Raw genomic sequence first — 56,732 nt, 5'->3', positions numbered from 1 at the left:
TGGAGTTCTTCGGCGGCCAGTTCATCTGGAAGGCCAACCCGGCGATCGTCGAGAAGCTGGCCGAGGTGGGCGCGCTGCTGCACACCGAAACCATCACCCACAGCTACATGCACTGCTGGCGCCACAAGACGCCGCTGATCTACCGCGCCACCGCGCAATGGTTCGTCGGCATGGACAAGCAGCCGGACAACGGCGCACCGCTGCGCGAGCGCGCCCTGGCGGCCATCGAACAGACCAAGTTCGTACCGGCCTGGGGTCAGGCTCGTCTGCATGCGATGATCGCCAACCGTCCGGACTGGTGCATCTCGCGTCAGCGCAACTGGGGCGTGCCGATCCCGTTCTTCCTCGACAAGCAGACCGGCGAGCTGCACCCGCGCACCGTCGAGCTGATGGAAGAAGTGGCCAAGCGTGTCGAGCAGCAGGGCATCGAGGCCTGGTTCAAGCTGGACCCTGCCGAGCTGCTGGGCGACGAGGCCGCGCAGTACGACAAGATCAGCGACACCCTCGACGTCTGGTTCGATTCCGGCACCACCCACTGGCACGTGCTGCGCGGCTCTCACGACATCGGTCACGCGACCGGCCCACGCGCGGACCTGTACCTGGAAGGCTCGGACCAGCACCGTGGCTGGTTCCACTCCTCGCTGCTGACCGGCTGCGCGATCGACAACCACGCGCCGTACCGCGAACTGCTCACCCACGGCTTCACCGTGGACGAGAACGGCCGCAAGATGTCCAAGTCGCTGGGCAACACCATCGAGCCGCAGAAGGTCAACGACACCCTGGGCGCCGATATCCTGCGCCTGTGGGTTTCGGCCACCGACTACTCCGGCGAGATGGCGGTGTCCGAGCAGATCCTGCAGCGCAGTGCCGATGCCTACCGGCGGATCCGCAACACCGCGCGCTTCCTGCTCTCCAACCTGACCGGCTTCGACCCGGCCAAGGACCTGCTGGCGCCTGAAGACATGCTGGCACTGGACCGCTGGGCGGTCGATCGCACCTTGCTGCTGCAGCGCGAGCTGGAAGAGCACTACGGCGAGTACCGGTTCTGGAACGTCTACTCCAAGATCCACAACTTCTGCGTGCAGGAGCTGGGCGGTTTCTACCTGGACATCATCAAGGACCGTCAGTACACCACCGGCGCCAACAGCGTCGCGCGCCGTTCGTGCCAGACCGCGCTGTACCACATCAGCGAGGCCCTGGTGCGCTGGATCGCCCCGATCCTGGCGTTCACCGCCGACGAGATCTGGCAGTACCTGCCGGGCGAGCGCAACGAGTCGGTGATGCTCAACACCTGGTACGAAGGCCTGAGCGAGCTGCCCCAGGACAGCGCGTTCGATCGCGCCTACTGGGACCGCATCATGGCGGTGAAGGCTGCGGTCAACAAGGAGTTGGAGAACCAGCGTGCGGCCAAGGCCATCGGTGGCAACCTGCAGGCCGAAGTCACCCTGTTCGCCGACGAGCGCCTGAGCGGCGACCTCGACAAGCTGGGCAACGAACTGCGCTTCGTGCTGATCACCTCGGCCGCCAGTGTGGTGCCGTTCGTCCAGGCACCGGCCGAAGCGGTGGTGACCGACGTCGAAGGGCTCAAGCTCAAGGTGGTCAAGTCCGGTCACACCAAGTGCGCGCGTTGCTGGCACTTCCGTGACGACGTCGGCAGCCACCCGGCGCATCCGGAAATCTGTGCCCGTTGCGTCGACAACATCAGCGGTTCCGGCGAGGTACGTCACTATGCCTAACCCAGGTGCGGGGCGCTTCGGGCGCCTTGGCTGGCTCTGGCTGAGCGTGGTGGTCGTGGTCCTCGACCAGGTCACCAAGCTCTACTTCAACAGTGCCTTGGCCGATGGCCGTGAAATCACGGTCATCCCCAACCTGTTGAGCTGGCTGCTGGCCTACAACTATGGCGCGGCGTTCAGCTTCCTGGCCGATGGCGCGGGGTGGCAGCGCTGGCTGTTCGCCCTCATCGCCGTGGTGGTGAGCGCGGTGCTGGTGGTCTGGCTCAAGCGCCTGGGGCGCGGCGAGACCTGGCTGGCCATTGCCCTGGCGCTGGTGCTCGGCGGTGCGCTGGGCAACCTGTACGATCGCATGGCCCATGGCCACGTCATCGACTTCATCTTCGTGCACTGGAAAGACATCTGGCGCTTCCCGGTCTTCAACATCGCGGACTGCGCCATCACCGTCGGTGCGATCATGCTGGCGCTCGACATGTTCAAGAGCCGCAAGGCGGAGGAGCCTGCCCATGACTGAGACACGTATCGGTCAGAACACCGAAGTGACGCTTCACTTCGCGCTGCACCTGGAAAACGGCGACACCGTCGACAGCACCTTCGACAAGGCCCCGGCCACGTTCACGGTCGGTGACGGCAACCTGCTGCCAGGTTTCGAAGCGGCCCTGTTCGGCTTCAAGGCCGGCGACCGCCGCAGCCTGAGCATCGCGCCGGAGAACGCCTTCGGTCAGCCCAATCCACAGAACGTGCAAGTCATGCCACGCGCGCAGTTCACCGACATGGAGCTGTCGGAAGGCCTGCTGGTGATCTTCAACGACGCGGCCAACACGGAGCTGCCGGGCGTGGTCAAGCAGTTCGACGACGATCAGGTCACCATCGACTTCAACCATCCACTGGCTGGCAAGACCCTCAACTTCGAGGTGGAAATCCTCGAGGTGAAGGCCCTGTAAGCACGGAGCCGACCATGCAAATCAAACTCGCCAACCCGCGCGGCTTCTGTGCCGGGGTGGACCGGGCGATCGAAATCGTCAACCGTGCCCTGGAAGTCTTCGGGCCACCGATCTACGTGCGCCACGAAGTGGTGCACAACAAGTTCGTGGTCGAAGACCTGCGCGCGCGCGGTGCCATCTTCGTCGAGGAGCTCGACCAGGTGCCGGACGACGTCATCGTCATCTTCAGCGCCCACGGCGTCTCCCAGGCCGTGCGCCAGGAAGCCGCCGGACGTGGGCTCAAGGTCTTCGACGCCACCTGCCCCCTGGTCACCAAGGTGCACATCGAGGTCGCCAAGTACAGCCGTGACGGACGTGAATGCATCCTCATCGGCCATGCCGGGCACCCGGAAGTCGAAGGCACCATGGGCCAGTACGACGACAGCAACGGCGGTTCGATCTACCTGGTCGAGGACGAAGACGACGTCGCGCGCCTGCAGGTGCGTGATCCCGACAACCTGGCGTTCGTCACCCAGACCACGCTGTCGATGGACGACACCAGCCGGGTGATCGATGCCCTGCGTGCGCGCTTCCCGAACATCGGTGGCCCGCGCAAGGACGACATCTGCTACGCCACCCAGAACCGCCAGGATGCGGTCAAGCAACTGGCCGACGAGTCGGACCTGGTACTGGTGGTGGGCAGCCCGAACAGTTCCAACTCCAATCGCCTGCGCGAGCTGGCCGAGCGGATGGGCACGCCTGCCTACCTGATCGACGGGGCCGAAGATCTCCAGCACGGCTGGTTCGACGGCATCACCCGGGTCGGTATCACCGCCGGTGCCTCGGCGCCCGAGGTGCTGGTGCGCGGGGTGATCGAGCAGCTGCGCGCCTGGGGCGCGACGGGTGCCGACGAACTCGACGGGCGTCCGGAGAACGTCACCTTCTCCATGCCCAAAGAGTTGCGCGTGCGCTCGTTGATCTGATCAGCGTCCTGCGCACCGGGGTTCCGCCAGGTCTTCGGTGCGCAGGCTGATGCGGCCGCTGCTGGCCCAGACCACCTGATGCCGGCTCCAACCCGCCTTGGCATCGCACACATGGAACGTGCCGTTGCGCAGCGTTCCGTGGCCTGCCAGGGGGACGCCCTGCGCACTGAAGCGAATCTCGCGTCCTGTCGTTCCAGCGATGCCTACCCGTGCCCGCTGGGCGAAGCGTTGCTCCCGCATGATCTGCCGGTCCTTGGCGCGGACGACCTGCCAACCGGCCGCCCACCCCGATTCCAACGGCTGCAGTGCCATCACCTCGCCGTGCAACAGCGCCTGCCCGCGGGCCAGCCGCAGCGCCTGGGCCAGTTCTCGGGCCAGCATCGCGCGGTGCAGCGCATCGCTCAACGGGCCGTAGGCGCTCAGGCTCACCTGTGTCAGCACGCCGGCCAGCGCCAGACCGAACATGATTTGTATCAGTGTTGCACCACGTTGCATCACCGTGCATTCCTCCCTGGACGTGCTTGGCTATAGCTTCCAGCGGGATGCGCCTGGGGGCCAGTCGGTCAAGGCCTCGGCAGGCGCTGGAAAACGGCACGGGAGAGCGCAGGATGCGGGCGACACAGCGAGGGATGACGTTTTGGGAGGTGTTGGTGGCCGGTGGGGTCATCAGCTTGGGCTTGTTCGCTGCGGCGGGGTTCCAGGGGCAGGCCTTGCAGGCGGCCGACCTGGCCCGTCGCGAAAGTCAGGCCACACAGCTGGCGCAAGGGCTGCTGGAGCGCAGTCGCCTGACCGGTTCGCTCGAGCCCCATGAGCGGGCGGGCTGGCTGACCGAGCTCGAAGCGCTGATGGGGCCAGACACGGTCGGGGAGGCCAGGGTGGCCGATGGGGTGCTGACCGTGCAGATCCATTGGCCTGAACCTGGCCGCTCGGCGCCTCGTGTCGTCGAGCTGCAGGGACGGCTAGCGCGATGAGCCGGGTGCAACGCGGCTTCGGCTTGCTGGAAACGGTGCTGGCCCTGGCCTTGGGCGCACTGTTGCTGACGGCGGCCAGCCAGGTGTTCGTCTCGGCCTACCGAGCCTGGCAACTCCAGGAAGCCGCTGCGCGCCTGTCGGACGATGCGCGCTGGGTGTTGCAACGCATGGCGCGGGACATTCGCATGACGGGCGCTTTTAACTGCCTGCGCCCGGAGGCCATGGTCTTCGAGGCGCCTGCCAGCGCTGCGGCCTTTTCCCGCCCCGTGCAGATCGTGCGTGCGGCGGACGGCACCTTGGCCAGTCTCGGCCTGATGACGGCCGATGTGCCGGGGTTGCCTGGCAGCGCCGAGTGGACCGTGCTCACGGACTGCCGACAGTGGGCGAGGGTGGTCGCCGGCACGCGAACGGGTGAGGCCGGGGCCATGGCCTTCGGTGTTCGTCGGCAGGTCTATCAGATGCGCGGCACCACGCTGCGCCTGAGCAGTGGCGGCAGCACGCAGCCCTTGCTCGACCACGTTCAGGCGTTTCACGCCGACACCGTCCACCACGCCGGCACGCTTCGGCTCGACCTGCGCCTGACGCTGTTCGATCCCGCCGTGCAGGTCAGGCAGCAGCATGCCTTGAGCGTCACGCTGCGTCATCCGGTGCCGAAGCCATGAACCGGCAGCGAGGGGTCGTCCTGCTCGCCGGGCTGGCGCTGACCCTGCTGCTGGGCATGGTGTCTGCCGCCGCCCTGCGCGAAGCGCTGTTGGACACGCGTCAGGCAGGCGACCTGCTGATGCAGGTGCGCGCCTTCGAGCAGGCCGAGGCGGCCTTGCTGGCCGGGGTCGATACCTTGCATCTGGCGCCGCCTGCGCCTTGCCTCGACTGTCCGCCGCCAGCCTGGCCCGCGTTCTCGAGCGGCGCACCGAAAGGCTGGGTGCGCACGCCCGAAGGCTTTTACCAGGTCCAGACCCTGGGCCCCACGACGCTCGCCGCGCAGGTGCCGGAAGGCACGCTTGCGACGCTGTTTCGCATCACGGCGGTGAACCGGCACGATGCTGTTCGCCAGGTCATCGAGGCGCTCTATGCCGTGCCGATGCAGGCGCCGCAGACGGCAGTTCGCGTGCTGTGGCGACAACGATTCGAGGAATGATGACATGCAGCGAGGCATCAGCCTGATCGAGCTGTTGATTGTGCTGGCCGTGACCGGCATGCTGGCGGCCGTTGCCCTACCGGCCTATGACGAACCGCTCAAGCGTGCGGCGCGCGCCGAGGTGGTCGGCCTGCTGCACGACGTGGCGTTGCGCCTGGAGCAGCATCGCGTCCGGCACGGTCGGTACGACGAGCCGCCGCCCGGTACGCCCTGGCCGGCCGGAACCCGGCACTACCGGCTGATCGTACGTCATGACGCGACCACGTATCGGCTGACCGCCGAGCGAATACCGGACGGCCGGTTGGCGCAGGACCCCTGTGGCGACTTTCAGCTCGATCAGGCCGGGCGTCGTGACAACCTGGGTGGGCACGTGCCGGCCGAGGCCTGCTGGGGCAGTTGAAGAAACGGGCGTCAATGGCGTCATGGCTTACTTGGACGGTTGGATCGTGAGATGAGCAAGCGTGTAGTGGTGGTCGGCGGGGGTGTCATCGGTCTGCTGACGGCGTTCAACCTGGCCGCTCAGGTCGATCAGGTCATTCTCTGTGACCAGGGTGAAGCAGGACGCGAGTCTTCATGGGCCGGTGGCGGTATCGTCTCGCCGCTCTACCCGTGGCGCTACAATGCGGCAGTCACGGCGCTGGCGCACTGGTCTCAAGACTTCTATCCCCACCTAGGCGAGACGCTGTACGCCCGGACCGGCGTGGACCCGCAGGTGTACACCACGGGGCTGTACTGGCTCGACCTGGAAGACGAGTCGCAGGCCCTGGGCTGGGCGGCCCGTCATCAGCGGCCCCTGGCGGTCGTGGACATGCGCAACGTCTACGATGCCGTGCCCGTGCTCGGGCCCGGCTTCGAGCGTGCGATCTACATGGCGGGTGTGGCCAACGTACGTAACCCGCGTCTGGTGAAGTCGCTCAAGGCTGCCTTGCAGGGGCTGCCCAACGTGACCCTGCACGAGCACTGCAAGGTCATCGGCTTTCAGCGACAGGCCGGACGTGTCACAGGCGTGACGACATCCACAGGGATCATCGAGGGGGACGACATCGTGCTCAGCGCCGGGGCCTGGAGTGGCGAGCTCTTGGCATCGCTGGGGCTGGCCCTGCCAGTGGAGCCGGTGAAAGGGCAGATGATCCTGTTCAAGTGCGAGGAAGACTTCTTGCCCAGCATGGTCCTGGCCAAGGGGCGCTACGCCATTCCGCGACGCGATGGGCACGTGCTGGTCGGCAGCACCCTGGAGTACCAAGGGTTCGACAAGACGCCCACGGATCAGGCGCTGGCCAGCCTGCACGCGTCTGCGATCGACCTGTTGCCTGCCTTGGCGGATGCAAGGCCCGTCGCCCATTGGGCAGGCCTGCGGCCAGGCTCGCCGGAGGGCATCCCGTATATCGGCCGTGTGCCTAGGCATGAAGGGCTGTGGTTGAACTGTGGGCATTTCCGCAACGGCCTGGTCCTGGCACCGGCGTCCTGCCACCTGCTCGGTGACCTGTTGCTCGAACAAACCCCGATCATCGATCCGGCACCTTATGCCCCGGAGCACCGCTTGTCGGCGCGCTGAGGACGGGCCCAATCGCGGCCGGTCCGCCGACCCGGCAGGGGCCGCTTACCCGTAGCAGCATCATAGTGTTTCGGGCTATCACGGCCCCCTGTGGGGGTAACTACGGGTGTAGGAGCGGCCCCAGTGCCGCGATTGGGCCCGCAGGGCCCACACATCAGCCCATGCGGCCGGGCATGTACCGAGTAGAAAAAGACAGTTGCTCCCACAGGTCTTACCACGGGCTCTTGATCGCCTGTACCACTACTACGGGTGGATGGCCGCTGCCGGGCGCCGGACCGGCCGCGATTGGGCCTGCAGGGCACACAAAACCAAACTCAACTCTGCCCCAAGTCCAATCAGCCCTTGGGTCCCTGCTCCAGGTGCGCCGGGCTGCAATACCAGTGCTTGCCCCGGTGCAGGGCCCGGTCATTGGGCAGATGCACGCCGCAGTGCGCGCAACGCACCATGGTCAACGGGTCGTCCAGTCGCTGCGCCGGTCGGGCGTGTTGGCTGAGCTTGAACCTGCGCCACAGCCAGATGACGGCAGCGATCAGGGCGATCCAGAAAAGTAGGCGGAGCATGGCGTCCAGCTTGTCGAGTCGATGAAGCCGACAGTCTAGAACGAGGCGGGGCAAAAGGGGAGAGGAAGGGGGCGTCGGGCGTGCGACGGAGGCCAGCCCTGGCCCGGACAACGTGTCACGGGCCGGCGCCGGCCCACCTGCACCTCGAGGCGCAGGTAGGCCGGCGGGGATCAGTCGAACAGACCGAAGGTCGCGTAGCTGAACCAGGAGCGGCCCTTGCTGGCTTCTTTCGGGCCTTCCGGGTACACCGGATTGCCGTCTTCGTCCTTCGGCAGCAGCTCGGCCGGCATCTCCGAACGTGCGTCTTCGAACTGGCGAACCACGTCCTGGTTGGCGCGGGTTTCACCCGGTGGCAGCGGCGTGTCGGATTCGATCAGGCCCAGGGTGGCTTTCGACAGCCAGGAGCGGTGGTCGTTTACGCCGGTCTTGGGCTCGAACTCGCCATCCACCAGGCTCGGGTGGTCAGGGTAGTTGAGCTTCAGGGTCTCGAGGCTGGTCGCCGCCAGGTCGTCCAGGTGCAGGCGCTGGTAGGCCTCGACCATCACGGCCAGGCCGTCGCCGACCGACGGCGTTTCCTGGAAGTTCTCCACCACGTAGCGGCCACGGTTGGCGGCGGCGACGTAGGCTTCGCGGGTCAGGTAGTAGTCGGCCACGTGGATTTCGTAGGAGGCCAGCAGGTTGCGCAGGTAGATCATGCGCTGCTTGGCGTCCGGCGCATAGCGGCTGTTGGGGTAGCGGCTGGTCAGCTGGGCGAACTCGTTGTATGAGTCGCGCGCGGCGCCCGGATCGCGTCGGGTCATGTCCAGGGGCAGGAAGCGCGCCAGCAGGCCACGGTCCTGGTCGAACGAGGTCAGGCCCTTGAGGTAGTAGGCGTAGTCGACGTTCGGGTGCTGCGGGTGCAGACGAATGAAGCGCTCGGCGGCCGACTTGGCAGCCTCGGGCTCGGCGTTCTTGTAGTTGGCGTAGATCAGCTCGAGCTGCGCCTGGTCGGCGTAGCGACCGAACGGGTAGCGCGACTCCAGGGCCTTGAGCTTGCCCACGGCGCTGTTGTAGCTGTGGTTGTCCAGGTCAGCCTGCGCCTGCTGGTACAGCTCGGTTTCGCTGAGGTTTTCGTCGATGACTTCCTTGTTCGAGGAACAGGCAGCGGTGAGTCCGAGGATGGCGATCAGCAGCAGGTGTTTCACTTGCATGGCGGCTTGCGTCCCTTTGACGGCCGCTGTCTTGGGCGGTGCCGTCCTGTTATGATGAGCGCCCCCGGCAGACCCGGGGCACAAAAGAAGCCGTATTTAACCACAAGCGCGCAGGCGAAACCAAAGGCTGTGCGCCCGTCGATTCGAGCATGTCCGAGATCATTCAACTAAGCGCAGAAGTACCGTCCGAACTGGGCGGTCAACGGCTCGACCAGGTCGCCGCCCAATTGTTCGCCGAGTACTCGCGTTCGCGCCTGTCCGGGTGGATCAAGGAGGGTCGCCTGACGGTCGACGGCGCGGTGCTGCGGCCGCGTGACACCGTCCATGGCGGCGCCGTGCTGGCCCTGGAGGCCGAGCACGAGGCCCAGGGCGAGTGGCAGGCCCAGGACATCGAGCTGGACATCGTCTACGAGGACGACCACATCCTGGTCATCAACAAGCCCGCCGGTCTGGTCGTGCACCCGGCTGCCGGGCACGCCGATGGCACCTTGCTCAATGCCTTGCTGCACCACGTGCCGGACATCGTCAACGTGCCGCGTGCCGGGATCGTCCACCGCCTGGACAAGGACACCACCGGCCTGATGGTGGTGGCCAAGACCCTGCAGGCGCAGACCCGACTGGTCGAGCAGATGCAGGCGCGCAAGGTCAGCCGCATCTACGAGTGCATCGTGGTCGGCGTGGTCACCTCGGGCGGCAAGATCGATGCCCCGATCGGCCGCCACGGCGGGATGCGTCAGCGCATGGCGGTCACCGACGGCGGCAAGCCTGCGGTCAGCCATTACCGCGTGCTCAAGCGCTTCCGCACCCACACCCACGTGCGGGTCAAGCTGGAAACCGGCCGTACCCACCAGATTCGCGTGCACATGGCCCACGTCGGTTTCCCGCTGGTCGGTGATCAGACGTACGGCGGGCGCTTCCGCATTCCACCGGCCGCCAGCCCGACCATGGTCGAGGCGGTGAAGACCTTCCCGCGCCAGGCGCTGCATGCGCGCTTCCTGGCTCTGGCCCATCCGATCACCGGTGAGGTCATGAAGTGGGAGTCGCCTCTGCCGGACGACTTCGTCTGGCTGCTGTCGCTGCTCAACCAGGATCGCGAGAGCTTCATCGGATGAACGGGCTGACGCAGGCGCTGCTGTTTCCCGACTGGCCGGCCCCGGCCTCGGTGCGCGCCTGTGTCACGACCCGTGCGGGTGGCGTCAGTCGCCCGCCCTACGACACCTTCAACCTGGGGGACCATGTCGGGGATGACCCCGCAGCGGTCGCCGAGAACCGTCGCCGCCTGAGCGAGCAGTTCGCCATCCAGCCCGCCTGGCTCAAGCAGGTGCACGGTGTGGTGGTGGCCGACGCCGATTCTGACCACGTGGCCGAAGCCGATGCCAGCTGGACCGAGCGTCCCGGCATCGCCTGCGCCGTGATGACCGCCGACTGCCTGCCCGTGCTGTGCTGCGACCGTGCCGGTACCCGTGTGGCCGCCGCCCATGCCGGCTGGCGTGGGTTGGCGGGTGGTGTGCTGGAAGCGACCGTGGCGCGCCTGGGCGTGCCGGCCGAGGACCTGCTGGTCTGGCTGGGGCCGGCCATTGGCCCGAGCGCGTTCGAGGTCGGGCCCGAGGTGCGCGATGCGTTCGTGGCGACCCATCCCGAAGCCGCCGACGCTTTCGTGGCCGGTGAGCGCCCCGGCAAGCTGATGGCCGACCTCTATCGCCTGGCGCGCATCCGGCTGGCCGCCGTGGGCATCACTGCCGTCTACGGCGGCGGTTTCTGCACCGTCACCGACTCGCGTTTCTTCTCCTACCGCCGCGACCCGCACGGCGGCCGCTTTGCCTCGCTGATCTGGCTCGATCCCCGCTGATCCTGCTTGGCAGAATCGCCTTCAAACGGTCCCAGGCTGCGCCAGATCAACGCCAGTGCGCTTGAATCTTCCACAATCAGCCTTATCTACAGGTTATCTCTGGCAGGTTCGTCCAACAGGTGTATTCGTCGCTTCGACCTGCCGTCACAGGAAGGTACAACCATGCGTATAGACCGTTTGACCAGCAAGTTGCAGTTGGCATTGTCCGACGCCCAATCCGTGGCCGTCGGCCTGGACCATCCGGCCATCGAGCCGGTGCACCTGATGCAGGCCCTGATCGAACAGCAGGGCGGCTCGATCAAGCCGCTGCTCATGCAGGTCGGCTTCGACATCGCCGCCTTGCGCCAGGCGCTGACCAAAGAGCTCGACCAACTGCCGAAGATCCAGAACCCCACCGGCGACGTGAACATGTCCCAGGACCTGGCGCGCCTGCTCAACCAGGCCGATCGCCTGGCCCAGCAGAAGGGCGACCAGTTCATCTCCAGCGAGCTGGTGCTGCTCGCCGCCATGGACGAGAACAGCAAGCTCGGCAAGCTGCTGCTGGCCCAGGGCGTGAGCAAGAAGGCCCTGGAAAACGCCATCAGCAACCTGCGTGGCGGCGCCGCCGTCAACGACCCGAACGCCGAAGAATCGCGCCAGGCGCTGGACAAGTACACCGTCGACCTGACCAAGCGTGCCGAAGAAGGCAAGCTCGATCCGGTGATCGGCCGTGACGACGAAATCCGCCGTACCGTGCAGGTGCTGCAGCGCCGTACCAAGAACAACCCGGTGCTGATCGGCGAGCCTGGCGTGGGCAAGACCGCCATCGCCGAAGGCCTGGCCCAGCGCATCATCAACGGCGAGGTGCCCGACGGGCTCAAGGGCAAGCGCCTGCTGGCCCTGGACATGGGCGCCCTGATCGCCGGTGCCAAGTACCGTGGCGAGTTCGAAGAGCGCCTCAAGTCGCTCCTCAACGAACTGTCCAAGCAGGAAGGGCAGATCATTCTGTTCATCGACGAACTGCACACCATGGTCGGCGCCGGCAAGGGCGAAGGCGCCATGGACGCGGGCAACATGCTCAAGCCGGCCCTGGCGCGTGGCGAGCTGCACTGCGTCGGTGCCACCACGCTCAACGAGTACCGCCAGTACATCGAGAAGGACGCCGCGCTCGAGCGCCGCTTCCAGAAGGTGCTGGTCGAGGAGCCGAGCGAAGAAGACACCATCGCCATCCTGCGTGGCCTCAAGGAGCGCTACGAGGTGCACCACAAGGTTGCGATCACCGATGGCGCGATCATTGCCGCGGCCAAGCTGAGCCACCGCTACATCACCGACCGGCAGCTGCCCGACAAGGCCATCGACCTGATCGACGAAGCGGCCAGCCGCATCCGCATGGAGATCGACTCCAAGCCGGAGGTGCTCGACCGCCTGGAGCGTCGCCTGATCCAACTGAAGGTCGAATCCCAGGCCCTGAAGAAGGAAGACGACGAGGCTGCCAAGAAGCGCCTGGAGAAGCTGACCGAGGAGATCACCCGCCTGGAGCGCGAGTATTCCGACCTGGAAGAGATCTGGGCCTCGGAAAAAGCCGAAGTGCAAGGGTCGGCGCAGATCCAGCAGAAAATCGAACAGTCTCGCCAGGAGCTGGAAACGGCGCGCCGTCGCGGCGATCTCAACCGCATGGCCGAGCTGCAGTATGGCGTGATTCCCGACCTCGAGCGCAGCCTGCAGATGGTCGACCAGCACGGCAAGACCGACAACCAGCTGCTGCGCAACAAGGTGACCGAGGAAGAGATCGCCGAGGTGGTCTCCAAGTGGACCGGGATTCCGGTGTCGAAGATGCTCGAAGGCGAGCGTGAAAAGCTGCTGCACATGGAAGACCTACTGCACGAGCGGGTGATCGGCCAGAACGAAGCCGTCACCGCCGTGGCCAACGCGGTGCGTCGCTCGCGCGCCGGGCTGTCGGACCCGAATCGCCCGAGCGGCTCGTTCCTCTTCCTCGGCCCGACCGGGGTCGGCAAGACCGAGCTGTGCAAGGCCCTGGCGGAGTTTCTGTTCGACACCGAGGAGGCGATGATCCGCATCGACATGTCCGAGTTCATGGAGAAGCACTCCGTGGCCCGCCTGATCGGTGCGCCACCAGGCTACGTGGGGTACGAGGAGGGCGGTTACCTGACCGAGGCCGTGCGCCGCAAGCCGTACTCGGTGGTGCTGCTCGACGAGGTGGAGAAGGCGCACCTGGACGTGTTCAACGTGCTGCTGCAGGTGCTCGAGGATGGGCGTCTGACCGACAGCCACGGGCGTACGGTCGATCTGCGCAACACGGTCATCGTCATGACCTCGAACCTGGGCTCGGCGCAGATCCAGGACCTGGTCGGTGATCGCGAGGCGCAACGTGCAGCGGTGATGGACGCGGTGGGTGCGCATTTCCGTCCGGAGTTCATCAACCGGATCGACGAGGTGGTGGTGTTCGAGCCCTTGGGTCGCGAGCAGATCGCCGGCATCACCCAGATCCAGCTCGGCCGCCTGCGCAGCCGACTGGCCGAACGCGACCTGCGCCTGACGCTCAGCCCCGAGGCCTTGGACAAGCTGATCGCCGTGGGTTACGACCCAGTGTACGGCGCACGTCCGCTCAAGCGCGCCATCCAGCGCTGGATCGAAAACCCGCTGGCACAGTTGATCCTGTCCGGGCAGTTCCTGCCGGGTGCCGAGATCACCGCCCAGGTCGACGGCGACGAGATCGCCTTCGTCTGACCCGTTGTCCTGGCCGCACGCCGCGTATTTACGGGGTTTGCGGCCAGGGCAGCGATAACGTGTTGTTCGTTATGAAAAAAAAGTTTGCATTTGCCTTCGAGTGGTCTTAACATGCGCCCCGCTGTCAGGCACTAAGCAGATCACCAGCGGTAACGGGATCTGAAAACGATTTGCAAATCAATCAGTTGAAAGCAAATTAAGTGTTGACAAGCAGTTTGAAGGATGTAGAATACGTCGCCTCAGAGACATGAACGCAGCGATGCGGCAGTCGAAGAGCACGAAGTGATACAGACTTCGAAATCGGAAACACGAAGTGCAGTTCCGCGATAGCTCAGTCGGTAGAGCAAATGACTGTTAATCATTGGGTCCCTGGTTCGAGTCCAGGTCGCGGAGCCAATTTCGGGGTGTAGCGCAGTCCGGTAGCGCGCCTGCTTTGGGAGCAGGATGTCAGGAGTTCGAATCCCCTCACCCCGACCATTTTCCGGGTCGTTAGCTCAGTTGGTAGAGCAGTTGGCTTTTAACCAATTGGTCGTAGGTTCGAATCCTACACGACCCACCATGTAAAAAGGGCATCTCGACCGAGATGCCCTTTTTCTTTTGCCATCGAAAAAGACCACAAACCCCAACCCCTCCTGTAGGAGCGGCCCCTGCGCCGCGAAGGGCCGCACAGCGGCCCCACTTGCAGCTTGCAGCTTGCAGCTTGCAGCTCATCCCTCGCCCCTCAGCCCCCACCCCCCGTCGCCTGCCGATACTGCCGTGGCGTAAATCCCGTCAGCTGCTTGAACTGCCGGCTGAACGCACTGTGGTCCGTATACCCACACTGCATCGCCACCTCGATGATCGGCACCTCGGTGTGCAGCAGCCGATGCGCCTGTTCTAGGCGCGCCTTGTGGATCATCTGCCGCGGCGTGAGGTGGAAGATCCGTTTGCAGTAGCGCTCCAACTGCGCCACCGACAAGCCCGCGATCCGCGTCAGTTCACGCAGGCTGATCGGCCGGTGAAAATGCTGGCGGATATGCTCGTCCACCGCCGCCAGGCGCTGGTACGCCGGGTGCGTATCGGCGGCCGACTCGAGATCGACCGAGGTGCCGACCAGGCCGATGATGGCGCCGCTTGCATCGTGCAGTGGACGCTTGTGGGTCAGGCACCAGCCGGCCTCACGGGTGCCGTACAGGTGCAACTCCAGTTGATCCTCCAGCACCCATCCATGCTCGAGCACGCGGCGATCCTGCTCGGTGTAACCCGGCCCCAGTTGCGCCGGGAACACCTCGGCACTGGTTTTGCCCAACAGCGGCGCCAGGTCCTTGAGGCCACAGCGCCGCACCAGGGTGTGGTTGGCCAGCACGTAGCGGGCGTCGAGGTCCTTGATGAAGATCGCTGCACTGGGAAGGGCGTCGAGGATGGGCAACAGCAGAACGACACTGCCCAGCAAGGCCTCGAGCGAGGCAGGGCGGTGCTGGTCCAGGCCGCGGTACAGGTGTTCCAGGGTACTGGCAGGCATGCGGTTCGTCTCGGTGCGGTCAAGCCTGTTCGAAAGCCTCTGCACAAGGACGCTCGGGCGCTCGCCGTCTGACAGCCAAACCCTGTGGCGCTACAGCCCTTGTGCGACAAGGCCTACAGCCTAGCCATCCTCCTCAGGCGACCGCCAGTCTTTTCTCGCACTATGCCGATTTCGTCTTCCCGGCCGTGGAAAACCATCAAGAACCGAATCCCGCTTCGGTTCACGCTATGTCCCACGCAAGCCGCCCCCTCCCATCACAACGCGGCACGCCCCACCGTTTTCGTGACAGACCTGCCTATCCAATAACCAACAAAAAGGCGAACCCATGTCAGGCAAATTCAAGAAACAGCTCTCCCTGCTGGACCTCACCTTCATCGGCCTGGGCGCCATCTTCGGCTCCGGCTGGTTGTTCGCCGCCAGCCACGTCTCGGCCATCGCCGGGCCGGCCGGCATTCTCTCCTGGTTCCTCGGCGGCTTCGCCGTGCTGTTGCTGGGCATCGTCTACTGCGAGCTGGGCGCCGCCTTGCCGCGCGCTGGCGGCGTGGTGCGTTACCCGGTGTACTCCCACGGCCCGTTGCTCGGCTACCTGATGGGCTTCATCACCCTGATCGCCTTTTCCAGCCTGATCGCCATCGAAGTGGTCGCCTCGCGGCAGTACGCCGCCGCCTGGTTCCCCGCGCTGACCAAGACCGGCTCTAGTGACCCGACGGTGCTGGGGTGGCTGGTGCAGTTCGCCCTGCTGGGGCTGTTCTTCTTCCTCAACTACCGCAGCGTGAAGACCTTCGCCAAGGCCAACAACCTGATCAGCGTGTTCAAGTTCATCGTGCCACTGCTGGTGATCGGCGTGCTGTTCACCTTCTTCAAACCGGAAAACCTCGAGGTCCAGGGCTTTGCCCCGTTCGGCCTGTCCGGCGTGGAAATGGCCGTGTCGGCCGGTGGCATCATCTTCGCCTACCTCGGGCTGACACCGATCATTTCGGTCGCCAGCGAGGTGAAGAATCCACAGCGCACCATCCCCATCGCGCTGATCCTTTCGGTACTGCTGTCCACGGCGATCTACGCTTTGCTGCAACTGGCCTTTCTCGGCAGCGTGCCGACCGAAATGCTGGTCGACGGCTGGGCCGGCGTAACCCAGGCGCTGGCGCTGCCCTACCGCGACATCGCCCTGGCCCTGGGCGTCGGTTGGCTGGCCTACCTGGTGGTGGCCGATGCGGTGATCTCGCCGAGCGGCTGCGGCAACATCTACATGAACGCCACCCCGCGCGTGATTTACGGCTGGGCGCAGACCGGGACTTTCTTCCGCTACTTCACCCGCATCGACGCCGAATCCGGTATCCCGCGGCCGGCCCTGTGGCTGACCTTCGCGCTGTCGGTGTTCTGGACGCTGCCGTTCCCGTCCTGGGAAGCGCTGATCAACGTGGTCTCGGCCGCGCTGGTGCTGAGTTACGCCGTGGCTCCGGTCACCGTCGCCGCCCTGCGCCGCAACGCGCCTGACCTGCCGCGCCCGTTCCGGGTCATGGGCATGGGCGTGCTCGGCCCGCTGTCGTTCATCATCGCCGCGCTGATCGTGTACTGGTCCGGCTGGAACACCGTGTCCTGGCTGCTGGCCCTACAGATCGTGATGTTCGGCCTGTACCTGCTGTGTGCCCGCTTCGTGCCCACCGAGCACCTGTCGCTGGCTCAGCAGGTGCGCAGCTCGGCCTGGCTGATCGGCTTCTACGCCGTGACCATCCTGCTGTCCTGGCTGGGCAGCTTCGGCGGCCTGGGCGTCATCGGCCATCCGGCGGACACCTTGATCGTGGCCGTGTGCGCCCTGGGCATCTACTACTGGGGCGCGGCCACCGGCGTGCCGGCACACCTGATACGGCTGGACAGCGACGACGAAAGCGAGACCGACACCGAACGGGCCGCCGCGCCGCACGCTGCAGTCATCGCCTCTTGAGATGTTCGAGCTTCTTGCACAGGACACGCCCATGAAACGCATCCATGTCATCGATTCCCACACCGGCGGCGAGCCCACCCGGCTGGTCATGAACGGCTTTCCCACCCTGTACGGGCGCGACATGGCCCAGCGCCGCGACGAGCTGCGCGAACAGCACGACCACTGGCGACGAGCCTGCCTGCTCGAGCCACGGGGCAACGATGTGCTGGTAGGCGCGTTGTATACCCCAGCGGTATCGCCCGAGGCTACATGCGGGGTGATCTTCTTCAACAACGCCGGTTACCTGAACATGTGCGGTCACGGCACCATTGGTCTGATCGCCTCGCTGCAGCACCTGGGGCTGATCATGCCCGGCGTGCACCTGATCGACACGCCGGTCGGCCAGGTGAGCGCCACCCTCCACGAGGACGGCGCCGTCACCGTCGGCAACGTGCCGTCCTATCGCTACCGGCAGCAGGTGGCCGTCGCGCTGCCGGGCCATGGCGTGGTGCACGGCGACATCGCCTGGGGCGGCAACTGGTTCTTTCTGGTCGCCGAGCACGGCCAGACCCTCACGCTGGACAACCGCGAGGCGCTCACCACCTACACCTGGGCCCTGCTCGAGGCGCTGGCCGACCAGGGCATCACTGGCGAACACGGCGCGCCCATCGACCATGTCGAGCTGTTCGCCGACGATGCCGAGGCCGACAGCCGCAATTTCGTGATGTGCCCAGGCAAGGCCTACGACCGTTCGCCCTGCGGCACTGGCACCAGCGCCAAGCTGGCCTGCCTGGCCGCCGACGGCACGCTCGCCCCCGGCCAGACCTGGGTCCAGGCCAGCATCACCGGCAGCCGGTTCCAGGGTCGCTACGAGCGCGACGGCGAGCGCATTCGTCCGTTCATCACCGGGCGGGCGCACCTCACGGCCGACAGCACGCTGCTGATCGACGAACAGGACCCGTTCGCCTGGGGCATCTGACCCCGCCTTCCCCCATGACCATAAGGAGCGACAACCATGAACACCAGCATCTTCACCGGCACCATGCCTGCCCTGATGACCCCGTGCACACCGGACCGCACGCCCGACTTCGACGCCCTGGTGCGCAAGGGCCGCGAGCTGATCGAGGCCGGCATGAGTGCGGTGGTGTACTGCGGCTCGATGGGCGACTGGCCCCTGCTGACCGAGGCCGAGCGCCAGGAGGGCGTGGCGCGCCTGGTGGCCGCAGGTGTACCGACCATCGTCGGCACCGGAGCGGTCAATACCCGTGAGGCGGTGTCCCATGCGACGCATGCGGCCCAGGTCGGCGCGGCCGGCCTGATGGTCATCCCGCGCGTGCTCAGCCGCGGCGCCTCGCACATCGCCCAGCAGCATCACTTTTCCGCCATCCTGGCGGCCGCACCCGCGTTGCCTGCCGTGATCTACAACAGCCCCTACTATGGCTTCGCCACCCGCGCCGAGCTGTTCTTCGCATTGCGCCGCGAGTTCCCCAACCTGATCGGCTTCAAGGAATTCGGCGGCGGCGCCGACCTGCGCTATGCCGCCGAGCACATCACCTCCCAGGACGACGACGTGACCCTGATGGTCGGGGTCGATACCCAGGTCGTGCACGGCTTCGTCAACTGCAACGCCACCGGTGCCATCACCGGCATCGGCAACGCCCTGCCACGCGAAGTGCTGCACCTGGTGAGCCTGAGCAAGCAGGCGGCCAAGGGCGATGCCCGTGCGCGGCGCCTGGCGCGTGAGCTGGAAGCCGCCCTGGCGGTGCTCTCGTCGTTCGATGAAGGCTGCGACCTGGTGCTGTACTACAAGCACCTGATGGTGCTCAACGGCGACACCGAATATGGCCTGCACTTCAACGCCAGCGATGTACTCAGCGAGGCCCAGCGCCGCTACGCCGAGCAGCAGTACAGCCTGTTCCGCACCTGGTACGCCGACTGGTCGGCGCAGCAGAACGTCGCCTGACCACGCGGGGGCTGCCAGGCGGCCCCCGGATGCCCTTGAACTCGACTGGAGGCTCCATGACCCTGACAGGCAAGATGCTGATCGGCCAGACACCCGTGGCCGGCACCCGCGAGGCCATCCAGGCCATCGACCCGAGCACCGGCCAGGCGCTGGCACCGATCTACCAGGGCGGCGACGCCCACCATGTGGACCGTGCCTGCGCCCTGGCCGCATCGGCGTTCGACCGCTACCGCGAGACGTCGCTGGAGGCGCGCGCCCGGTTTCTCGAGACCATCGCCCAGGAAATCGAGGCGCTGGGCGAGGTGCTGATCGAACGCGCCGCCGCCGAGAGCGGCTTGTCGATCGCACGGCTTCAGGGCGAGCGGGCGCGGACGTGCGGGCAACTGCGCACGTTCGCCCGGGTCGTTCGGGCCGGTGAGTGGCTCGACGTGCGTGTCGACACCGCGCAGCCTGCACGCCAGCCGCTGGCTCGGCCCGACCTGCGCCAGCGGCAGATCGCGCTGGGCCCGGTCGCCGTGTTCGGCGCCAGCAACTTCCCCCTGGCCTTCTCGGTGGCCGGGGGCGACACCGCCTCGGCCCTGGCGGCCGGCTGCCCGGTGGTGGTCAAGGCCCATGGCGCCCACCCTGGCACCAGCGAGCTGGTCGGCCAGGCCGTAGCCCGCGCCGTGCAGGCCTGTGGCTTGCCGGACGGGGTCTTTTCCCTGCTGCACGGATCGGGGCACGCGATCGGTATCGCCCTGGTCAGCGACCCGCGCATCAAGGCCGTCGGCTTCACCGGCTCGCGCAGCGGCGGGCTTGCCTTGTGTCAGGCGGCGCAGTCGCGTTCCGAGCCCATTCCCGTCTACGCGGAAATGAGCTCGATCAACCCGGTGTTCCTGTTCGAAGCCGCCCTGAGCGCACGGGCCGAGGCGCTGGCCCAAGGGTTCGTCGCCTCGCTGATCCAGGGCGCCGGGCAGTTCTGCACCAACCCTGGGCTGCTGGTCGCCCGGCAAGGCCCGGCCCTGCAACGGTTTATCGCCTGCGCCAGCGAGCCGCTGCACCAGAGCCCCGCGCAGACCATGCTCACGCCCGGGATCTTCAGCGCGTATCAGGCGGGCGTGGAGGCCTTGGGCGCCCAGGCCCAGGCCGAGGTGGTCGCCCAGGGGCAGCCCGGCACCGGTCCGAACCAGGGCCAGGCGCACCTGTTCGTCACCCAGGCCCAGGCGTTTCTCGACGAGCCTGGGTTGCAGGCCGAGGTCTTCGGCGCCACGGCCCTGCTGGTGATCTGCGACAGCGATGCGCAGATGCATCAGGTCGCCGAGCACCTGGAAGGGCAGCTGACGGCTACCCTGCACCTGGACGATGGCGATCTGGCTCGCGCTCAGGCTTTGCTGCCGACGCTGGAGCGCAAGGCCGGGCGCCTCCTGGTCAACGCCTGGCCCACCGGCGTCGAGGTGTGCGATGCCATGGTGCACGGCGGGCCGTTCCCGGCCACCTCCGATGCGCGCAGCACCTCGGTGGGCACGGCGGCCATCCAGCGCTTCCTGCGCCCGGTGTGCTACCAGGGCTTCCCCGAGGCGTTGCTGCCCGAGGCGCTCAAGCCTGCCAACCCGCTGCACTTGCGGCGTCTGCTCGACGGCGAACGGGAAGGCTGACCCATGCACGATCCTCATCCTGACCACGACCTGCTGGTGGTGGGCGCCGGCATCGTCGGTGTCGCCTGTGCCCTGCAGCTGGTGCGCCAGGGCCGTCGGGTCACCCTGATCGACCGGCAGGCGCCGGGCCAGGGCGCGTCCTTCGGCAACGCCGGGCACCTGGCCACCGAGCAGGTGTTCCCGATCGCCGACCTGTCGATCCTCAAGCGCCTGCCCGGCATGCTGTGCGACCCGATGGGCCCACTGCGCCTGGACTGGAAATACCTGCCCACGGCCACGCCCTGGTTCACCCGGCTGTTGCTCAACCTGCGCCCGGTGCCCTTCCAGCGCAGCGTGGCGGGGCTGCGCACGTTGAACGAAACCAGCCTGGGCGCCTGGCAGCGGTTGCTGACGTCCATCGGCCGCAGTGATCTGTTTCGCGAGGACGGCTCGCTGCTGGTGTTCGAGCGGGCCGAGTCGCAGGCCGTGCTCGAGGCGCTGCGCACACGCCTGCAGCAGCACGACGTACCGGTCGAGGCCTGGCCGGCTGACGCGATCCAGACGGCCGCGCCCCAGCTCAGCGAGGGGGTGCGCGGTGGCCTGTACTTCCCGCGCACCGGGCATTTCCTCGACCCCTACCGCGTGGTGCGTGAGCTGTTCGCCGCCGCCCAGGCCAGCGGCGTGCGCTTTCTCCAGGCGCAGGTCGACGACGGCTGGCTACACGGCGACGGGGTCAGCCTGCGCAGCGACCACGGGGTGCTGACCGCTCGCCAGGTGCTGATCAGTTGTGGCGCGCATTCCGCGCGACTGACCCAGGCGCTCACCGGCACGCGGGTGCCCCTGGACACCGAGCGCGGCTATCACCTGATGCTGCCTCACGAACACCAGCGGCTACCGTTCGCGGTCACCTCACTGGAGCGCAGGTTCATCATGACGCCCATGGCCGAGGGGCTGCGCCTGGCCGGCACGGTGGAGTTCGCCGGGCTGCACGCACCGGCGAACATGCAGCGTGCCTGGCAACTGCACCGCCTGAGCGAGGGGCTGTTCAGGCAGCCGCTCGACGCACGCGACGCCACGCCCTGGATGGGGTTTCGCCCGTCGTTGCCCGATTCGCTGCCGGTGATCGACCGGGTCTGTGACGGCCGCGTGCTGCTGGCCTTCGGTCACCAGCACCTGGGGCTGACCCAGGCCGCCGTGACCGCCGAATGGGTCGGCCGCCTGGCTGAACAGGCGGGCGGGGAGGGCCTGGCGGCTTACCGGTTGGGGAGGTTTTGAGCGGCAAGCTGCAAGCTGCAAGCTACAAGCTACAAGCTACGCATGCCCGCTCATCCAGCGCGGTCCGCTTTGACTTGCAGTTTGAAGCTTATAGCTAACAGCTCATAGCTAGCAGCTCCTCACCCCCGCATCGACCCCACCGAAAAGAGCCCCTCGAGGGCCGGCGTGAAGTGGGTGCAGTTGATGCGGGCGAGGTGGCGGTAGTCGCGGGTCACCGAGAATGACGAACCGGGCATCAGCAGCACGCGCTGGCGCTCAAGGGTCTGCATGAAGGGGTGCAGGTCGGGCAGCGCGGGGTGCGAGGCCCAGAGGAACATGCCGCCCGCGGGCAGGATGTCGAAGGTCCAGCCGTGCGTGCGCAATGCGCGCTGGGTCTGGGTCTGACGGGCGATCAGTTTCTGCTGCAGGTCCTTCATGTGCCCGGCGTAGGTGCCATCGGCCAGGATGGTGTTGACGAAGCGCTCGCAGAACGCCGGCACCGCCACGCAGGTCAGCAGCTTCAGCCGGGTCAACGGTTCGATGAAGTCGCGGGCGCAGGCGATGTAGCCCACGCGCAGGGAGGCCGACAGGCACTTGGAGAAGCTGCCGATGTAGATCACCCGGTTCAGGGCATCGAGTTCGGCCAGGGTCTGGCGCGGGGTGGTGCTGAAGTCGCCGTAGACGTCGTCTTCCACCACCACCAGGTCATGGGTCACGGCCAGGCCCAGTACCTTGAACGCGTTGTGCGGCGCGATGTTGCCGCCGGTGGGGTTGTGAAAGGTGCTGTTGCAGAAGAACGCCTTCACGCGGTGCTGGGCCAGGTGCTGCGCCATGACCGTGACGTCGGGGCCGTCCTGCAGGCGCGGGATGCCGATCACCTGGGCGCCGGCCAGGTGCAGGAGCTTGATCAGGTTGCCATTGCACGGCTCGTCGACGAACACCCGGTCGCCGGGCGTGATCAGCAACCTGGCCACCAGGTCCAGCGCCTGGGTGGCGCCCAGGGTGGTGAGGATCTGACTCGGGCAGGCCTCGACCCGGGTCATGCGCTTGAGGTGCACGCTGAGCTGCTGGCGCAAGGGCCGGTGGCCGGAAATGTCGCCGTACTCCACCAGCGCGCTTTGCTCCAGACGCGCCGTGCGGCGGATCGCCTTGCTCAGCAGGTCGGTGTCGCGCCAGGCCGCCGGCAGCCAGCCACAACCCAGCTTGGTGTACTCCGGGCCTCCCTGCAGCAGCTTGAACAGCGGGTCGCTCACGGTGAATTCCGGTGCCAGCGGTTGCGTCACGGGGGCTTGGCCTGCGACGAAATAACCGCGACCCGGCTGGGCGACCAGCAACCCTTCGCTGACCAGGCGGGCGCAGGCACGAACCACGGTGTGGTAGCTGGCGCCGTGGCGGGCGACGAGCGTGCGGATCGAGGGCAACCGCTGGCCGGCCACCCATTCGCCGGTCTGGAGGCGTTGCTTCAAGGACGAGTAGAACACGTCGGCATTCATGGGCACCACGGCGTTGGCCAGCTGTTAGGAAAAATACGCTAACAGTTCGCCAGAACGCTTGTCGACTGTGCGCCGCGCCGCGCGTGCACGGTGGGATCATGGGTGCAGCACAGCGACACCCCGTCGTCCGTCTTCGAGCGAGCCTTTGCCATGACCGATGCGTTGCCCCGCCGCACCTACCTGTACTTTGCCGCGCAGTCGATCAACCTGACCGCTGCGGTCATGTCGGTCACCATGGCAGCCATCGTCGGTTCAGCCCTCGCGCCCAGTGCCGCCTGGGCCACCGTGCCCTACGGCTGCCAGTTCCTGTTCGTGCTGCTGGCGACCTACCTGGCGGCCCGGCTGATGGCGTCGATCGGCCGCAAGAAGGCCTTCCTGCTGGGCGCCATCCCCTTGCTGGCGGCGGGCATGACGGGTTACCTGGCGATCGCGCACCAACAGTTCTGGCTCCTGGTGCTCAGCCATGCGGCCTTGGGCGTCTACATCGCCTTCGCCAACTTCAACCGGTTCGCCGCGACCGACCATCTGCCCCCGTCGCTCAAACCCAGGGCGTTGTCGCTGGTGGTGGCCGGTGGCGTGCTGGCGGCCGTGTTCGGGCCGTTGCTGACCGAGGCCTTGAGGGGTGTGGTGGGCTTACCGGTGTTTTCGTTGTGCTACGCCGCCTTCATTGGGCTGGCGGCGGTGTCCGCGCTGCTGGCGATCTGTCTGCCCAGGGACGTCCCACCCCCCGCCCAGCGTCAGCAGCCTGTCGACTCGGCCCGCGTGCGCCGGGTGACGCCGGACATCGCCGTGGCCATGGCCGTGGCGGGTATCGGGTATGGCGTCATGAACCTGCTGATGATCCAGGCCTCCATGCACATGCGCCACCTGCACGCGGACTTCGCCGACATTCGCCTGGCGATCCAGTGGCATGTGATCGCCATGTTCGCACCGTCCTTCTTCACGGGGCAGATCATTCGGCGGCTCGGCATCAAGACCACCTTGCACACCGGCTTCGCCCTGCTGCTGGGCTGCATGGCGCTCAACCTGGCCGGGGATGGCCATGGGTGGATGACCCTGTCGCTGGTGGTGCTCGGCCTGGGCTGGAACCTGACCTACGTAGGCGGGGGGGCGCTGCTGGCCCAGGCGCTGCACGACAGCCCGGTAGCCTTTCAGATGCAGGGCAAGAACGACCTGGTGATCGCCCTGAGCGCGACCGTGGGCGCCTTTGCGCCATCGTTGCTGTTCAGCAGCGTGAGCTGGGACGGCACCAATGTGGTGTGCCTGGTGCTGTGCTTCGCGGTGTGGATCGCCATGGGGATGGGGCTCGGCAAGGGTCGGCAGCCACGACCGGCGACGTCGTGAACCCTGGCCAGGGCGGGCGGCTTCGGCGCCGCCCGCCGTGCCGGTCAGTGCAGTTTCAGGCGCGGCTCGGTGCCACGGCCGATGCGGCTGCCCAGCATCAGCATGAGGGTGCGGAAGGTGCCATACAGCGCCATCTGGTGCATGCGGTACAACGAGACGTAGAACATCCGCGCCAGCCAGCCTTCGAGCATCACGCTGCCGGTCAGGTTGCCCATCAGGTTGCCGACCGCCGAGAAGCGCGACAGTGACACGAGCGAGCCGTAGTCACGGTAGGCGTAGGTCGGCAGCGGCTTGCCCTCCAGGCGTGCCTTCAGGCTCTTGACCAGCAACGAGGCCTGCTGATGCGCAGCCTGGGCGCGCGGCGGCACGTTGCGGTCGCTGTCCGGCTGTGGGCAGGCCGCGCAGTCGCCGAAGGCGAAGATGTCGTCGTCCAGGGTGGTCTGCAGGGTCGGGCGCACCACCAGCTGGTTGATACGGTTGGTTTCCAGGCCGTCGATGTCCTTGAGGAAGGCCGGCGCACGGATACCCGCCGCCCAGACCTTGAAGCGCGCCTGGATCACCTCGCCGCTGGCGGTCTTGAGGCCGTCTTCGGTGACCTCGCTGACCGAGGCATTGGTCATCACGGTGATGCCCAGCTTCTCCAGGGTCTTGTGCACCGGCTTGCTGATGCGCTCGGGCAGCGCCGGCAACACGCGCGGGCCGGCTTCGATCACGGTGATGTGCATGTCTTGGGGCCGAATGCTGTCCAGGCCATAGGCGGCCAGTTCGTGGGCCGCATGGTGCAGCTCGGCGGCCAGCTCGACCCCGGTGGCACCGGCGCCGACGATGGCCACGCTGATCGTCTCGCTGGCGACGTCGCCGGCGTGGGCGCGCAGGTAGTGGTTGAGCAGTTGCTGATGGAAGCGCTCGGCCTGCTTGCGGGTGTCCAGGAACAGGCAGTGCTGCGCCGCGCCCAGGGTGCCGAAGTCGTTGGTGTTGCTGCCCACGGCGATGACCAGGGTGTCGTAGCCCAGCACGCGGGCCGGCAGCAGTTCGCGCCCGTCTTCGTCCAGGGTAGCGGCCAGCTGGATCTGCTTGGCCTGGCGGTCCAGCCCGCTCATGCGCCCCAGCTGGAAGTTGAAGTGGTTCCACTTGGCCTGCGCCACGTAGTTCAGCTCGTCTTCCGAGGAGTTCAGCGAGCCGGCGGCCACTTCATGCAGCAGCGGCTTCCAGATGTGCGTCAGGTTGGCGTCGACCAGGGTGATGTCGGCCTGCTTGCGTTTGCCCAGGCGCTTGCCCAGGTGGGTCGCCAGTTCCAGGCCGCCGGCGCCGCCGCCAACGATCACGATGCGGTGTGTCATGGGAGAGTCTCGTAAGGTTAAAGGAATACGTGGCCTGGCAGGCCGGCCGTGGCGCCCGGCAGCGGAGGGCGAGCGCAAGGCAGCTCGAAGCACCTATCCACTGGGGCGACGGCGAAGCGAGGCCCGACCCGGGCGTACACGATGTCGGCGCAAGGCACGGCAGGCGCCGTGCAGACGCGCGCTCGACACGAGGTCGAGGGGAGGGGCGGTGGTCAACGACAGGACGCGGGTCTCGTGGAGACAGGCGACTGGTCATGGGGGGGCCTCGTCGAATGGGCACTGGGACGTGCGGGCAAGGCCTCGGGCGTTGGCGCGGGGTCTCGACCGGGAAGCATGGACGTCCTTCAATGAGGCAGAGTGTACGCTATCGCGCGTCGTGGCGGCAGAGGCTCACAGGCTGATGCCGACGTCGAAGACGATGCTGCGGCCCAGGTTGGCGCGCAGGAAATCCGGCGCGCCGGGGTGAGCGAACAGCACGCGGGCGAAGGTCGGGCCGACCAGCGACAGCGAGCGCCAGCCCTGGCGCAGGTACTCGGTCGGCGGCGGGAAATGGCTGTTGAGGTCGAGCACTTCGCGTTTGAGGCTGGCGAAGGCGATGATGTCCAGCGTGCCCAGGTCCAGGCCACGCTCCCGGTAGTTATGCGCCTTCTTGCGCAAGGTCGGCGCCAGCCGTTGCAGCAGCTCCGAGGCGCTGATCCGCCGAGGCCGGGCTTCGCGCCGGACCAGTTGGCTGAGAGAGAATGCACTGCGCCGCCGCTGCAACTCCTCGCGCCATTCATCGTTCAGGCGCCGTCCTTCGTCCAGCACGAAGAACACCTCGAACGCCGCATCGCGAAACAGCACGTCCGGCGGCTCTTGCTCGGCGGGGGTGAAGTCTTCGCTGCGATAGACGATGTTCAGGCCCTGCAGCAGGCGCTGACAGACCCAACGCTCACGCTCCCATTTGCGGGCATTGGACAGAAAGGCATTGGCTTGCTCCGCCTGGATGGTGAGCAGGCGCAGGTAGTCTGAGTCATCCATGCACACAGCTTAGTCGCAAACTGTGACGGTATGAGGGCGAGCGGCGAGTGAGACGGTGGGTAGGCGTATAGAGGACGATGGACTTCATGGGCCTTTCGAGACCGATCGCGAGGCCGAGGCCGCGCATGCTTCAGCCACATGGCCGGGCACAGGAGCCGCTCACCTGTCGTTACACCGCAGGGTTGCAGGCTGTCGCGATTTCCTGTCGGGAATTCTATGGTTTTGCAACGTGCGTAGATGGGCCCTGGCGGGCCCACACCATCAGCCAAATCGCTACCTGACCAGAGCCCAAGCCACCGGCAGCACCCCATCCTCTCAGTGCCGAGGCTCCAAGTCTCCCGAATACAGCTCATCCTCAGACTCCGCCGCCCCGGCGATCTTGTGCTCCTCGGCTGCCCACGCCCCCAGGTCGATCAGCTTGCAACGGTCCGAGCAGAATGGCCGAAACGCATTGGCCTCCTTCCATTCCACGGGCGCGCCGCACGTGGGGCATTCAACGGTGATGGGCTGGCTCATGGCTGGCCTCCTCGTAAAGTCAGGTAAAAGTCATGCAAGCGGTCGATCTGCGCGTGCAGCCACGCCAGGTCGCGGTCGTTGACCACCACGTCGTCGGCATGCTGCAAACGCGCCTCGCGCGACAGCTGCGCCGCCAGGATCGCCTGCACCTGTTCCGACGTGCTGCCATCGCGCAGCAAGGTGCGCTGCACCTGCAGCTCGCGCGGCGTGTCGATCACCAACACACGCTGGGTCTTGCGGTACTGGCCGGACTCGATCAGCAGCGGCGAGACATAGACCGCATACGGCGATTGCGCCTTGGCCAGGTAGGTGAAGATCTCCTGCCCGATCAGCGGGTGCAGCAGCGCTTCGAGCCACTGCCGCTGCACCGGGTCGGCGAAGATCAGCTGCCGCAGGGCGGCCCGGTCGAGCTGGCCATCGACTTGCAGGACGCCCGTGCCGAACCGCTCGACGATGCTCGCCAGGGCAGGGCGCCCCGGTTCGACCACCCAGCGTGCCGCCTGGTCGGCGTCCACCAGGTGCACACCCAGCTCGACCAGCCGTTGCGCGGCGGCGCTCTTGCCGCTGCCGATGCCGCCCGTCAGGCCAAGGATCCACGGGGTAGTGCCTAGGGTCGTCATCGAAATCCGATCAGTTGCAGGTAAGAGGTGCCTATTTCATCACCCCAGAGCACGGCAATCCACCCCGCAATGGCCAGATAAGGGCCGAAGGGGATCACCGTGCTCGCTGCCTTGTCGGTTCGACGCATCACCCACAGCCCTGCCAGCGCGCCCAGCACCGACGACAGCACCACCGTCAACGGCAGGATTTGCCAGCCGCCCCAGGCGCCGATCATCGCCAGCAGCTTGAAGTCGCCATAGCCCATGCCGTCCTTGCCGGTGACCAGCTTGAACAGCCAGAACACCGTCCACAGCGACAGGTAACCGGCCACGGCGCCCCAGACCGCGGCCTGCAGCGGCACGAACAACCCCATCGTGTTGACGATCAGCCCCAGCCAGAGCGTCGGCAACACCAGCACGTCGGGCAGTAGCTGATGCTTCGCATCGATGACGCTCAGGGCCAGCAAGCACCAGGTCAGCAGGACCATGGCCAGCGTCTGCCCGCCAGGGCCCAGGCACCAGGCCACCACCATGGTCAGCGCCGCGCACCCCAGCTCCACCGCGGCACAACGTCCTGCAGTCCCGTGTCCGCACTGACCACAGCGATCACGTCGCAGCAGACCACTGAGCAGGGCACTGTGCTGCCAGGCCAGCAGGCGGTGATCGCAGGCAGGGCAGTGCGCGGCCGGCAGCCAAGGGCCAGAGCGTTCGTGCAGGGTGGGTGCAAGCCCCAGCAGTGCCTGGCTCTCGGACGTCCAGTCGCGCTTGAGCTTCACCGGGAGCCGACAGGTCAGCACGTTCAGGGCACTACCGGCCAGCAACCCCAACAGACCCGCCAGGGCCAGGAAGGAGGCGGGTCGCTCCATGAAAAAGGTCCAGACCTCGGTCATCACATCAGGGCGCTCAACTGGAAAATGGGCAGGTACATGGCGATCACCAGACCGCCCACCAAGACGCCAAGGATCAGCACAATCACGGGCTCCAGCAAGCCGGTCAACTGTTCCATCGTTTGTCGGGCCTGGTCCTCGTAGTGCTGCGCGGCCCGTTCCAGCATGTCGTCGAGCCGGCCACTGCTCTCGCCGATCGCGACCATCTGGACCAGCAGAGGGGAGAACAACGGGTCGCTTGCCATCGCCCCTTGCAGGCTCTGGCCATTGCCCATGGCCTGGCGCACTCCGAGAATCGCCTGCTCGTGCAACGGATCGCCGCAGGCCCTGGCTACCGTGCCGAGCGCATCGAGCAACGGCACGCCCGCAGTATAAGTCGTCGCCAGACCGCGAGCAAAACGCGCCAACGCCGCCTGGCTCAGCAAGGCGCCGAACACCGGCACGCGCAGCACCACGCGTATCGTCCACAGACGTACACCGGGCCGTCGTCGCCATACCATCCGGGCACCGACCGCAGCGCTTGCCAGCGCCGCCAGCAGCCATCCCAGCGCGCCTGCCAGCCCCTCCGACACCGCGATCACCCACCGTGTGAAAGGCGGCAGCTCGCCCCCGAGCCCGGCGAACAGCCCCTGGAACCGTGGCACCACCTCCAGCAACAGCAGCGCCGACACCCCCAGCCCTACCAGCAACAGCAGCGACGGATAGAGCATCGCCTTGCGCAGCCGCTTGATCATCGCCTGGCGCTGTTCGAGCATGTTGGCCAGTTGCTCCAGCTGCCGGTCCAGCGTCCCGGACTGCTCACCGACCCGCACCAGGTTGCAGTACAACACATCGAACCACGCCGGGTGCCGCTGCATCGCCTCCGCCAGGCCCAGACCGCTCGCCACCTCGCGCTTGAGACTGGCCAGCAACGCGGCACGGGCATCATCGGTGTTGGTGCGGCTCATCACATCGAAGGCCTGCAGCAACGGTATCCCGGCATTGAGCATCGTCGCCAGCTGCCGGCTGAACCCTGCAGGATCCATCCGGCCGTGTCCCACCGACCAGTGCAGCCAGGTCGGCGGCGCTGCTCTCAGGCGCGTCACCCGAATCCCATCGCGTATCAGCAGGGCCCGCACGAGCGCCGCGCTACGCCCCGACCGCCGACCCTTGATCACGACACCCGCCGCATCCACCCCTTGCCACACGAAGACACGATTGCGTTCATCCATGAACGATTCCCCCTATGTCCGTTCCACACAGGGCAGGCGCCCCTGCCGCCCGCTGCGCGGGATACCGCGAGCTGCCGGGGTCAGTCCACCTGCCAGCGATTCGCCCTCGACGCTACGGCCGGCTCTCGGGCCTGCCCCTCGAAATCACCTTGCGACAACCGCCGTAACAGCTTCAAATGCCCCTGTCGCTCAGCGCCCACTAGAGTAGTCCAGCCACCGCGACGGCCCACCGTCCAGGCGTGACAAAAGGTATCGGCCCCGCCGTACCTCACCCGCCGGGTCGGCCACCGTCGTCCGCTTCACTACACCAGCAAGGAGCTTCCCGCATGCAAGGACAACGCGGCATCACCCTGATCGAATTGATGATCGTCGTGGCGATCATCGGCATCCTCGCCACCATTGCCGTGCCCCTGTACACCGACCACCAGTCCCGCACCAAGGCTGCCGCCGGCCTGATGGAGATCGCCGCCCTCAAGACCCCGATGGAGCTGCGCCTGGCCCAGGGGCAGGACGTGTCCGACGCGGCCAGTCTGGGCGGGCAGGACACCACCGCCCACTGCACCATCACCGCGACGGGCAACGCCGCCGCCGGGACCGCGACGCTCAGCTGCACGCTGATCGAGGGGCCTGGCAACGTGACGGGCAAGGCGTTGACCTTGAGCCGTAGTGCTGCTGGCTGGCGCTGCACGACCACGCTGGAGGCGGACTATGCGCCGAAGGGGTGTACGGGAACGTGAAGGGGGTAGGGGAGGGGAAATAATCGAGGGGGAACAAGCATTTGCGTAAACGGGCCGGGAGTGGTAGGTTTGCCTCCACGCCGGTGTAGCTCAGTCGGTAGAGCAGCGCACTCGTAACGCGAAGGTCGCAGGTTCGATTCCTGTCTCCGGCACCAGTTCAGGTTCCAGTGAAGGCTATCAATATCTCTGGAGTCCCCGTAAAAACCCGCCCTCTGGCGGGTTTTTACGTTATGGCGTTCCGTCGGATTCCGACAGCTGCCAGCCGGTCCAGGCTTCGTCTGAGCGTTCGTAACGCTCTGCCATCACACAGAATCCATTGCCGCAGATGGCCGAAAGCTCTGCAAAGCCTCAGGCCATCAGGGGTCCGTATCAGGTTTCCTGAAATGTCGTACAGAACCGCGACGGCGCTCAGGTCCGGCAAGCCCCGCAGGCCATCTTCACAGGACGCAACCTGCAGCGCTGTGCCAAACTCCCCGCACCCTGAACGGACATGCAAGGAAGACCCATGTCAGAAGAAGCCTTCGAACACCTGCTGGACACGTCCATGGACGCACTGATGGACAAGCAGCAAGCGCTGCACGATCAATACGCTTTGGGCGACATGGCGCGCTGGTCGCTCGATCAGGAGACGGCCACCGTGCAGTTCTTCGACGAGCAGGACCGCCTGGCCGTCGAAGGGCAGATCCTCAACATCGGCTCGTTCTCACCCGCACGTTCGAGCTGGAAGTGGGCCTGGAGCAACCCCTCGATACCTGAGCCGCTGCGGGAGCGCGCGCTGGTGTTGAAGGAGCTGGAAGCGAGTACAGGCATGGACTTCTTCGGCGCCGAGGAGGCGCTCAGCCTGGAGGACGAATCCATGGCCTGGCAGCTGGCGGCCATCGCCGTGCAGCACCTGGGCGCGCTGGGCTGCTATCGGGCGGCATCGTCGGGTGATGCGCCTACCGTGTTCCTCGCTATCACCGAGCTCAAGCACGTCAGTCACTGACAGCAGCACAACGCATGACACGGCTGTGCCCGTGGGCGCGGGTGGATCCGCTCCTGCCCGGAGCGGTAGCCTGACGACGACCGCACGCGCCGGCGTCTTGCGACAGGTCCACAAACGCAGCACACCACATGACGATTCCTTCACACACCCAAACGAACACCCCCCGCCGCGCCCCTGTCTCTACTCCATCGATCGCTTCCTCCCCTTCGCACCAGGAGTTTTCATGGCAAAGATCAACATGGCCCAGCAACTGGCCTCGACCCTCGAGCAGGCCGGTATCAAACGGATTTGGGGCCTCACCGGCGACAGCCTCAACGGCCTGACCGACGCCCTGCGAAGCATGGACAGCATCGAGTGGATGCACGTGCGCCACGAGGAAGTCGCGGCCTTCGCCGCCGGTGCCGAGGCGGCGGTGACTGGGGAGTTGACGGTGTGCGCAGGCAGCTGTGGGCCGGGTAACCTGCACCTGATCAATGGCCTGTTCGACTGCCACCGCAACCGGGTACCGGTGCTGGCCATCGCCGCGCAAATCCCCTCGTCGGAGATCGGCCTGAACTACTTCCAGGAAACCCACCCGCAGGAGCTGTTCAAGGAGTGCAGCCACTTCATCGAGTTGGTCAGCAACCCGGCGCAGATGCCGCAGGTGCTGCACCGGGCCATGCGCTCGGCCATTCTCAATCGCGGTGTGGCGGTGGTGGTGATTCCCGGTGACGTGTCGTTGCTGGAGGTCGAGGAAAAGCCGGCGGCCTGGCCGGCGTTGCAGCAGCCGCGCATCTTGCCCACGGAGGTCGACCTGCAGCGCCTCACCGATGTGCTGGAAGACAGCCACAAGGTGACCCTGCTGTGCGGCAGCGGCTGCGCGGGGGCCCATGACCAGGTGGTGGCCCTGGCCGATGCGCTCGGCGCGCCGGTGGTCCATGCGCTGCGCGGCAAGGAGCACGTGGAGTGGAACAACCCCTTCGATGTCGGCATGACGGGGTTGATCGGCTTCAGCTCCGGCTACCACGCGATGCTGGGCTGCGACACGCTGGTGATGTTGGGCACCGACTTCCCGTACCGGCAGTTCTTCCCGAGCGACGCCAAGATCGTGCAGATCGACCGTGACCCGCAAGCGCTGGGGCGACGCGCCACCCTGTCGCTGGGCATCGCCGCCGATGTCGGCGAAACCCTCACCGCCTTGCTGCCACGCCTGACGCGCAAGACCGATCGCCGCTTCCTGGACGGCGCGCTGAAAGCCTACGGCAAGGCCCGCGAGGGGCTGGACGATCTGGCGGTGCCGTCCAAGGGCGACCGGCCGATCCATCCGCAATACGTCACACGCCTGCTCAGCGAGCTGGCCAGCGAAGACGCGATCTTCACCGCCGACGTCGGTTCGCCCACCGTCTGGGCTGCGCGTTACCTGAAGATGAACGGGCAGCGCCGCCTGGTCGGCTCGTTCAACCACGGCTCGATGGCCAATGCCATGCCACAGGCCATGGGCGCGCAGGCTGCCTTCCCGGGTCGCCAGGTCATCTCGATGAGTGGCGACGGGGGCTTCAGCATGCTGATGGGGGATTTCATCTCGCTCGCGCAACTGCAATTGCCCGTGAAGGTGATCGTGTTCAACAACGCTTCACTGGGGTTCGTCGCCATGGAAATGAAGGCGGCGGGCTACCTCGACACCGGCACCGAGCTGCGCAACCCCGATTTCGCCGCCATGTCCAACGCGATGGGCATCCTGGGGATTCGCGTAGAACGCTCGGAAGATTTGGAAGATGCCCTGCGCGGTGCACTCGCGCACGATGGCCCCGTGCTGGTCGACGTGGTCACTGCCTCTCAGGAGTTGGTCATGCCACCGGCGATCAAGCTGGAGCAGGCCAAAGGCTTCAGCCTATACATGCTCAAGGCGGTGATGAGCGGGCGCGGTGACGAGGTGTTGGACTTGGCGAAGACCAATCTTCTGCGCTAGTGGCTTTACGTGTCCGGTGGGCGACTGGCGCGCATGCTGCACTTTTTGGTCCGCATACGGTTTCTGAAAGTGCTACGCATGCGCACTCTATTCGCTGTCTTTTCTGCAAAGGCAGCGACAGCGCCGATCGGGCCCTAATGTCTGCTTCTAAGTGTCCCTCCGCATGCCCGTCAGGGCAAATCGAGGTGCCCAGAACCTGGGGTCGACATCTCGATGTCATGCAGGGCTGGCTAAGCGCGTGACGTTTCAGGCACCAGGGCTACTCAGGCTGGGAGTCATGCTACAAGGCCTTACCTGAAAGCGAGCGCCGAATCGGGATCAGTAAGTAAGCGTGAGCGCGATGCGCTCACTTCTTCTTTTTAGGTTTCGAGTTTTGCGCGCGAGACCATTGAGGGATCGCGCGTATCATGAACGCATCGAACATTGGGACCGTGAAGGCAGTGTCGCCATGCGCCGGGCTCCAGATCATTCCTTTCTTGATCAGGCCGCTTCTTAACGGGCCCATTCTCTCTACCGTGCTCCCGAGCATATCGGCGATCAAGCCTGATCGGTGCGGGCCCGCTCCAAGCTCCGCCATGGCACGTAAATAGTCCTGCTCTCGAGGTGTCAGCCGGTCAAAACGAACTCGGAAGAAGCTTCTGTCAAGCGCTTCGGTAGCCGCTGTGCCTGCTTTATCAACGTCGGCCTTCGTGATCGGTGAAGCCAGCGCCACGTTCCAGGAGTGCTTTCCCCATTCTTGAATAAAATAAGGATAGCCTTGAGTGACGTTAGCGATTTGCTCAATGGCGCCCTCTTCAATTTCGGCATGCTCATCTGAAATGGGCTCTCGTATGGCCACCGCGACGGCCTCGGTTTTTAAGGGACCTATACCTGGGTAGTCAAACAGTCGTTCTGCATACGATTTGGCGTCCCCTGCTAGCGCTGCAACCTGCGGTAGCCCGGCGCCAAACAGGACAAGGGGAAGGCTTTTCTGGGAAATACGGTGCAGTGCAACAATTAAAGCGCGGAGATCCTCTTGGGATAGGTATTGAACCTCATCTACCAAAATAGCCACACTGGAACCCGCGGCTTTGGCAGCTGCGCCAACGGCTAGAAGCAGCTCTGGCAAATCCACCTCAAGATTGCCACTGTCGGCGGTGGGGACCTCTGCAACTTCTATCTCTACTTCGCCGATGGAAACTTTGAAGGCGCTTGCAAAACCTCGAAGCGCGTGAATGGCATTTTCGGCCAATGCCTTGGCCCCGGCGATCTTGCTCAGGCGGATCAGGACGGCTTTGAGAGCAGGTGCCAGAAAATGAGCAAGCCTCTGATCTTCCGGAGCTTCCAGCATCACCACGTGATAGCCAAGCCCCTCCGCCACATCACTAATCTTGTTCAGAAGTACCGTCTTGCCAACGCCACGTAGGCCAAGGAGCATCTGACTTTTCTCAGGACGACCTTTGCGAATTCTGTGCAGTGCAACCTTCGCGTTTTCAATGATTTCGTCCCTGCCTGCGAGTTCTGGCGGTGGGGCGCCAGCACCTGGAGAGAATGGGTTACTCAGACGATCCATAGCTTGGCCTCCAACCAATTTGAAAGAGCTTAGGCAATCTTACTAATCTATTTCAATATTAGGAAGCCGAGCGGTTGTTTCAAGGTGGCGCCTTTGTCTGTGTGCAGGGGGTGAGGTTACGGCGTCCGTAAGCAGGCACCAGCGGTGGAGCGAGCAAGAAGAGCGATCCGTATGGACAGTCCCTACCTCACGCCGACAACCACTGCGTCCCCACCACCGCCTCGACACCTTCACGCCCCAGCCGCTGGCTCCCTTGCATCACCACCTCGCCAATCACTATCACCGCCGGCGCCTTGAGGTCGAACGCCAGGGCCGCCGCCTGCATGCCGCTCACATCGCTGAAACACACCCGCTGCTGCGGCAAGGAGGCATTCTCGATCATCGCCACGGGCGTCTCACCGGCCATCCCTCCGGCCAGCAACTCGCGCCGCACGTCTTCCAGCTTCGCCACGCCCATGTACACCACCAGGGTGGTCCCGCTCTGCGCCAGTGCCTGCCAGTTCAAGGCGCTGTCATCGTCGGTGTGTGCCGTCACCAGGGTCACTCCGCGGGCGACCCCGCGCAAGGTCAGGGGGATGTCGCACTGGGTGGCGCCTGCCAGCCCGGCCGTGATGCCGTTGACCAGTTCCACGTCGACACCGTGATCCCTCAACCACTCGGCCTCTTCGCTGCCGCGGCCGAAGATGCAGGGATCGCCGCCTTTCAGGCGCACCACGCATTTGCCCTGGCGGGCATAGCGCAGCATCAGCCGGTGAATGAACGCCTGCGGCGTGGAGCGGCAGCCGCCGCGTTTGCCCACGGCGATGACTTTCGCGGCGGGGCAGTGCTCGAGCACGGCGGGGTTGACCAGGCTGTCGATCATCACCACGTCGGCGCTGCGCAGGGCGCGCACGGCCTTGAGGGTCAGGAGCTCGGGGTCGCCGGGGCCGGCGCCGACCAACCAGACTTTTGCGTTCATGGGGTGTACCTCATCAGGGAAGCGGACCGTCGGGTGCGGTGTGCGGTTAGGGGTGTTCATGCGTGCAGCAGCCAGATCAACAGCAGCCCATTGGCCAGCAGCGACCCCAGGGCCAGGGTGCGCCACACCTTCAAGGGCGCGCGCTCCAGCAAGGGGCGTGGACGTGGGCTGGGTTGGTCTTCCCCGTGTTGCAGCGCCAGTTGCCATTCTTCGGCGGTTTCGAAGCGTTCAGCCGGCTCGAGGGCCAGCGCTTTATCGAGGATGTGCACCAGCCATTCGGGCAGGTCGGGGCGGTAGCGGCTGGCGGGCACGGGGGTACCGAAGCGTGGGCGCTGGAAGGCCTCGATCTCGCCATGGGGGTAGTGCCCGGTCAGCAGGACATACAGGGTCACACCGGCGCTGTAGAGATCCTGGGCCACGCTCGGCTCGGCACCTGCGTAGGCTTCCGGGGCGATGTAGCTGGGCGTGCCGGGCAGCTCGCCTGCGGTGTGGGTGGACAGGCCCGGGCAGTAGGCCAGGCCGAAATCCAGGATGCGCAGGCCGCCGTCGTCCTCGAGCAGCAGGTTATCGGGCGTGATGTCGCGGTGCAGGATGTTGCGCCGGTGCAGCATGCCCAGCGCCCGTAGCAGGCGCAGGGCGATGTCCAGGCCTTGGGCCAGGCTCAGCGTGCCGTGCTGACGGTGGTGCTCGGCCAGGGTGACGCCGGGGTGCTCGCGCATCAGGTAGTAGAGGTGCTGCCGCTCGCTGGCGGCATGCACCTCGGGGAAATGGCGCCCGGCCACGCGGCGCAGGAACCACTCTTCCTGGAGCAGGCGCTGGCCGGCCTCGCTGTCGCCATCGCAGTGCAGGGGCAGGGTTTTCAGCAGCCAGGGTTGCCCTTGGGCATCGCGGACGCGGTACAGCAGGGACTGCCGGGTGTGGCCCAGCAGTGCTTCGACCTGCCAGCCCTCGAAGCGTTGGCCAGGTTTCAAGGCTGGCGGCAGCGGCCACTGCTGCACCTGGTCGAGGGCGTCGCCCAGGCTGGCTTCGCCGATATCGTCGATGCGCACCAGCACGGCGCTGGCGTTGTCCTGGCTGCCGGCCAGGTGGGCGGCCGTGACCAGCGTCTGGGTGGCCTGTTGCAAATCGGGTTCGTCGCGCAGCACGCCGGCGATCGACGCTTCGCCCAGGGTCGCCCAGACGCCGTCGCTGACCAGCAGGAACCCTTCGCCTGCGCGCAGTTCGCCTTCGCGGTAGTCCACCACCAGGTGCTGCTCCAGACCCATGGCACGCTTGAGCACGTGCTGCATGCCCGGCTGGCGCCAGACGTGGTCTTCGCTCAGGCGCTGCAGGTGCCCATCGTGCCAGCGGTACACCCGGCAATCGCCAATGTGCGCCAGGGTAAAGCGCCGGCCACGCAGCACCAGTGCGCTGAGGGTGGTCAGCAAGGGCTGGTCGCCGCCGTTGGCGTGCAGCCAGCGGTTCTGCGCGAGCAGCAGGCGGTCCAGCGCCTGGGCCACGCCCCAGGTCTGCGGGGTGGCGTAGTAATCGTGGGCCAGGGCCTGCACCGTGGCGCGCGCGGCCAGCCCCCCGTCGGCGCACTGGCTGACGCCGTCGGCCAGGGCGAACAGGTAGCCCTTGCTGGCGGCGAGCGACGCGGCCGGGCTGACCAGGCGCGTGGCGTCCTGGTTCTCGGCGCGTGGCCCGCTGGCGCTGCTGTGCGCGTAGCTCAGGCGCAAGGGCATGGCGGCAGCTCAGACCCGCGCGGCGGTGAAGGCCGCCGAGCCCCAGGTGGTTCTCCAGCGGCGCTTGACGGCGCACAGTCCGAACCAGGCCACCACGCCAAGGCTGGCGAACAGCCACAGGCCCAGCTGATAGTCGCCGGTGCTCTGCTTGATGGCGCCCAGGCCCGCAGCCAGGAGGAAGCCGCCGATGCCGCCGGCCATGCCGATCAGGCCGGTCATCACGCCGATTTCGCGGTTGAAGCGTTGCGGCACCAGCTGGAACACCGCGCCGTTGCCGGCGCCCAGGCCGAGCATGGCGCTGACGAACAGAGCCAGTGCGGCAATGGAGCTGGACAGGTGCATGCCCACCGCCGCGATGCACACGGCCGCCACGGCGTACATGCCGAGCAGCGTACGGATGCCGCCGAACCGGTCCGCCAGGGCGCCGCCCAGCGGGCGCATCAGGCTGCCGCCGAACACGCAGGCGGCGGTGTAGTAGCCGGCGGTCACCGGGCTCAGGTCGTATTGGTCGTGGAAGTAGCCGGGCAGGGCGCTGGCCAGGCCGATAAAGCCGCCGAAGGTCACGCTGTAGAAGAACATGAACCACCAGCTGTCGCGGTCGGCCAGGGCCTTGACGTAGTCGGCCATGGATTTGGCCTTGCTGCGGTTGGGGGCGTTTTTCGCCAGCAGGGCGAACACGATCAGCGTCAGCACCAGCGGGATCAGCGCCAGGCCGAACACCTGGGTCCAGCCGAAAGCGGCGGCCAGTACCGGCGCGGCCAGGGCGGCCAGCACGGTGCCGGAGTTGCCGGCGCCAGCGATGCCCATGGCCTTGCCCTGGTGCTCGGCGGGGTACCACTGCGAAGCCAGCGGCAGCGCCACGGCGAACGAGGCCCCGGCCATGCCCAGGCACACGCCGAGCAGCAAGGCGTGCCCGTAGCTGTGGATGCCGAGCTGCCAGGCCGCCAGCAACGAGACGATGACGATCACCTGGCCGATGAGGCCGGCCGTCTTGGGCGACAGCTGATCGGCCAGCAGGCCCATGACGAAGCGCAGGATCGCCCCGGCCAGAATGGGCGTGGCCACCATGAAGCCGCGTTGCTGGGTGGTCAATTGCAGGTCGGTGGCGATCTGCACCGCCATGGGGCCGAGCAGGTACCAGACCATGAAGCTCAGGTCGAAGTACAGGAACGCGGCGAATAGCGTGGGGGTGTGCCCGGCTTTCCAGAAACTGTTGTTCATTCCAGCACCTCATCTGCAAAAGGGTTGTGTGCTTGCAGGTGGGCGAGCCCTCACGGCTGCTCCACCGCCTCGTGGCGCGAGGCCAGAAACGCAAAGACGTCGCCATGCCGGATCCGCTTTCGCGAATGGGCATGCGACGTCTTTGTCGGGGTGGGCAACCGCCGTTGGCTACCTGTGAGAAGGTAAAAGCAGGTTGTGTGCCAAAGGCGGTGAGGCGCACGATGGTCGGCAATGTCCAGCGTCGTTCATCCATGACCACGCTGGAGTGAAATCGGCTGCCATGGACCTTGTGTGTGCGGGCTGAGCCATTGTGTCTGTGGGCGTTGGCTTGCCAACGATGGGCCTAATCAGTCACCGCTTGCATCGTGGGCAAGCCACACACAGGTGATCGAGATTGCCTGTGCCACTGCGGCGGACATGGGCGGCCCCTGCCGAGGCACCGGACCGACCGCGATACCACTAAGCGACCGCCTCCGTACAGGCGAACCGAGCATCGCGCGTGCCCAGAATGAGGCCATCGCTGCTGCATTGCGGTGCACCCTGGGCGACGGTGTGCTCAGGGATGGCCCGAACGCCCCACCCCATCAAGTCAGCAACTCGTTCATGGCAATGATCTGCTCGGCCACCTGAATCAGCTTCTGCTGCCGACTCATGGCCTGGCGCCGCATCAGCGTGTAGGCCTCTTCCTCGCCGCAGCTTTTCATCTTCATCAGCATGCCCTTGGCCAGCTCGATGCGCTTGCGTTCGGCCAGTTGCTGGTCGCGGGCGTGGAGCTGCGAGCGCAGCACCTGATCGCTCTCGAAGCGCGCCATGGCCACGTCCAGGATCGGCTGCAGTCGCTGGGCGTGGATGCCTTCGACGATGTAGGCGCTGACGCCCGCCCTGATCGCCTGGCGCATCACCCCCGGATCGTGCTCGTCGGTGAACATGACGATGGGCCGGGGCTGGTCGCGGGTCACGATGACCACCTGCTCCATCACATCGCGGCTGGGCGATTCGGTGTCGATCAGCACCACGTCCGGGCGCACGGCTTCGACCCGCGCGGGCAGGTCGATGGTCAGGCCCGATTCGTCGATGACCTCGAAGCCCGCTTCGCTCAATGCGCTGCGCAGGCGGCCGCCCGTTCTGGAGGTGTCGTTGATCAGCAGAATGCGCAGCATCTAGGCCTCCAGTGACCGAACGTGACGGGCGTGCAAGGCGAAGCCACTGGCGTAGGCGACCGGGTTCGTGCCGTCCCAGACGCTGCCGTCCAGCAATCGCGAACGGCGCAGAGGACTGGCGGGTACGGCGATGCCCAGGTCGCTCGCGGCCTCGCGGTACAGGCCAAGCTGTTGGACCCGACGGGCCACGGTCAGGTAATCCGGATCGTCGCGCAGCAGGCCCCAGCGGCGGAACTGGGTCATGAACCACATGCCGTCGGAGAGGTAAGGGAAGTTCGCCGCGCCACGGTTGTGGAAACTCAGTGGGTGGTCGTCCTGCCACGACGTGCCCAGGCCATCGTCGTACAGGCCCATGAAGCGTGGCTCGAGGCTGGCCAGCGGCACGTTCAGGTACTCGTGGCCGCTCATGAGGTGGGCGGTGCTGCTGCGGTTTTCCGGGCTGGCCTCGATGAAGCGGCTGGCTTCCAGCACCGCCTTGAGCAGGGCGCGGGCGGTGTTGGGGTACTGCTCGACGAAGGCCCGCGTGCAGGCCAGCACCTTTTCCGGATGGTCGGGCCAGATCGACTGGCTGGTGGCGACCGTGCAGCCCTGGCCCAGCGCCACGGCATGGGCGCTCCACGGCTCGCCCGCGCAGAAGCCGTCGATGCGGGCGGCCTGCAGGTGCGCGAGCATCTGCGGCGGTGGCACCACCACGCTGTTCACGTCGTGCAGCGGGTGAATGCCCTGGCTGGCGAGCCAGTAGTACAGCCACAGGGCGTGGCTGCCGGTGGGAAAGGTGTGGGCGAACGTGAGCGTCTGGCCAGCCGTCGCGGCGTGTTGCCTGAGCGCGGCGGGGTGCGTGATCCCGGCCTCCTTGAGCGCCTGGGACAGGTTGATGCTCTGGCCATTCTGGTTCAGCCCCATCAGCACGGCCATGTCGGTGGCCGGCGCGCCGCCGATGCCGAGTTCCAGGGCGTAGACCATGCCGTACAAGGCGTGCGCCGCATCCAGCTCGCCGCTCGACAGCTTGTCGGCGACGCCGGCCCAGGAGGTTTGCCGGTGCAGGTTGAGAGTGAGCCCATAGGGTTGGGCAAAGCCCTGGGTGGCGGCGACCACCACCGAGGCGGCATCGCTGAGCGGCATGAAGCCGATGTTCAGCACGCGCTTTTCCGGGGCGTCGCTACCGGCGACCCAGGCCGTGGAGCGGCAGGGGATAAGGTCTTTACTGTTATCGCTCACATCGTGATTCCCGATCCGTGTCGCTGGAAAAAGGCCCGACGGGTCGATGCCTGATCATTGCCCATGCAGGTGGCCGACGCCTCGGCCCGGCCAGTCCCACCGGTCTTCAGTACACATCGCGCAGGTACCGGCGCGTCTTGCTCATGTCGCTGACGTAGAGCGTGGCGGCAGCGCTGCTCATCTTGCCGTGGCGCTGCACGATCGCCTTGAGTGCAGCGTCGACATCCTTGGCCATGCGCGCGGCATCGCCACACACGCACACCTGGGCGCCTTGCTCCAGCCATTGCCACAGCTCGGCGCCGGCCTCGAGCAGGCGGTGTTGCACGTAGACCTTCTCGTCCTGGTCGCGGGAAAACGCCGTCTCCAGCCGCTGCAACACCCCGTTGCGCTGCCACTCACGCAGTTCCTCGCGGTAGTAGAAGTCGGTGCGCGCCCGCTGCTCGCCGAAGAACAGCCAGTTGCGAGTGGCGCCCTGCGCCTGCCGTTCCTGCAAGAACGCTCGAAACGGTGCAATACCGGTGCCAGGCCCGATCATGATCAACGGTGTATCGGGATTCGCCGGCGGATGGAAGTGCGCGGAGGGTTGCAGGTAGAGGCGCACGCCTTGTTCGCTGGCGCGGTCGGCCAGAAAGGTCGAACACACACCGCCCCGCGCCTGGCCTTCGTGTTGGTAGCGCACGATGGCGACGGTCAGGTGCACCTCATCGGGCGTGAGGGCCGGGCTGGAGCTGATCGAATACAGCCGTGGTTGCAGCGGCTTGAGCAGGCGCACCCAATGGTCTGCGTCCAGCTTCAGGGGGAATTCACGGAGCAGGGTGGGCAACTGCCGGCCCCATAGCCAGGCCTGCAAGGTAGCGTGCTGATCTGCTTCGAGCAGCGCACGCAGCCGCTCGTTACCGCGCTCGGCCGCCACCCGGTTCAGCAGGTCCGGGCTGATGCGGGCGATTTCCAGGTGCTCGCCCAAGGCGACCCGCAAGGGCATGGGCGGCTGCAGGTCGAGCTGTACCGGGGTGTTGCCGTCCAGGCCAAGCGTGCTCAGCACGTCTTCCACCAGCTCGGGTGAATTGATGGGCCAGACGCCCAGCGCATCGCCCGCCCGGTAGGGGAAATGATGGCCGGCCAGGTCGAACGACAGATGACGGGTTTCCTTCTCGGCGCCGTCGGCATTGAGCCGGCGATTGCTGAGCACTCGGGTGTGCAGCGGTTGGGCGCGGGTGTAGGGGTTGCGACCGGCATCGGCCTGCGCGGGGGAAGGCGACTGGGCCGTGATAGCCACCGCGGGCGTTCCGGTGTCCAGCTTGCCGCACAGCTCGGCCAGCCAGCCTTCAGCGGGGGCTTCATAGTCCGGCTCGCACTCCAGGCGCGGCTGGATACGGTCCGCGCCCAGGGCCGCCAGGCGCTCGTCGAGCCTGCGCCCGAAGCCGCAGAACTGCCGGTAGCTGGAGTCGCCCAGCGCCAGCACGCCGAAACGGCTGCTGCGCAGGCTGTCGGGCGCGGCATCCGACAGCGTGTGCCAGAAGTCGACGGCGTTGTCCGGCGGCTCGCCATCGCCGAAGGTGCTGGCGACCAGCACCACGCCCGCAGCGCTGCGCAATTGCCCAAGTTCGACGCTGTCCATGGCCTGCACGCGGGTGCGCTGGCCGGCGCTGCCCAGGCGTTGGGCGCACAGGGCGGCGAGGTGTTCGCCATTGCCCGTCTGCGAGGCCCAGAGCACCAGCCATTCGGCACTCGGCGTCTGGGTGAGAGCGCCAGTGCCGGGGCCGTCCGCACGGGAGAACACGCCGGCGAGCACACCGTTGAGCAACAGGCGCCGCTGCGCGTCGAAGGGCGCCTGCTCGGGCAGCGTCGGCACGCCCGCCTGTGGGCCTTCGACGCTGCGCAGACCGATCAGATAACCACGCAGGTACGCCTGCTCGTCAGCGCTCAACACAAGCGGGGCAGCCTCGTGCAGGTTCAGCAGCCGTGCGACACCGTCGACTTGTGCCGGCGTAAACGCTTTCGCGGCCGCATCGGCCAGAGGAACTGGGTCCTGCAAGACGAAAGACGCTGCCTCCTGCCCCGCACGGGACGTCGCTTTTCGCCCGGCGACGGCTGCCACCGCCTGCCCGGCGAACGCTGCCGTGCCCGTTTCAGCCTCGGCCACTGCCTGCAACGCCACCGCGCAGTACTTGAACGCCGGCTGCAACGACAACGGATCGACCGCATCGCTGGTCACGGCATTGACCGCCAGCCCGTCGCCGAACACATCGTTCCAGTGAAAGGGCGCAAAGCAATTGCCTGGCCGTACCCGATCACTGACCACCGCCGGCAGCACCGCCATGCCCCGTCGCGAGCGCACCTGCACCGGCTTGCCCGGCACAAGGCCCAGCCGCTCGGCGTCCGTGGGGTGGACCTCGATGAAGGGCCCCGGGTTGAGCCGGTTCAGCGCCGGCACCTTGCCGGTCTTGGTCAGGGTGTGCCACTGGTGCTGGACGCGGCCGGTGTTGAGCACCAGCGGGAATTCGTCGTCGGGCAGCTCGGCGGGCGGCAGGTGCGGCCGGGCGAAGAACTGCGCCTTGCCGCTGGGTGTGGGAAACACCAGTGCCGGGCGCCCATGGGCGGGATCGGCCTGAACGTAGCGAATCGGATTGCGCACTGCCGCATCCGCTGGCGTGCAGGGCCATTGCAGCGGCTGCTCGCGCAGGCGCGCATGGCTGGCGCCGCGCAGGTCGTAGCCGGTCTTGGGGTTGGCCGTACGCTTGATCTCTTCGAAGACCTGCGCGGCGTCGGTGTAGCTGAACGCGTCCGTATAGCCCATGGCACAGGCGACGCGGGCGATGATCTGCCAGTCCGGCATGGCCTCCCCCGGTGGCTGGACGGCTTGCTGGGTCAGGGTCAGGTTGCGCTCGGAGTTGATCATCACCCCTTCGGCTTCGGCCCACAGCGCGCCGGGCAGCAGAATGTCGGCGTAGCGGTTGGTTTCGGTGTCCAGAAAGGCTTCCTGGGTGATCACCAGCTCGGCCTTGCGCAGCCCGTCGATCACCTGCTGACGGTTGGGCACACTGGCCACCGGGTTGGTGCAGATGATCCAGCAGGCCTTGATGCGGCCCGCGGCCATGGCCTGGAACAGGTCCACGGTGCCGTTGCCGCCGTCGGCGCGCAGGCTGCCCGCTTCCATGCCCCACAGCTGCTCGATGAAGGCGCGATCCTCGGCCACCAGCGCCGAGCGCTGGCCCGGCAGGCCCGGCCCCATGTAGCCCATCTCGCGACCGCCCATGGCGTTGGGCTGGCCGGTCAACGAGAACGGGCCGCTGCCGGTGCGGCAGATAGCGCCAGTCGCCAGGTGCAGGTTGCACAGTGCGTTGGTGTGCCAGGTGCCTTGCACGCTTTGGTTCAGGCCCATGGTCCAGCAGCTCATCCAGTTGGCCGCTTCGCCGATCCAGCGCGCCGTCGTGTGGATATCCGCCTCGGCCAGGCCCGTGACCTGCGCCACGTACTCGGGGGTGTAGGCCTCCAGGAAGTCTTCCATCACCTCCCAGCCTTCGGTGAAGTCGGCGATGAAGGCCGGATCGGTCAGGCCGTCTTTCACCAGCAGGTGCAGCAGTCCGTTGAGCAAGGCCAGGTCGGTGCCGGGGGTGATCTGCAGGTACAGGTCGGCCTTGTCCGCGGTCGCGGTGCGCCGTGGATCGACGACGATCAGCCTGGCCCCGGCCTTGAGCCGGTCCAGCAGGCGCAGGAACAGCACCGGGTGACAGTCGGCCATGTTCGCGCCGATCACCAGGAATACATCGCTGTGCTCGATGTCGTCGTAGGCGCCGGGCGGGCCGTCGGCACCGAGCGACAGTTTGTAGCCGCTGCCGGCGCTGGCCATGCACAGCCGTGAGTTGGATTCGATATGGCGGCTGCGGATGAAGCCCTTGGTCAGCTTGTTGGCCAGGTACTGCGCTTCCAGCGACATCTGCCCGCTGACGTACAGGGCGACGGCATCGGCGCCGTGCTCGTCGATGATGTCGCGCAGGCGGCTGGCCGTGGCCTGGATGGCCTGGTCGATGCCGACGCGCACCGGGTCGCGGCTGCGTTCCTCGCGCACGAAGGCATGCTTCATGCGCCCGGCATCGGCCACCGGCAGGGCGCAGGTGCTGCCCTTGGTGCACAGGCGCCCGGCATTGCTCGGGTGCTGCTTGTCGCCCGAGACCTTGACGATCAGGTCGTGCTCCACCTGCATGACGATGCCGCAGCCCACCCCACAGTAAGGGCATACGCTGCGGACGGTCTTGCCGGATTCATGAAGGGTGTCGGTCATGGCGGTGCTCTCGTGCGCAAACGACAAAGGCGCCCTGCGGCTTCAGCGTTTTTCAACGGAAGCTGCACGGCGCCTTTGTCGTGAGGTGTTGCCTGGATGGACAGCCATCGTCGTTGACGGCGTTTGCCTAGGCATAGCAATGGCTGGGCCAACACAGGAGCGAGGCGCGGACAGACGCCGCGCCACTGCGTTCTCGCGCAGCAAGGCTCTGACGGGCGGGGCGTGTGCTGAGGACGGTCAGCGCATCGCGCTGGGGCAGCCCTGGCACATGTGCACCGTTTTGGAACGTGACAGGCGCTGGAGCCGATACGCTTCGAAATCCCGCGCCCGCCCCAGGCACAAGCCTTACAGGCCGCTTTGCACGTTTTGGCACAACCGCTGCATAGGGGTTAGGCAACCGCTGCGCAGTGCCAGCGGATCCCTTTTACGATCAACGGCGATCGTTCGGCCCTGGCGGCCAAGGAACAATGACTGCGTCGGGCCCACGGGCCGGCAGCGAGAACAGGCAATGGCGCCTGGAACCTTCTGGTTCCAGGCGTTTTTTTTGCTTCGAAACAACCGGATCGGCTTCGAAAGGTGGCCCATGAACAGCGAATTGGCGAGTGATCTGCACAACCTCGTGGTAATCGGCAACGGCATGGTCGGCCATCACTGCGTCGAGCAGTTGGTGCAGGGCGGGGCCCTGAGCCGCTACCGGATCCACGTGTTCAGCGAAGAACCGCTGCGCGCCTACGACCGTGTGCACCTGTCCGAGTACTTCGGCGGACGCGATGCCGAGTCCCTGGCCTTGGGCGATGCCGCGCTCTACCAACAGGCGGGCGTGATCTTGCACCTGGGCGTGCCGGTACTGGAGATCGACCGGGCGCGCCAGGAGGTCATCACCGCCCAGGGGTGTGTGCCTTATGCCTACCTGGTCATGGCCACCGGCTCCTATCCGTTCGTACCCCCCATCGAAGGAGCGGCTGGCGATTCGCGTCTGGTCTACCGCACCCTGGCCGACCTCGACACTATTCGCGCCGCCGCCAACAACGCCCGGCGCGGTGTGGTGGTCGGTGGCGGCCTGCTCGGGCTGGAGGCGGCCAACGCGCTGCGCAGCCTGGGCCTGGAAGCCCACGTGGTGGAGTTCGCCCCGCGCCTGATGCCGGTGCAGCTGGACGAGGCGGGCGGTGTGGCGCTCAAGGCGCGCATCGAAGCGCTGGGCGTGCACGTGCACCTGTCGCGCAGCACCCAGTCGATCACCCCAGGCGAGCACTACCGTTACCGCATGAATTTCGCCGACGACGAATCCCTTGAAACCGACCTGGTGGTGTTCTCGGCCGGCATCCGCCCGCAGGACGCCCTCGGCAAGGCCTGCGGCCTCGAGCTGGGTGCCCGGGGCGGCATCGCCATCGACAGCGACTGCCGCAGCAGCGATCCGCACATTTCGGCCATCGGCGAGTGCGCCGCCTGGAACGGCAGCGTGTTCGGCCTGGTGGCGCCAGGTTACCGGATGGCCCGCAGCGTGGCCGCGCAACTGTGTGGTCTTGAACATGAGTCGTTCGCCGGTGCCGACCTGTCCACCAAGCTCAAGCTGCTGGGCGTCGATGTCGGCTCCATCGGCGATGCCCAGGGCGCCAGCGCTGGCTCGCGCAGCTACCGGTTCATCGACGAAGCCACGGCCAGTTACCGGCGCCTGGTGGTGTCGGCCGACGGCAAGCAGGCCATCGGCGCCGTGCTGGTGGGCGACAACCGCTATTACGACACGCTGCTGCAATACATCCAGAACGGCATCGCACTGCCGGCCGACCCGGCGTCGCTGATCGTGCCCCAAGGCGAAGCGGCACCCGCGCTGGGCGTGGACTCGCTGCCCGCCACCGCCACCCTTTGCTCGTGCCACAACGTCAGCAAGGGCGCGATCTGCAGCGCCATCGACGGCGGCTGCACGGACCTTGCCGGCATCAAGTGCCAGACCAAGGCCGGCAGCGGTTGCGGCGGGTGCACAGGGCTGCTCAAGCAAGTGTTCGAGCATGAGTTGACGGCCCGTGGCGTCACGGTCGACAAAAGCCTGTGCGAGCACTTCGCCTACACCCGGCAGGAGTTGTATTCGCTGGTGCGCGTCGAACGCATCGAGACCTTCGACGAACTGCTGGCCCGCCATGGCAAGGGTCACTTGGGCTGCGACCTCTGCAAGCCCGTGGTCGGCTCGATCCTGGCCTCGTGCTGGAACCGACCGATCATGGAGCCATGGCTGGTGCCGCTGCAGGACACCAACGACACGTTCATGGCCAACATGCAGAAGAACGGCACCTATTCGGTGGTGCCGCGCATTCCCGGCGGTGAAATCACCCCCGACGGGCTGATCGCCATCGGCGCGGTCGCCAAGAAGTACGCCCTCTACACCAAGATCACCGGTGGCCAGCGTATCGACTTGTTCGGCGCCCAGTTGCACGAGCTGCCGGACATCTGGGCCGAACTCATCGCGGCCGGCTTCGAAACCGGTCATGCCTACGGCAAATCGACGCGCACGGTGAAAAGTTGCGTCGGCAGCACCTGGTGCCGTTACGGCGTGCAAGACAGCGTGCGGATGGCCCTGCGCATCGAAGAGCGCTACAAGGGGCTGCGTGCGCCGCACAAGCTCAAGTTTGCCGTGTCCGGCTGCACCCGAGAATGCGCCGAGGCCCAGAGCAAGGACGTCGGCGTGATCGCCACCGAAAAGGGCTGGAACCTCTACGTCAGCGGTAACGGCGGCATGCGCCCGCGCCACGCCGAGCTGTTCGCCACCGACCTGGACGACGAGACCCTGATCCGCTACATCGACCGCTTCCTGATGCTGTACATCCGCACCGCCGACAAGCTGCAACGCACTTCGGTATGGCGCGAGAGCCTGGAGGGCGGCCTGGACTACCTCAAGGCGGTGGTGATCGACGACAGCCTGGGCTTGGCGGCCGAACTCGAGGCGCAGATGCAACTGGTGGTCGAGCGTTATGAGTGCGAATGGGCCAATGCCCTGAACGACCCGGAAAAGCTCAAGCGCTTCCGCACCTTCGTCAATGCCGCTGGCGCGGACCCGGACGTGCGCTTCGTCACGGAACGCGGCCAGCGCCGCCCGGCGCGCGCGCAAGACATGAACCTGATCGATGCAGCGGAGGTGGTGTGATGAGTGGTTCGAACGCAGTACGGGTCGATACCGGTAGCCGCTGGAACAGGGTGTGCGGGCGCAATGACCTGGTCGCCCATTCGGGTGTGGTCGCCTTGCTGGACGGCAGCCAGGTCGCCTTGTTCTACCTGCCTGAGGAACAGGGCGAGGGGCGGGTGTTCGCTCTGGAAAACCGCGATCCGCGGTCGGGGGCCAACGTCATCGGTCGCGGCTTGATCGGCAGTCTGTCGGGCAAGCTGGTGGTCGCCGCGCCGTTGTACAAACAGCATTTCGGCCTGGAAGACGGGGCGTGCCTGGAAATGCCCTCGGAACGCCTGCGGGTCTGGCCTGCGCGGCTGCGGGGCGATGACGTGGAGGTCGAGGCCGCAGTGGCTGGGCTGTGAAGGGCACGGAGGGGCCGGCTGCCAAGCCGTCCCGGTTTTTCCACGCCGAGCACCTTCCTGGTCGATCGACAAGGGCTGAGCGGCGGACAAGGGCCTCGGCACGTGACGCGGGGCGGCTCAGTAGCCCGTCAGGATGGTCGTGATCACCCCGGTCGCGATGGCCACCAGTACGTAGTCGCCATTGATCCGCAACCAGCGATGGTCAGGTGGCGGCGCCGAGAGCTGGCGAGTGCGCCAGTCGGTGACCCAGTAACGATCATCGCGGTATCGAGGCTCCACGACATGCCCACGCTGCCACTGCTGGTGTGGGATCGGCATGTCGGCCTGGGGGCGGAAATGGGCATCGCGGTAAGCGGGATGGCCACCGTTGCCTGTACGACCGGCGTGGTCGGGCTGTCGCTGTGCGGGGCTGGGCTGACCGTGAGGAGCCTGTGACGCATGCCCAGGCTGTTGGGCGCGGCCCTGTTGCGGCCCGCCCGGACCCGCGTCCGGTCCACCACCCGGTTGCGCGAAGCTCGCCAGTGGCATGCCGAGCATCAGCGTCGTGTACAGCAGGGTCAGGTGCTTTTTCATCGGATCTACCTTTCAGAATTCAAATGCGCCGCTTGGGGTCGGTGACTTGCCTGTGGGCAGGCGAGACGCGAGGGCGGGCTCGGTAGATCAGACCATGGCGGTGTGTCAGGTGTCGGCAATCTGAGGTAAAGGTTGGGTAAAGCCAGGCCGGTGCCCTGGCAGAGGTCGTACAGCTTGAACTGCATTGCGGATCCGACAGGCCGATGCAGTCCTTTGGAAGTCGGCTTGCCGACGATGCAGGCGATGATTGGGCAGGACGCTATCGCGGCCAAGTGCGCCCTACCATACCGTGTCAGTCTGCACCCTCTGCGGTGTGATGACGGGTGTGGGAGCCGGCTTGCCGGCGATGAGGTGTGGTCATGCACCGCCTCTCGTCGAGAAGGGCGCCATTGCCGGTGGGCACTGGAAACCAGCAAGCCTATCATCGCCCCACGCCTCTCCTTTCCCATCACTCAGATGGACTGTGCCTTCCGTGCTCGACGCCGTGTTGAATAGACCTGCCAGCGATTCATCTGGTCAAACTGTTGGACGAGGGTCAGATTCCGCACACAAAAACCGGTAGCCACCACCGCATAAAGTTCACCGACCTCATGGCTTACAAAACGAGTCGCCACAAGGCGAGCCAGACCACCATGGAAGAATTGGCTGCGCAAGCCCAAGCATTCGACATGGGGTATCAATGAAGCGCTCACCCTTCACCGTCGTCTACGAGGCCTGTGTACTGTATCCGGCCCCTTTACGTGATCTGCTGATGCCCCTTGCTCTGACGGGCGTCTATCGCGCGCGTTGGTTCTTGCGGGAGATGGGGCGAGCGCCTGGTGATGAACAGCGGGTGACGAAACGTTAGGGGAGGGTGGGCGCAGTCGCGACGGGAGGTCGACGTGGGGCTTCGTCAGCCGAGGAAAGTATCCGTCTCTGGGTGCGTAGCTTGTCAGCATGGGGTAACGGCTGTATCGCAGACAAGCCATCTTTCGTGGAAAATAAATTATGTTTCGATTTTAAAGTAGATAAATCAGAGGATTTTGTGGGCCCTTCGGCTATGCCCGAGCTGAATAGACCCATGCAGCGCTAGCGCCGACGGTTGCAGCTCAAGTCCGCTCCAGTCCCTCGACACTCAGGCGCATCTGCCCAGTCACCCACTCCAGAAACGCCCCGCACTTACCATCTTCCCTGAACGGTTTGGGCGACAACAAGCAGTACCTTGACCCGTCGCGGCTGAACCCGAAGGGCGCGATCAGTTGGCCGGACTTGAGCTCATCCTGAACCATCAGGGCCGAAGACAGGCTAACGCCTAGTCCTGAAGCAGCGGCCTGGATACACAGATAGAAATGTTCGTAATTCAGCCTCGTCGAGTCGGGTATAGAAATGCCTTGCGCGCGCATCCAGCTCTCCCACGCTTGCGGTCGCGTTTTGCTATGCAGCAACGCCAAGCCATCCAGTTGACATGCATTCTGCCAGTATGACGGGAGGCACACAGGGCCTACCCACTCTTCGCAGATTGTTTCCGCGTGGACTGAAGCATCACGGTAAAAGTCATCTCGTCTGATTGCCACGTCCGCACCCGAGCGACGGAAATCGATAGGTCCGCCTGCCGTAAGCAATTGTACTTGTAGGTGAGGGTAGGCCGCCTGAAAGTCAGGCAAGCGTGGGATGAGCCATTTCATCGCGATCGTAGGCTCGCAGGAGACCACCAGTGTCTCTTCTCGGGATTCGCGTTGTAGCGCACACACCGTTTTTTCCAATTGCTCGAAGAATGGGCCTGTGAGGCTATACAGCTGTCTTCCTGCATCGTTCAGAAACACAGCGCGGTTGCGCCGTTCGAACAGGTCGAATCCGAGGGTGTCCTCCAACTGCCTGACCTGGCGACTGACCGCGCCGTGAGTCACATGGAGAAGTCGAGCGGCCTGGACGAAATTCTGGGTGCGTGCGGCCACGGTAAAAAAGTGGAAGGCCGTGAGGGCAGGCAGCTTCATAGGCGATGAATCCTCACACAAATCAGCGTATATAAATCGATTTTCTTGAGCGCCACAAGCGACCATGCTCTGGCTGGATCGCGACTCAATGGTGAATCAGGAGGATATCGATGAAAACGAGGGACCGCGTCATTTCCCAAGACACGCTCGACCATGTCTACTTTTCAAGTCAGCACAGTCTGCAGTATCTGTGCGAAAACATCGCCCGTAATGATTGTGCGTTCCTGCCCTCTCGCCAAGTGATGGGACTGCTCAGCGCGATCGATCCAAACGCTATCGCCAGTTGGGCTGCCTTTCAGCGCAGTTGGGATCGGTTGGAACAGGACGCCTTCATGCGTGATGGGGGCACCTATCGGTTTCGTCGTCATGCGACCTATAGCGTTGCACCGGGCCAAACCTCCGCACGGCAAGAGCCTCATCAACCTCACTATCAGCGTCTGGAGTACAACCGTCTCAATGGAGGCGTTAGTCGGGAGTTTGCTCCGGTTGAATCACAGATGCTCCAAAACAAGCTGCTGATAGCCACACTTGAGCTTTGCTGCACACTATTTGGTCGAATGGCGCCTTTCTTCGCCTGGCACGTCGAAGTCCATCAATTTCGAATTTACGCTTCGCAACGCGAGGTATCACCCACCCCGGAAGGCGTGCATCGGGATGGGGTCAACTTCATCTTCATGATGATGGTGAACCGAGTCAACGTGATCAATGGTGAGACTCGTCTCTACGATCACAATGGACGGCTTTTGCGCCAGCATCTGCTCGCCAGCGAAATGGAAGCCGCCATCGTCAACGATGAACACGTCATGCATGGCGTAACGCCGATCTTGCAACTCGACCCCGAACAGCCTGCGTTCCGGGATGTCTTGGTGGTCACGTTCAAGAAGCGCTGAACAGACACACGGCGGGCTGAACACGTACCGCGAGGGAATCATCCATGAACGAATTGATCGCCGTGGCGACCATCACACTCCTGGCCGTGATCAGCCCTGGTCCGGACTTCGCGATGGTTACACGTACCAGCTACACCTACGGACGGCGCAATGGGTTGCTGGCGGCCTTCGGCATCGGCTGCGGCGTGCAGGTGCACGTGTGCTACACCGTCTTCGGCGTGGCGCTGCTCATTACCCATTCACCGGCCTTGTTCATGGGCATGAAGCTGCTGGGAGCAGGTTACCTGATGTATCTGGGCTGGAAGTCACTCATGAGCCAGTCATCGTTGAAACTGGATAGGTCGAAAGGGCCATGCCCTTCGGCAGGTCAATCGTTCGGCCTGGGGTTTTTCACCAATGCGTTGAACCCCAAGACCATGTTGTTCGTCGTCGCTACTTACAGCCAGGTCGTCCAGAACACACCGTCATCGAGCGCCAATGTGGCGTATGGACTATTCATGTCGGCGGCCCATTGGATCTGGTTTAGCCTGGTTGCACTGTTCTTTTCGACCGAAGCTCTACGACAGCGCCTGCTTGCCAGGCAAGGCGTCATCGACAAGATGATCGGCTCTGCGTTGATCGGGTTAGGGGTCATGCTGGTACTGCCAGGCGTTGGTCGCTGATGTCAAACTCAGGCAAGCTGGCCTGTATCGATCTGGAAGGGGTGCTGATTCCTGAACTCTGGCCGAGGGTTGCGGCATTGACGGGCATACGGGCATTGGCGACAACCACGCGAGAGGTGTTGGACTACAACGCCCTGATGTGCCAACGCATCGCGTTGCTGCGCGAGCATGGTCTTGCGTTGAGTGCTGTGCAACACCTCGTCGAGACGGTCCAGCCGTTCCCCGACTCGGCAGCGTTCTTGCGCACGCTTGCGGCCAAGGGGTATGAGGTCATCCTGATCTCCGATTGCTTCCGGGAACTGGCGGCGCCCATGCTTCGGTCATTGGGTAACCCTGCCATCGCGTGCCATCGCTTGCTGACGGACTGTGAGGGGTTCATTTCTGGCTGCGACTACTTCCCTCGCAGAGGCAAAGAGACGCATGTGGAACATGCTTTGGCCAAGGGGCTGCACGTGGTGGCAGTGGGCGATGCCTTCAATGACGTGGCAATGCTTCGGCAAGCCAGCCAAGGGTTCTTGATCAACCCATCCCAGGCGACGTTGGAGGCCGTGCCGGATGTGCGGGCAGTCCGAAGTCTTGGAGAGATTTTGAATGCGGTGATATGAGCCTTGGCGCTGTTCGGCACGACGCATGACAAGCAAGACGGCCTCCCTAGTAATCTGAAGCATCGCACTAGTCACAGCTCGAGAAAGGGTCAGCCAAGCCAAGCGCTGGACCATGGCCCCGTCCTTGCTGATGATGCATGTGGGCTTGGCGCGCTGGCAACGCGCTTCTTGCATATGGCTATGACCAGAGCGAGACAAGCGGTAGAGTTCGTGCATGGATCGCCAACGTGCGTGGCTGTCCAGCCGCACCCGGCCCCCTCGAACGTACATCCGTGACCAGCAGATCGTACAGGGCGGCTGGATTGCTCATGCGTATGCGTTCTTGCGTCGTACCCCAGGAAGCCTCCACTCACGAGCCTCACCATGACCACTTCGACCCGCACCCCTGCAAAACCAGGCCTCTACCAACTCCACATTGCCCTGGCGGACAGTGATCCGCTGATCTGGCGTCGCGTGATCGTGCCGCAGACCATCACGTTGGCTCGCCTGCACCTCGTCATCCAGGTCGCCATGGGCTGGGAAAACGCTCACCTGCACCAATACCTGATCAATGGCGTCTGGTACGGCGTTCCTGACCCGGACGGCGAGAGCACGATCAAGTCCCAGGCGCGGCGCTCGCTGGTCAAGACACTGGGCACGGAAACCACCTTCCGCTACCTCTACGACCTCGGCGACAGCTGGGACCATGTGGTGACGGTGGAGGAGGTGGTCCCGCGCAGCAAATACCGCAACTTGCCTACCTGCATTGCGGGGGGAAACGCCTGCCCACCAGAGGACATCGGTGGCCTGGGTGGGTACGAGATGATGCTCGAAGCGCTTGGTGACCCTCAGCACCCGGAGCATGGCCTGTTCAGGGAGTACTTCCCGTACGGGTTCGACCCACAGGATTTTTCACAACGCGACACGAACTTCTGGCTGAAAGGGCTCGAGGTGTGATGACTGCCTAGAAGGCCAGGCGCATGCGCTGCACTTGGTCCTGTACACCGCCTGGCAGCACGCAGGTGTTCAGGTCCTGCACCCAGGCGAATTCGACCTTGTGGTAAAGCGCCAAGGCGGCCTGGTTGGACTTGAGCACCGTCAGTTCGATACCGGTGAAGCCGATGTGGCGCGCATGGTTCATGACGGCTTCGAGCAGCGCCGCACCATGGCCGTGTCGGCGAAACTCGCGCTTGACCTGCATGCCCAGCAGACCCATCTGCGGGTCGCTCTGGGGGCGACAGAAGCTGTCCGGGAAGGCCTCGGCCGAACCGACGATCTGCCCGTTCTGAACGGCCACGTAGACGGGCCAGTCGTGCTGCTCCACGGCGACCAGGGCGCGCTCGATGGCCTGGATCGGCGGCGCCTGGGTCGAGACTGAGAACAGCCCCTCGCCACTCACCTCGGCGAACAGCGCATGGAAACCCGCGAGGTCGCTGGCGTGAATCTTCCTGATGTTCATGTGTTTCCGTACCGTGCGGATGTTCAGTTACGCATCATGCTCGGCCAGGGTACGGTGCAGAAGATCGCAGGTATTGATCTGTGACACGGTTATCACTTTGATCGATTCCATAAGGGCTGCATGCGGCCAAGTTGGGCGCCGGTCTGTGGGGGCAGGACGCCGCGTGATGGAGCATCCCATTTCGCGTATTCACGCACCTGCCTGCTGAGGCCGTGTCATTCTTCTAAACAGTCGTCGAGCGTCAGCTCGCCCAACTGCGACAGCAGGGTCAGGTGTTCGATGGCCTGGGTTTTCTCCAGGTACTTGAGCTTGGCCGCCCCGCCGAGCAGGATGGCCGGGCAGAAGCCGTACATCTCATCGCTGCGCAGCGTGCCGAATTGCGCCTTCGCGCTGTCGAACAGGCCGTTGAAATCGTTTTCCTCGGGCGTCACGGAGTGCAGGAAGCGTTGCAGTTCGCGGCTCCATTCGTCTCGGGGAATGTCCATGTTGTGAACCATGAACGTCGACGAACAGCTGTCGATGGTCAGATGCAGTCCGCTCTCTTCGCCCCAGAGGTAAAGGTCCCCGAACGCGCTGCGTGCAAACGTGTGGTACGTATCGAGGTGGGACAGGGGGTGGCCCTCTAACCAAGACTCCACGACGCCTGCGTACGCCTGCGGATCAACCAGCCAGAACAGACCGTCGCCATAGCCGCACCAGCCGTAATCACGCCAATGGTCCAACAACAGGCCAGGCAGCTTGTCCTTGTAGTCTTCTAACCGCGAGGCGGGAACGGCTTGCCGGTCGAAGGGCTCACCGAAGTGGGCGAGGCAGTGGTTGAGTGTGGTGGTCATAGTGTCAGTCCTTGAGGGTTTAGGGGGTGTGGAAAAGGTGTAAGCGCTCCATGAACCCCACATTCAAAACGTTCAGCTGATCACCGATGCTGTGCTCCCGATTTCCTTCTGGAGCCCGCACACCATGATGCGTCCCGACGCCAAAGTCGAAAAGGTTTACCTCTAT

At 65.5% G+C, this 56,732-nt stretch carries 49 protein-coding genes, 4 tRNA genes and 2 pseudogenes (1 of these 55 running past the window's edge); 33 read left to right on the top strand and 22 right to left on the bottom strand.

Features of this window, described 5'->3' with window-relative positions; translation table 11 throughout:
• The 4 genes in view from ileS to ispH are tightly spaced (at most 14 nt apart) and all read left to right on the top strand, a layout consistent with a single transcriptional unit that may run on beyond the window.
• Positions 1–1,736: the 3' portion of an isoleucine--tRNA ligase gene (gene ileS / locus G7007_RS13765; protein ID WP_181102526.1), read on the top strand. 1,096 nt of this gene lie to the left of the window's left edge; only the last 1,736 of its 2,832 coding nucleotides appear in the window; its start codon lies beyond the left edge, outside the window; its stop codon occupies positions 1,734–1,736.
• A complete protein-coding gene (lspA, locus tag G7007_RS13760; protein WP_060395023.1) occupies positions 1,729–2,244 on the top strand; it encodes a signal peptidase II in 516 nt (171 codons plus the stop codon). The genes ileS and lspA overlap by 8 nt, the downstream gene beginning before the upstream one ends.
• On the top strand, positions 2,237–2,674 hold the full coding sequence (gene fkpB / locus G7007_RS13755) for an FKBP-type peptidyl-prolyl cis-trans isomerase (RefSeq protein WP_181102524.1): 438 nt from the start codon (positions 2,237–2,239) through the stop codon (positions 2,672–2,674). The genes lspA and fkpB overlap by 8 nt, the downstream gene beginning before the upstream one ends.
• 14 nt (positions 2,675–2,688) lie before the next feature.
• The gene (gene ispH / locus G7007_RS13750; RefSeq protein ID WP_181102522.1) at positions 2,689–3,636 is read left to right on the top strand and encodes a 4-hydroxy-3-methylbut-2-enyl diphosphate reductase; all 948 of its coding nucleotides are present in this window, start codon (positions 2,689–2,691) and stop codon (positions 3,634–3,636) included.
• On the opposite strand, the gene G7007_RS13745 is transcribed toward ispH, so the two are convergent.
• Positions 3,637–4,131, bottom strand: coding sequence for a GspH/FimT family pseudopilin (locus tag G7007_RS13745; protein ID WP_219859085.1), 495 nt, complete (start codon positions 4,129–4,131; stop codon positions 3,637–3,639).
• 134 nt (positions 4,132–4,265) lie between these two features.
• On the opposite strand from G7007_RS13745, the gene G7007_RS22540 reads away from it, so the two are divergent.
• Genes G7007_RS22540 through thiO form a run of 5 tightly spaced genes read left to right on the top strand, consistent with a single transcriptional unit; the run spans position 4,266 to position 7,300 of the window.
• The gene (locus G7007_RS22540; RefSeq protein ID WP_375139497.1) at positions 4,266–4,607 is read left to right on the top strand and encodes a type IV pilus modification PilV family protein; all 342 of its coding nucleotides are present in this window, start codon (positions 4,266–4,268) and stop codon (positions 4,605–4,607) included.
• On the top strand, positions 4,604–5,269 hold the full coding sequence (locus G7007_RS13735) for a PilW family protein (RefSeq protein WP_181102518.1): 666 nt from the start codon (positions 4,604–4,606) through the stop codon (positions 5,267–5,269). Before G7007_RS22540 ends, G7007_RS13735 begins: the two co-directional genes overlap by 4 nt.
• Positions 5,266–5,745, top strand: coding sequence for a hypothetical protein (locus tag G7007_RS13730; protein WP_181102516.1), 480 nt, complete (start codon positions 5,266–5,268; stop codon positions 5,743–5,745). The genes G7007_RS13735 and G7007_RS13730 overlap by 4 nt, the downstream gene beginning before the upstream one ends.
• Positions 5,746–5,749: 4 nt before the next feature.
• Positions 5,750–6,145, top strand: a complete 396-nt coding sequence (locus G7007_RS13725; protein WP_181102514.1) for a type IV pilin protein — start codon at positions 5,750–5,752, stop codon at positions 6,143–6,145.
• A 51-nt stretch (positions 6,146–6,196) separates the two neighbouring features.
• Positions 6,197–7,300 (top strand): glycine oxidase ThiO, encoded by a 1,104-nt coding sequence (thiO, locus tag G7007_RS13720; protein ID WP_181102512.1) that lies wholly within the window; start codon positions 6,197–6,199, stop codon positions 7,298–7,300.
• 335 nt (positions 7,301–7,635) lie between these two features.
• Here the strand turns inward: thiO and G7007_RS13715 are convergent, their stop codons facing one another.
• The gene (locus G7007_RS13715; RefSeq protein ID WP_181102510.1) at positions 7,636–7,860 is read right to left on the bottom strand and encodes a PP0621 family protein; all 225 of its coding nucleotides are present in this window, start codon (positions 7,858–7,860) and stop codon (positions 7,636–7,638) included.
• A 170-nt stretch (positions 7,861–8,030) separates the two neighbouring features.
• Positions 8,031–9,050, bottom strand: coding sequence for an outer membrane protein assembly factor BamD (locus G7007_RS13710; protein ID WP_144934657.1), 1,020 nt, complete (start codon positions 9,048–9,050; stop codon positions 8,031–8,033).
• 149 nt (positions 9,051–9,199) lie between these two features.
• Between G7007_RS13710 and rluD the strand changes: the two genes are divergently transcribed.
• The 6 genes from rluD to G7007_RS13680 all read left to right on the top strand — a co-directional run bounded on the left by rluD (position 9,200) and on the right by G7007_RS13680 (position 14,185).
• Positions 9,200–10,162 carry a 23S rRNA pseudouridine(1911/1915/1917) synthase RluD gene (gene rluD, locus G7007_RS13705; RefSeq protein ID WP_181102509.1) on the top strand — a complete coding sequence of 321 codons (963 nt, stop codon included), beginning with the start codon at positions 9,200–9,202 and terminating at the stop codon, positions 10,160–10,162.
• Positions 10,159–10,899 (top strand): peptidoglycan editing factor PgeF, encoded by a 741-nt coding sequence (gene pgeF / locus G7007_RS13700; protein ID WP_181102507.1) that lies wholly within the window; start codon positions 10,159–10,161, stop codon positions 10,897–10,899. Before rluD ends, pgeF begins: the two co-directional genes overlap by 4 nt.
• A 162-nt stretch (positions 10,900–11,061) precedes the next feature.
• Complete coding sequence (gene clpB, locus G7007_RS13695) at positions 11,062–13,626, top strand: ATP-dependent chaperone ClpB (RefSeq protein ID WP_181102506.1); 2,565 nt, start codon at positions 11,062–11,064, stop codon at positions 13,624–13,626.
• A gap of 320 nt (positions 13,627–13,946) precedes the next feature.
• A tRNA-Asn gene (locus tag G7007_RS13690) sits at positions 13,947–14,022 on the top strand.
• A 4-nt stretch (positions 14,023–14,026) separates the two neighbouring features.
• Positions 14,027–14,103 (top strand) — tRNA-Pro (locus G7007_RS13685).
• Positions 14,104–14,109: 6 nt separating this feature from the next.
• Positions 14,110–14,185: transfer RNA gene (locus G7007_RS13680), tRNA-Lys, on the top strand.
• Positions 14,186–14,347: 162 nt separating this feature from the next.
• Here the strand turns inward: G7007_RS13680 and G7007_RS13675 are convergent.
• Positions 14,348–15,127 carry a helix-turn-helix transcriptional regulator gene (locus tag G7007_RS13675; RefSeq protein ID WP_181102504.1) on the bottom strand — a complete coding sequence of 260 codons (780 nt, stop codon included), beginning with the start codon at positions 15,125–15,127 and terminating at the stop codon, positions 14,348–14,350.
• Positions 15,128–15,452: 325 nt separating this feature from the next.
• On the opposite strand from G7007_RS13675, the gene G7007_RS13670 reads away from it, so the two are divergent.
• Genes G7007_RS13670 through G7007_RS13650 form a run of 5 tightly spaced genes read left to right on the top strand, consistent with a single transcriptional unit; the run spans position 15,453 to position 21,899 of the window.
• Positions 15,453–17,069, top strand: a complete 1,617-nt coding sequence (locus G7007_RS13670; protein WP_181102502.1) for an APC family permease — start codon at positions 15,453–15,455, stop codon at positions 17,067–17,069.
• Positions 17,070–17,100: 31 nt separating this feature from the next.
• On the top strand, positions 17,101–18,027 hold the full coding sequence (locus G7007_RS13665) for a 4-hydroxyproline epimerase (RefSeq protein ID WP_181102500.1): 927 nt from the start codon (positions 17,101–17,103) through the stop codon (positions 18,025–18,027).
• Positions 18,028–18,063: 36 nt separating this feature from the next.
• Positions 18,064–19,011 carry a dihydrodipicolinate synthase family protein gene (locus G7007_RS13660; protein WP_181102498.1) on the top strand — a complete coding sequence of 316 codons (948 nt, stop codon included), beginning with the start codon at positions 18,064–18,066 and terminating at the stop codon, positions 19,009–19,011.
• Positions 19,012–19,067: 56 nt separating this feature from the next.
• Positions 19,068–20,645, top strand: a complete 1,578-nt coding sequence (locus G7007_RS13655) for an aldehyde dehydrogenase (NADP(+)) (RefSeq protein ID WP_181102496.1) — start codon at positions 19,068–19,070, stop codon at positions 20,643–20,645.
• Positions 20,646–20,648: 3 nt separating this feature from the next.
• Entirely contained in the window at positions 20,649–21,899 is a 1,251-nt protein-coding gene (locus G7007_RS13650; RefSeq protein WP_181102495.1) for an NAD(P)/FAD-dependent oxidoreductase, read from the top strand.
• A 119-nt stretch (positions 21,900–22,018) separates the two neighbouring features.
• Here the strand turns inward: G7007_RS13650 and G7007_RS13645 are convergent, their stop codons facing one another.
• Positions 22,019–23,371 (bottom strand): aminotransferase-like domain-containing protein, encoded by a 1,353-nt coding sequence (locus G7007_RS13645; RefSeq protein ID WP_181102493.1) that lies wholly within the window; start codon positions 23,369–23,371, stop codon positions 22,019–22,021.
• Positions 23,372–23,521: 150 nt separating this feature from the next.
• On the opposite strand from G7007_RS13645, the gene G7007_RS13640 reads away from it, so the two are divergent.
• Positions 23,522–24,715 (top strand): MFS transporter, encoded by a 1,194-nt coding sequence (locus tag G7007_RS13640; RefSeq protein ID WP_181102492.1) that lies wholly within the window; start codon positions 23,522–23,524, stop codon positions 24,713–24,715.
• 44 nt (positions 24,716–24,759) lie between these two features.
• On the opposite strand, the gene G7007_RS13635 is transcribed toward G7007_RS13640, so the two are convergent.
• The 6 genes from G7007_RS13635 to G7007_RS13610 form a co-directional block, all read right to left on the bottom strand.
• Positions 24,760–26,055, bottom strand: coding sequence for an NAD(P)/FAD-dependent oxidoreductase (locus G7007_RS13635; protein ID WP_181102490.1), 1,296 nt, complete (start codon positions 26,053–26,055; stop codon positions 24,760–24,762).
• A gap of 390 nt (positions 26,056–26,445) precedes the next feature.
• Positions 26,446–27,075: a DUF1780 domain-containing protein gene (locus G7007_RS13630; protein ID WP_181102489.1), complete on the bottom strand. Its 630-nt coding sequence runs from the start codon at positions 27,073–27,075 to the stop codon at positions 26,446–26,448.
• 315 nt (positions 27,076–27,390) lie between these two features.
• A complete protein-coding gene (gene yacG / locus G7007_RS13625) occupies positions 27,391–27,591 on the bottom strand; it encodes a DNA gyrase inhibitor YacG (protein ID WP_181102487.1) in 201 nt (66 codons plus the stop codon).
• On the bottom strand, positions 27,588–28,211 hold the full coding sequence (gene coaE, locus G7007_RS13620; protein WP_181102486.1) for a dephospho-CoA kinase: 624 nt from the start codon (positions 28,209–28,211) through the stop codon (positions 27,588–27,590). The genes yacG and coaE overlap by 4 nt, the downstream gene beginning before the upstream one ends.
• Positions 28,208–29,056, bottom strand: coding sequence for a prepilin peptidase (locus G7007_RS13615; protein WP_375139496.1), 849 nt, complete (start codon positions 29,054–29,056; stop codon positions 28,208–28,210). Before G7007_RS13615 ends, coaE begins: the two co-directional genes overlap by 4 nt.
• Before the next feature lie 23 nt (positions 29,057–29,079).
• On the bottom strand, positions 29,080–30,288 hold the full coding sequence (locus G7007_RS13610; protein ID WP_181102483.1) for a type II secretion system F family protein: 1,209 nt from the start codon (positions 30,286–30,288) through the stop codon (positions 29,080–29,082).
• Between the two features lie 326 nt (positions 30,289–30,614).
• Between G7007_RS13610 and G7007_RS13605 the strand changes: the two genes are divergently transcribed.
• The 4 genes from G7007_RS13605 (at position 30,615) to poxB (ending at position 33,958) form a co-directional block, all read left to right on the top strand.
• The gene (locus G7007_RS13605; RefSeq protein WP_181102481.1) at positions 30,615–31,025 is read left to right on the top strand and encodes a pilin; all 411 of its coding nucleotides are present in this window, start codon (positions 30,615–30,617) and stop codon (positions 31,023–31,025) included.
• Between the two features lie 79 nt (positions 31,026–31,104).
• Positions 31,105–31,180 (top strand) — tRNA-Thr (locus G7007_RS13600).
• A gap of 350 nt (positions 31,181–31,530) precedes the next feature.
• Entirely contained in the window at positions 31,531–32,010 is a 480-nt protein-coding gene (locus tag G7007_RS13595; protein WP_181102479.1) for a DUF6882 domain-containing protein, read from the top strand.
• Positions 32,011–32,233: 223 nt separating this feature from the next.
• Positions 32,234–33,958, top strand: a complete 1,725-nt coding sequence (gene poxB / locus G7007_RS13590) for a ubiquinone-dependent pyruvate dehydrogenase (RefSeq protein ID WP_219859083.1) — start codon at positions 32,234–32,236, stop codon at positions 33,956–33,958.
• Between the two features lie 346 nt (positions 33,959–34,304).
• Here the strand turns inward: poxB and G7007_RS13585 are convergent, their stop codons facing one another.
• The 7 genes from G7007_RS13585 to G7007_RS13555 form a co-directional block, all read right to left on the bottom strand.
• Positions 34,305–35,510 carry an ATP-binding protein gene (locus tag G7007_RS13585; RefSeq protein ID WP_181102477.1) on the bottom strand — a complete coding sequence of 402 codons (1,206 nt, stop codon included), beginning with the start codon at positions 35,508–35,510 and terminating at the stop codon, positions 34,305–34,307.
• 187 nt (positions 35,511–35,697) lie between these two features.
• Positions 35,698–36,468, bottom strand: a complete 771-nt coding sequence (cobA, locus tag G7007_RS13580; protein ID WP_181102475.1) for a uroporphyrinogen-III C-methyltransferase — start codon at positions 36,466–36,468, stop codon at positions 35,698–35,700.
• A gap of 56 nt (positions 36,469–36,524) precedes the next feature.
• Complete coding sequence (locus G7007_RS13575; protein WP_181102474.1) at positions 36,525–38,192, bottom strand: bifunctional protein-serine/threonine kinase/phosphatase; 1,668 nt, start codon at positions 38,190–38,192, stop codon at positions 36,525–36,527.
• A 9-nt stretch (positions 38,193–38,201) separates the two neighbouring features.
• Complete coding sequence (locus G7007_RS13570) at positions 38,202–39,413, bottom strand: nitrate/nitrite transporter (RefSeq protein ID WP_181102472.1); 1,212 nt, start codon at positions 39,411–39,413, stop codon at positions 38,202–38,204.
• Positions 39,414–39,997: 584 nt separating this feature from the next.
• On the bottom strand, positions 39,998–40,573 hold the full coding sequence (locus G7007_RS13565; protein WP_181102471.1) for an ANTAR domain-containing response regulator: 576 nt from the start codon (positions 40,571–40,573) through the stop codon (positions 39,998–40,000).
• Positions 40,574–41,791 carry a CmpA/NrtA family ABC transporter substrate-binding protein gene (locus G7007_RS13560; RefSeq protein WP_375139495.1) on the bottom strand — a complete coding sequence of 406 codons (1,218 nt, stop codon included), beginning with the start codon at positions 41,789–41,791 and terminating at the stop codon, positions 40,574–40,576. It abuts the gene before it with no gap.
• Between the two features lie 106 nt (positions 41,792–41,897).
• Positions 41,898–46,073, bottom strand: a complete 4,176-nt coding sequence (locus tag G7007_RS13555; protein ID WP_181102469.1) for a bifunctional nitrate reductase/sulfite reductase flavoprotein subunit alpha — start codon at positions 46,071–46,073, stop codon at positions 41,898–41,900.
• A gap of 583 nt (positions 46,074–46,656) precedes the next feature.
• Here G7007_RS13555 and nirB point away from each other — a divergent pair.
• Together nirB and nirD are read left to right on the top strand one after the other, a co-directional pair.
• Positions 46,657–49,209, top strand: a complete 2,553-nt coding sequence (gene nirB / locus G7007_RS13550; protein WP_181102467.1) for a nitrite reductase large subunit NirB — start codon at positions 46,657–46,659, stop codon at positions 49,207–49,209.
• Positions 49,209–49,592, top strand: a complete 384-nt coding sequence (gene nirD / locus G7007_RS13545; RefSeq protein WP_181102466.1) for a nitrite reductase small subunit NirD — start codon at positions 49,209–49,211, stop codon at positions 49,590–49,592. Before nirB ends, nirD begins: the two co-directional genes overlap by 1 nt.
• 117 nt (positions 49,593–49,709) lie before the next feature.
• On the opposite strand, the gene G7007_RS13540 is transcribed toward nirD, so the two are convergent.
• Complete coding sequence (locus tag G7007_RS13540) at positions 49,710–50,165, bottom strand: RcnB family protein (protein ID WP_181102464.1); 456 nt, start codon at positions 50,163–50,165, stop codon at positions 49,710–49,712.
• A gap of 509 nt (positions 50,166–50,674) precedes the next feature.
• Between G7007_RS13540 and G7007_RS13535 the strand changes: the two are divergent.
• Together G7007_RS13535 and G7007_RS22005 are read left to right on the top strand one after the other, a co-directional pair.
• Positions 50,675–50,848: pseudogene (locus G7007_RS13535) on the top strand (excisionase family DNA-binding protein); the annotation flags it as partial.
• Positions 50,845–50,955 (top strand): annotated as a pseudogene (locus tag G7007_RS22005) (PIN domain-containing protein); the annotation flags it as partial. The pseudogenes G7007_RS13535 and G7007_RS22005, both read left to right, overlap by 4 nt.
• Positions 50,956–51,253: 298 nt before the next feature.
• Here G7007_RS22005 and G7007_RS13530 read toward each other — a convergent pair.
• Positions 51,254–52,138 (bottom strand): LysR substrate-binding domain-containing protein, encoded by an 885-nt coding sequence (locus tag G7007_RS13530; RefSeq protein ID WP_181102462.1) that lies wholly within the window; start codon positions 52,136–52,138, stop codon positions 51,254–51,256.
• Between the two features lie 110 nt (positions 52,139–52,248).
• On the opposite strand from G7007_RS13530, the gene G7007_RS13525 reads away from it, so the two are divergent.
• From G7007_RS13525 to G7007_RS13510, 4 genes are all read left to right on the top strand, one after another.
• Positions 52,249–53,028, top strand: a complete 780-nt coding sequence (locus G7007_RS13525) for a 2OG-Fe dioxygenase family protein (RefSeq protein WP_181102460.1) — start codon at positions 52,249–52,251, stop codon at positions 53,026–53,028.
• 44 nt (positions 53,029–53,072) lie between these two features.
• Positions 53,073–53,690, top strand: coding sequence for a LysE family translocator (locus G7007_RS13520; protein WP_181102458.1), 618 nt, complete (start codon positions 53,073–53,075; stop codon positions 53,688–53,690).
• The gene (gene thrH / locus G7007_RS13515) at positions 53,690–54,295 is read left to right on the top strand and encodes a bifunctional phosphoserine phosphatase/homoserine phosphotransferase ThrH (protein WP_181102456.1); all 606 of its coding nucleotides are present in this window, start codon (positions 53,690–53,692) and stop codon (positions 54,293–54,295) included. Before G7007_RS13520 ends, thrH begins: the two co-directional genes overlap by 1 nt.
• A 363-nt stretch (positions 54,296–54,658) precedes the next feature.
• Positions 54,659–55,231 carry a plasmid pRiA4b ORF-3 family protein gene (locus G7007_RS13510; protein WP_181102454.1) on the top strand — a complete coding sequence of 191 codons (573 nt, stop codon included), beginning with the start codon at positions 54,659–54,661 and terminating at the stop codon, positions 55,229–55,231.
• Between the two features lie 7 nt (positions 55,232–55,238).
• On the opposite strand, the gene G7007_RS13505 is transcribed toward G7007_RS13510, so the two are convergent.
• A complete protein-coding gene (locus tag G7007_RS13505; RefSeq protein WP_181102453.1) occupies positions 55,239–55,733 on the bottom strand; it encodes a GNAT family N-acetyltransferase in 495 nt (164 codons plus the stop codon).
• A 215-nt stretch (positions 55,734–55,948) separates the two neighbouring features.
• A complete protein-coding gene (locus G7007_RS13500) occupies positions 55,949–56,566 on the bottom strand; it encodes a GAD-like domain-containing protein (RefSeq protein ID WP_181102451.1) in 618 nt (205 codons plus the stop codon).
• Positions 56,567–56,732: the final 166 nt, after the last annotated feature.

Origin of the sequence: Pseudomonas entomophila (genome assembly GCF_013523125.1) — a bacterium.
Taxonomy (GTDB): Bacteria; Pseudomonadota; Gammaproteobacteria; order Pseudomonadales; family Pseudomonadaceae; genus Aquipseudomonas; species Aquipseudomonas entomophila_B.
The sequence above is the reverse complement of the archived record's forward strand: the minus strand, read 5'-3'. Positions and strand labels throughout refer to the sequence as shown.

Coding starts and splice junctions, on each gene's coding strand:
- lspA (WP_060395023.1), top strand. CDS start 1,729: ATGCCTAACCCAGGTGCGGGGCGCTTCGGGCGCCTTGGCTGGCTCTGG.
- fkpB (WP_181102524.1), top strand. CDS start 2,237: ATGACTGAGACACGTATCGGTCAGAACACCGAAGTGACGCTTCACTTC.
- ispH (WP_181102522.1), top strand. CDS start 2,689: ATGCAAATCAAACTCGCCAACCCGCGCGGCTTCTGTGCCGGGGTGGAC.
- G7007_RS13745 (WP_219859085.1), bottom strand. CDS start 4,131: ATGCAACGTGGTGCAACACTGATACAAATCATGTTCGGTCTGGCGCTG.
- G7007_RS22540 (WP_375139497.1), top strand. CDS start 4,266: ATGACGTTTTGGGAGGTGTTGGTGGCCGGTGGGGTCATCAGCTTGGGC.
- G7007_RS13735 (WP_181102518.1), top strand. CDS start 4,604: ATGAGCCGGGTGCAACGCGGCTTCGGCTTGCTGGAAACGGTGCTGGCC.
- G7007_RS13730 (WP_181102516.1), top strand. CDS start 5,266: ATGAACCGGCAGCGAGGGGTCGTCCTGCTCGCCGGGCTGGCGCTGACC.
- G7007_RS13725 (WP_181102514.1), top strand. CDS start 5,750: ATGCAGCGAGGCATCAGCCTGATCGAGCTGTTGATTGTGCTGGCCGTG.
- thiO (WP_181102512.1), top strand. CDS start 6,197: ATGAGCAAGCGTGTAGTGGTGGTCGGCGGGGGTGTCATCGGTCTGCTG.
- G7007_RS13715 (WP_181102510.1), bottom strand. CDS start 7,860: ATGCTCCGCCTACTTTTCTGGATCGCCCTGATCGCTGCCGTCATCTGG.
- G7007_RS13710 (WP_144934657.1), bottom strand. CDS start 9,050: ATGCAAGTGAAACACCTGCTGCTGATCGCCATCCTCGGACTCACCGCT.
- rluD (WP_181102509.1), top strand. CDS start 9,200: ATGTCCGAGATCATTCAACTAAGCGCAGAAGTACCGTCCGAACTGGGC.
- pgeF (WP_181102507.1), top strand. CDS start 10,159: ATGAACGGGCTGACGCAGGCGCTGCTGTTTCCCGACTGGCCGGCCCCG.
- clpB (WP_181102506.1), top strand. CDS start 11,062: ATGCGTATAGACCGTTTGACCAGCAAGTTGCAGTTGGCATTGTCCGAC.
- G7007_RS13675 (WP_181102504.1), bottom strand. CDS start 15,127: ATGCCTGCCAGTACCCTGGAACACCTGTACCGCGGCCTGGACCAGCAC.
- G7007_RS13670 (WP_181102502.1), top strand. CDS start 15,453: ATGTCAGGCAAATTCAAGAAACAGCTCTCCCTGCTGGACCTCACCTTC.
- G7007_RS13665 (WP_181102500.1), top strand. CDS start 17,101: ATGAAACGCATCCATGTCATCGATTCCCACACCGGCGGCGAGCCCACC.
- G7007_RS13660 (WP_181102498.1), top strand. CDS start 18,064: ATGAACACCAGCATCTTCACCGGCACCATGCCTGCCCTGATGACCCCG.
- G7007_RS13655 (WP_181102496.1), top strand. CDS start 19,068: ATGACCCTGACAGGCAAGATGCTGATCGGCCAGACACCCGTGGCCGGC.
- G7007_RS13650 (WP_181102495.1), top strand. CDS start 20,649: ATGCACGATCCTCATCCTGACCACGACCTGCTGGTGGTGGGCGCCGGC.
- G7007_RS13645 (WP_181102493.1), bottom strand. CDS start 23,371: ATGAATGCCGACGTGTTCTACTCGTCCTTGAAGCAACGCCTCCAGACC.
- G7007_RS13640 (WP_181102492.1), top strand. CDS start 23,522: ATGACCGATGCGTTGCCCCGCCGCACCTACCTGTACTTTGCCGCGCAG.
- G7007_RS13635 (WP_181102490.1), bottom strand. CDS start 26,055: ATGACACACCGCATCGTGATCGTTGGCGGCGGCGCCGGCGGCCTGGAA.
- G7007_RS13630 (WP_181102489.1), bottom strand. CDS start 27,075: ATGGATGACTCAGACTACCTGCGCCTGCTCACCATCCAGGCGGAGCAA.
- yacG (WP_181102487.1), bottom strand. CDS start 27,591: ATGAGCCAGCCCATCACCGTTGAATGCCCCACGTGCGGCGCGCCCGTG.
- coaE (WP_181102486.1), bottom strand. CDS start 28,211: ATGACGACCCTAGGCACTACCCCGTGGATCCTTGGCCTGACGGGCGGC.
- G7007_RS13615 (WP_375139496.1), bottom strand. CDS start 29,056: ATGGAGCGACCCGCCTCCTTCCTGGCCCTGGCGGGTCTGTTGGGGTTG.
- G7007_RS13610 (WP_181102483.1), bottom strand. CDS start 30,288: ATGGATGAACGCAATCGTGTCTTCGTGTGGCAAGGGGTGGATGCGGCG.
- G7007_RS13605 (WP_181102481.1), top strand. CDS start 30,615: ATGCAAGGACAACGCGGCATCACCCTGATCGAATTGATGATCGTCGTG.
- G7007_RS13595 (WP_181102479.1), top strand. CDS start 31,531: ATGTCAGAAGAAGCCTTCGAACACCTGCTGGACACGTCCATGGACGCA.
- poxB (WP_219859083.1), top strand. CDS start 32,234: ATGGCAAAGATCAACATGGCCCAGCAACTGGCCTCGACCCTCGAGCAG.
- G7007_RS13585 (WP_181102477.1), bottom strand. CDS start 35,510: ATGGATCGTCTGAGTAACCCATTCTCTCCAGGTGCTGGCGCCCCACCG.
- cobA (WP_181102475.1), bottom strand. CDS start 36,468: ATGAACGCAAAAGTCTGGTTGGTCGGCGCCGGCCCCGGCGACCCCGAG.
- G7007_RS13575 (WP_181102474.1), bottom strand. CDS start 38,192: ATGCCCTTGCGCCTGAGCTACGCGCACAGCAGCGCCAGCGGGCCACGC.
- G7007_RS13570 (WP_181102472.1), bottom strand. CDS start 39,413: ATGAACAACAGTTTCTGGAAAGCCGGGCACACCCCCACGCTATTCGCC.
- G7007_RS13565 (WP_181102471.1), bottom strand. CDS start 40,573: ATGCTGCGCATTCTGCTGATCAACGACACCTCCAGAACGGGCGGCCGC.
- G7007_RS13555 (WP_181102469.1), bottom strand. CDS start 46,073: ATGACCGACACCCTTCATGAATCCGGCAAGACCGTCCGCAGCGTATGC.
- nirB (WP_181102467.1), top strand. CDS start 46,657: ATGAACAGCGAATTGGCGAGTGATCTGCACAACCTCGTGGTAATCGGC.
- nirD (WP_181102466.1), top strand. CDS start 49,209: ATGAGTGGTTCGAACGCAGTACGGGTCGATACCGGTAGCCGCTGGAAC.
- G7007_RS13540 (WP_181102464.1), bottom strand. CDS start 50,165: ATGAAAAAGCACCTGACCCTGCTGTACACGACGCTGATGCTCGGCATG.
- G7007_RS13530 (WP_181102462.1), bottom strand. CDS start 52,138: ATGAAGCTGCCTGCCCTCACGGCCTTCCACTTTTTTACCGTGGCCGCA.
- G7007_RS13525 (WP_181102460.1), top strand. CDS start 52,249: ATGAAAACGAGGGACCGCGTCATTTCCCAAGACACGCTCGACCATGTC.
- G7007_RS13520 (WP_181102458.1), top strand. CDS start 53,073: ATGAACGAATTGATCGCCGTGGCGACCATCACACTCCTGGCCGTGATC.
- thrH (WP_181102456.1), top strand. CDS start 53,690: ATGTCAAACTCAGGCAAGCTGGCCTGTATCGATCTGGAAGGGGTGCTG.
- G7007_RS13510 (WP_181102454.1), top strand. CDS start 54,659: ATGACCACTTCGACCCGCACCCCTGCAAAACCAGGCCTCTACCAACTC.
- G7007_RS13505 (WP_181102453.1), bottom strand. CDS start 55,733: ATGAACATCAGGAAGATTCACGCCAGCGACCTCGCGGGTTTCCATGCG.
- G7007_RS13500 (WP_181102451.1), bottom strand. CDS start 56,566: ATGACCACCACACTCAACCACTGCCTCGCCCACTTCGGTGAGCCCTTC.